Source organism: Hydrogenophaga sp., from assembly GCF_031426985.1.
Classification (GTDB): Bacteria; Pseudomonadota; Gammaproteobacteria; order Burkholderiales; family Burkholderiaceae_C; genus Hydrogenophaga.
Map to the genome: position 1 here is coordinate 57672 of NZ_JASJOY010000009.1, position 45402 is coordinate 103073.

Here is a 45402-nt window from a genome sequence, read left to right on the forward strand (position 1 = left end):
AGCTCTGAGGTACAGACGCCAGAAAATTGCGGCTGAGCGTACTTTCGAAGGTACGGGCGAAGCTTTCCAAATAGGATGTCACCTGCTTGGAATTTGGTCTTTGAAGACAGGTTTTCTGAAGCCTTGGACCAAGACAAAGCACGGCCAGCACCTTCTGGAATGTGCTCCAAGTTGATGCATGGAACGTCTGAATCCAAAGGAGTTGGCAAGTGCTTGTCCCGTACAAGTTCGACAAGGTCGCCAAGGCACCCAGTTGAGCGACCTTCTGCTGTTCGCAAGTCACTCATACCCGAACTCCCGCAGAAGCATCGTGACCAACTCAGCTTTTGCCTTGCGCCCAGCGTTGAGTTCGTCCAGCGTAACCGCGTACTTTGCCCATAAGGCTTCGACTCGGTGTACCAGAGCATCCCTGTAGGCTTGGAGTCGGTCCTCGAAAGCGGTTGCAAGGGTACGCATCCAGCGGTTCAGGATGAGTCGTTCTGCTTCTGCGTCCGAAATCTTGGCGCGCGCGGCGTCGACCAGCTCGTCACGCTTCTTCTCGATGCTCTTGACTGTCGCCTTGGATAGCTTGAGCTCATCCTCGGCCGCTGCGTGCTTGGTCATCAGGCCTTCGACCATTGCCAGTTCGGATTGCAGTTCAGTTTGACGTGCGGCGTCGCCACCTTTCTTAAGCCCCTTGAGCTCGGCGTTGATTTCCTTCTTCCGTGCCTTCAGGGCGTCGGCCACTGCCTTGGGTAGCACAGGCTGGTCATCCGAAAACTCGTAGGTCGCGAGGTCGATTTCTTCTTCCTCTTCGCCCTCTTCGGGCTTAGCGGCCTCAAACATGGCCTGCAGCTCCGCAATGCGCGCCTGTGCGTCACTCAGGTCTTTCAGAATCTCTGGGAACTGAGACTGCAGGATTTCGTCAGCGGGGATGAGGTCTGCGTTCCAGCCGGACGCTGCAACAGACTTGAAGTCTGCTGTGAGCTGACTGGTGAATTCAGCGAAAGCGCCGCGGACCTGGAACTTATCCAGGACACCCCTCGGCACCAAAAGCTCCTCGAGGCCGCTAGCGAACTTCTTTTTCAACTTGAAAAAGGTCCCCAGCTTGGGCAGCTTGCGCATCTCAGGCTCATTTGCTTGCCACCAGCCGGCCAGCGCCGCGTGGAAATCAGCGTGCTTGCCTTGCACAGAGGTGTGCGCTTCAACAATTCGCTTTGCTTCGCTCTTGTCCGCCTTCAGGGCGGGCAAGAAGTCCAGGTAAGTCGAGTCGCCTTCCCGCAGTTGGAACAGTTCGCGCTCGACCCCCTTGTAGTTGTCGAGCCAGTGACTCAACGCCTTCACCTCGACCGCAGGAACTCCTCCGTGCATATGAGCGCGGACATCCTGAGGTTCAGGCGGAGGAGAGTTGTCGACATAGCGGCGGATGTTGAGGTTGAAGTCTTCCGCTTCCAGTCGCTCAAGTGAGATGAACTCCGAGTAGCCCTTGACCTCCAGCTCTTCGTGGTAGACATGCGAAATCTTCTCGATGTCTTCTGGCCGCAAGGTGTTCTGGTTCTTGCCTTCCTTGAACTCCCGGTCAGCATTGATGAAGAGCACACACTTGCGCTTGTTGGCGTCTTTCTTGTTCAGAACCAGGACGCATGCCGGAATGCTGGTGCCATAGAACAGCCCAGGCGGGAGCCCGACAACTGCTTCCAGGTGCCCTGAAAGAAGAATTCTTCGGCGAGCTTCCCGCTCCCTCCCGCCACGGAATAGGACGCCGTGTGGCATGACAACAGCAGCCTTTCCTTCAGGCGTCAGAGTCGCCAGGATGTGCTGAACGAACATCATGTCCGCCTTCTTGCCGGTCTCTGGCATGAAGGTGTGGAAGCGCTCCTTGAACTGCATCTCTTTGGTGGAGTAGTTCAGGGAGAACGGAGGGTTGGCAATCTGACGGTCGAAGTGCATCAGCTCACCGTTGGGAGCCAGATGCTTCGGGCTCTTGAGCGTGTCGTCGTTGCGGATGTCTGCAGACTTGTACCCATGAAGAATCATGTTCATCTTGCAGATGGCCCAAGTGGTCGGATTGACCTCTTGGCCGTAGAGAGCCACACGACGCGGGTCTCCACCAGACTCTTCTACGTAGCTCCCAGCCTGGATGAGCATGCCGCCTGAACCGCAAGTCGGGTCCCCGATGGCCATCAACTCCAAAGGCTCCATCAGTTGAACCAGAAGTCGGACCACCGGAGATGGCGTGTAGAACTCGCCACCCTTTTTGCCGGCTGTGTCGGCGAAGTACTTGATGAGGTACTCATAGCCAGCGCCGAGCAGGTCGGGGAACTCGAACCATCCGTTGCCCAGGTGAACTGTGGAGAAGTGGTCCAGAAGCTCCAGGATGATGGGGTCGTCGACCTGGCGCTTCTTGTCGCCTTTGGTCGCCATGAAGTTGATGGGCTTGAGCACGCCGCCGAGTGCTTCGACGTTGTCTTCCTCGATGGCAGCCAGCGCCTTGTTGACCATGTCACCCACATGCTGCTTGACGTGCAGAAGGCCACGGAACTGTTGTCCGTTCTCCAGCGTGAGGGGCTGTTCCACTTCCCAGCGCGCACGCTCAGGCACCCAGAAGCTGAACGCCTTCTTATTCTTGAGCAACGCTGAGATGACCTTTGGCGGGTGCCCGGCTCGTTTGGCGTCCGCCTCAACAGTCTCCAGTTCTTCCTCAAACTGGTCGGACAGCCGCTTCAAGAACAGCATGCCGAAGAGGTATTCCTTGTACTCGGTCGCGTCCATGCCTGTCTTGCGAAGGATGTCCGCTGCTTTCAGCAGAAAAGACTCGAGCTGTGAGAGGGTGAGTTTCTTGCGCTTTGCCTTGTTCATAGGGACCTGAAAATCTGATGCGATTTCAGGTGTATGCGTGCTGTTTATCTGTGTCATGGGGGGGATGGGCGATTTGTGCGGCAGCGAGAGAGCTGTAGAACTTGTTTTTGGAGCTATATCAACTGGTCACTTAGAAGGTCCCAGGGGCGTTGCTCCTGAGCCATCGGTGTTTCAACGGGTCCCGTGGATGATGGGCAAGCAATCAACGAAATCCACGTGCAGGCGTCTGACGATATCCATCTTTTTGGGGTCGCCCGCCATGACGGTCACCAGTTGAGTGGTCAAGGCGAAAACAGCGCTTGAGTTCCTCAGGGAGTCGTAGACCAGCTTCGGGGTGTATCCGGTCACGGCGCGTGTCAGCGGGTGGATGCCACCATGGTTGAAGCTGTTGAGCGCCTTCCAGGCCACGTCGCGGTATTCCTTGAGTTGCCCAACGATGTACGAGGGGGCGTCTGGAGCAGCGTCGAGATGTTTGAGCATCTCCGCCAACATCGGCCCTTCATTGGCCTGCCTCTGCGCAGCGAGCGTCAGCGGCTGTGAAAGCTTGTCCACCCACGAGTCGCTTGCCGCATACGCAAGCCACATTCCGCGAACCAAGCTCTCGAACTGAGGCCTCATCAAAGCGAAGGCAGAGCTGGGCTTGCCGCTGTCGATGAGTTCGAGCACCGCGGTACCGTGCTCGAGCGCTAGAAACCCTGCATCAGATGCGATGTCCGCCCGTGAGCCAGCAGGAGGCCCCAGGTCTTCGACGTGGCTGTAGACCGCCTCGTGGAGCTCGAAGGACCGCTCAATCAAGCGTTCAAGTTGTTCAACCAATTTCGTCTTCGCCTACTTGAAGGTGGATGTGCACGAAGGGGAGCCGCGTGGCGCCATGGCGTTCGGGGGTAGCCCTGCGCTACCGCGAGTGGTTGGTTGTGGGCAGGAACGGAGCAACCTCTTCTCTGTTGAGGAGCGCAATCTGCTGAACCTCCGGGGGAGCCCCGTGGCCATCCAACAGGTCGAGGTGCCGGAGTGTGTAGAACAGAAGCGCCTGTCTACAGGGGAGCTCAACACTGCCGTTTTCCATCCCGTAGTCGAGTTCGATGACCTTCTGAACGGCCAAGGGGAGGGCAGGATTCGGTCCCAGTCGGAGCGTCACCATTCGATGCCAGGCCTCGTCTTTGGCAGCGTCGACTGAATCCAATGAGGTGGCTGTAACGCTCAGGATGCGAGCCACAACGAAGTCAAGAAACTGCTCGCGCCGGTGGCAATAGGCGCGGACATGCCAGCGAAATCCATCGTGCGCAACGGCGTGTGGCGAAAGCGTGCGTTCGGTTGGCTCCAGCGATGACACAGACTGATAGCTGACCACCACCTGCCTCATTGACCTGATGGCCTGCAGTATCGGAAGCAGCACCTCTGCGGGAACCCTTCGACCAGGCACTGGCGCGAGGTCCACGGATGGCATCCATCCCAGAAAGCTCAGCTCCGGCGGCAAGACATCGGTTGCGCGCGCCAGCAACTCGTTGAGGTAGCGCTGTGGACTGTTGGAGCCAAATAGAGGGCTGAACTCTGGCCCGGGCAGGTAGACCTTGGCGCTGCGGTCGTAGACGGCGTTTTTTGGCGCCATCTCCAGGTACTTGGCCAGGTCCAGGGACGCTTGAGGTATGGAGATGCCAAAGAACTCCGTCAGGTCCACCCGGTTGATTTGGCCGTCCCACCGCAAACGCCAGTCGATGAACTCCAGACGTCGCTCCTGCCCCCATTTGGAGGTGCTGCGCTGGCCGGTGGGAGGTTTCGTTGGCATGGGGGGCACCATCTCTTGCATGCGCGCAATTATTGCATGCATCTATATATTGTGCGAACAACTAATATGCGTATAATGGTTATTCGTACAAGGTGACGCAATGCAAGTCAATGCCCTTTTCCCCTCTATAGCTGGCTGGAGCCGCCCATGAAAGTGGCCCGGCTTGCTGCTGCCAATCTCGCCTTGCGTGAAGGACGGGTTTGGAGGCTCCTGGCTGTTGATAACGGCCCGCTCATCGCAGCACTGCTGCAGTCGCTGTTTGGGGACGACGAGAAGGTCCTGCCCGTATCGGTCGCTGTGGAGCGGATGACCCGTGACATTGACCTGTTGAGGGGGCAGGGCCATGCCTTGGCGCAGACCAGCCAGGCGTACCTGGCCGACTGGCTCACTCAAGGCTGGCTCTCTCGGCGGTTCCCTGCCGGGGCGCAAGAAGAGGTTTTTGAGCTCAGTGCCGAGGCCCTTACCGCGCTGCGTTGGGTCTCTGGGCTCCAGAGGCCACGTTCTGCCGCGACCGAGAGCCGGCTTGCAAGCGTCATGCAACAAGTCATCCGCCTGGCAGAAGAGACCGATGCCAATCCGGAAACACGCCTGGCGCGCATGCGCGCAGAGCGTGAACGGCTTGACCAGGAAATCCGAGAGGTGGAGCGCGGAGGCTTGAAAACACTTCCGGATGAGCGAGCGGTTGAGCGTGCTCGTGAAGTCATCGCTCAGGCCCAGGAGCTGGCCGGAGACTTCCGCAACGTGCGAGACGCATTCGACCGACTCAATCGGGAACTGCGTCAAAGCCTCATGGAGAACGACGGCAGCCGAGGCGAGGTGCTCGAGCACCTCTTCGCTGGGGTGGACCTCATCGCTGAAAGTGACCCCGGTCGGACCTTCAGTGCGTTTTGGAACCTGCTCACGGATGGCGAGCAATCATTTGCCCTTCTAGAGGCGCTCGATGCCATCACAGCCCGTGGCTTTGCCCGAAAACTTGAGCCTCGCGAGCGACGGTTTCTCCAGTCGCTGACTGCGACCCTGATGTCCGAGGGGGGCGAAGTGCACGAAGTTCTGCAGCAGTTCGCCAGGAGTCTCAAGAGCTTCGTTCAAAGCCGTGAGTTTCAGGAGCAGCGCCGGTTGCATGCGCTGCTGCGGGAAGCGCAACAGGCCGCTCTCGCTGCAAGAGAGCTTGTACGCCCAAACCAGTCCATCGACTTCACGCTCAGTTTGACGAGCAGCCGCATCCGGTCCGTAGCTCAGTGGACGCTGTACGACCCGACGATGCGCGTTCCCGACTCGACCATGGATGACGCAGAGCCTTCCGAATTGACCATCGAAGCTGTCGAAGAGTTGGTCCGGCAGTCGGAAATCGACCTTCGCACGCTCCGCGACCACATCCGAACGATGTTGCTGGAGCAGTCACAAGTGAGCATCGCAGATGTCCTGGACCGCTATCCGGCGGAACAGGGTTTCGGCTCAGTCGTTGGTTACGTTGCACTCGGCGCCCGCCACGGAGAGGTCTCCGAGACTGGGCAGGTTGTGAGCTGGACGGGCAAAGACGGCGTAGACCGCTCCGCCCGTGTCCCAGCCATTTATTTCACCAGGGAGAGGATGATTGAGTTCATTCAATGAATCGGGAGCCGCGCACGGCGGTGACTCGGAGTGTTTGCCTGAAGTAGACGAAGACCATCACCCGGCTGGTACGGAGTTGTTTTCGGGTGATTGCGGAACCTTGTCGCTTGAAACAAGGCGCGCCCTGGTCCAGCTGCTACAGGGGCCAGCCATTGACGGGCGACGTCACTCAAAGCTCTGGCAGGTGCTGCTGCGCGAAGAAAAGGTTCTTCGGCAGCACCTGCACAACCTGTTCCTCGAACTCGTAGTCGACTACGACCAGTCTGTGGCTTTCACCAGGCAGGTTGTCGCTGAGAGCGTTGACATACCTGTACTGCTTAGAAAAGCACCCCTGACCTTCATCGAGTCAGCCCTCGTTGTCTTCCTCCGGCAACGGCTTACTCAGGCCGATGCCGCCGGCGACCGCGCAGTCGTATCCAGCGCTGAAATCTACGAGTACCTCAGCGTCTTCGAGAAGGACCGTAATCAGGACCATGCCCGATTCGAGCGGCAAATGGAGAACGCGGTCGAGAAGGTCAAGAAGCTGAGTCTGCTTCACAAGATTCGAGGGGGCGAAGACCGCTTCGAGGTCTCTCCGACACTCAAGCTCTTGTTCCCTGCGGAGGAAATCGACGCACTCGCAAAAACGTACCGGGCGCTTGCCACAGAGCAAGTCGGTGGCGGCGAAGTTGCCACGGGTGCCGAAACCGACAGCGAATCCGCACCTCGCCCGGACGACGACGCCGACGAGCAGGAGGCCCAATGACCGCACCTGACAACTTGAGCCTCTTCGGCACACCGGAGCAAGGCAGCGATGACCAGATGAGGCTGAGGGAAATGCAGCTCTTCAACTGGGGCACCTTCTCTGGCTATCTGCGCATCAGCATCGCCAAAGAGGGATACCTGTTTGTTGGTCCATCCGGCTCGGGAAAGTCGACCATCCTGGACGCTCATGCCTCGCTGACCACTCCTCCGCGCTGGGTCGACTTCAACGTCGCTGCACGTGAAGCCGAGCGTCGCAGCAAAGACCGAAACCTGATGACCTATGTCCGCGGAGCATGGGCTCAGCAGACCTCGGAATCGGGCGAATACGCCGCTCAGTTCCTCAGGTCCGATACCACTTGGTCAGCCGCGGCCGAGACGTACCGCGACGAGTCGGGAAAGGTCGTGGTGCTCGCCCAGGTCATCTGGGTCCGTGGCAAGTCGACCAGCCCCGGAGAGGTCAAGAAGCTCTACTTGGTTCTTGAGAGGGAATTCGACCTTCGCGAGCTCAAGTTCTTTGCAGACCAGGACTTTGACACTCGCCGCTTCAAGTTCGACCTACCTGATGCTTTTGTTCGTGATGAGTTCAGCGCGTACCAGGAGCGATTCCGACGCCTGCTGGGCATCGATAGCGAACGGGCACTTCGCCTGCTGCACAAAACCCAGGGCGCGAAGAATCTCGGCGACCTCAACGAGTTCATGCGTGACTTCATGCTGGACCCGCCGAACACCTTCGAGCTGGCTGAAAAACTGGTTCAACAGTTCGATGAGCTCAACGACGCCCACCGAGCTGTCGTCAGTGCTAGGCGGCAAATCGAGACGCTCAAGCCCGCTCGCGACGAATCCATGTTGCTGGACAAGGCACACACGAAGAAGAGTGAGCTGGACGAGCTGAATCTCGGGGTTGATAAGTACAAGGAACGCCAAAGAAAGCGTCTTCTGGACGAGGCCATCGAAAGGACCAACACGGCTATCGAGGGGCAAGCTCAAGAGACTGAGCTGCTGGAGCAGCAGGAGAAGGCAGCGTTTGCGGAACTCCGCTCACTCCAGGACCAGCGTGCCCAAATGGGTGGGAGTCTGCTCGAAGACCTGCAGGCGCAGTTGACGACTGCGGAAAAGCTTCGAGAAAAGAGAGGCGGCAAGCGGGAGAGCATTGCCCACTCGTGCCGAGTCATGGGGTGGACTCTGCCGGAGAACGCCACAAACTATGCGGGTCGCAAGGATGCGGCCAAGGCCTTTGTGCATGGGTCAAACGAGGTCGGAGCGAAGTTCGAAGGGCAAAAAATCGCGCTGAGCATTCAGTTCACCGATGCTGGAAAAGAACTTGAGAAAACCAAGCAGGAAGTAGCAGCGCTCGAACGCCAGCGCTCGAACATTCCATCGCGCATGCTGAATGTGCGCGAGCGCATGGCCCGTGAGCTAGGGATTCCTGAGGAAAAGCTCCCCTTCGCAGGGGAACTCATGGAGGTTCGCAAAGAGGATGCCGAGTGGCGCGGCGCCATAGAACGCGTTCTCAACGGGTTCGCTCAATCGTTGCTGGTCGATGAGAAACACTACTCGCAGGTAGCTTCATACCTGAACACCACGCATATTGGGGAACGGGTCGTCTACTACAAGACGATGAATCAAACGGCCGCGCAGCGAAGTGTCGGACCCGACTCCCTCATCCGGAAGCTGCAGTTCGCCCAGGTGCCACAGGCGGAATGGGTTCGAGAAGAGCTCAAGTCTCACTTCGACTATGAGTGCGCAGCAACCCTGCAGGCGTTCCGCAGCGCGCACCGCGCCATCACACGCGAGGGGCAGGTCAAGCACAACGCCACCCGGCACGAAAAGAACGACCGATTCCGTGTGGACGACCAGAGCAAATGGGTTCTCGGAATGGACAACGCGTCCAAGCGCGCCTACTTCCAGAACTTGGCGTTTGAGCAAGCGACTGAATGGGAGCGACTGCGCGCGGCCTTAGCTGCGTTGGATGAAGAGCGTGGCAAGGCGCAGGAAAAAATGAAGGCGTGCATTCTGTTGGCGAACACGGAATGGGACGAACTTGATGTGAAGGCCTCGATTGCCCAAATCGAGGGACTCCAGTCCCGCATCAAACGCGAGCAAGAGAGCCGACCCGACTTGGGCAAACTTGATGAGGACATCAAGAAGCAGGAGAAGAACTACGACGAAGCCCGCGATGCTCACAGCAACGGAAAGGCTTCCTTGGCGTCTCTGACAACCTGGCTCAAAGACTACGAAGGGAGGCTCGGTCGGCTTCGAGAAGAGCTCTTGTCTGTAGCGTTGACACCCTTGCAGTCAAGTGGTCTGGACGAACGCTACAGCAACTACCCGCACGAGCTGTCGCTCGAAAATCTGGACGCGGCAACAACACATGTTGTGCGCGGCATTGGCGGCGACCTTGGCGAACTTCGGACAGAGATTCAAAACCTGGTGACGAGCATCGAGCGCCGTTTCGAGGAGTTTGTCCGCCTCTGGCCGGCGGAAGCGGGCGGCCTGGACGCGAAGATTGCCAGCGAGCAGGACTTCTTCGCGAAGCTAGAGCGGCTGGAGAAGGACGGGCTGCCGGATTACGAAGAACGGTTCTTGAAGCTACTCAGGGAGCAGAGCGAGCAAAACCTCACCCGGCTATCGACTCAGCTTGACCAGGAGCGCAAGGCCATTCGAGACCGCATGACAGTGGTCAACGAGAGCCTTGCAACGACTCAATTTGGTCAAGGCACGTATCTGGTCATCGACACGGCTGACAAGCTCATGGCCGATGTGACTGAATTCAAGCAGCAGTTGCGCTCCGCCATGAGCAACATGCTGAGCCAGGACGCAGCCAGTGCCGAGCAACGGTTTGTGGCCATCAGCGGTCTTGTCAAGCGGCTTGCCAGTCAGGAGACCCCCGACAAGAACTGGCGAAACATCGTCCTCGATGTACGCCAGCATGTGGAGTTCATTGCCAGGGAGCTCGACAAGGACGGTATCGAGCAAGAGGTCTATCGCAGCGGTGCAGGTAAGTCCGGCGGGCAAAGGCAGAAGCTCGCGGCGACCTGTTTGGCTGCTGCTCTGCGCTATCAGTTGGGTGGGCAGGACCGAGCCCTACCAAGGTTCTGTACGGTGTTTCTCGACGAGGCCTTTGACAAGGCGGACGCAGAGTTCACCACGATGGCGATGAACATCTTCAAGACGTTCGGCTTTCAGTTGGTCGTGGCGACCCCGATGAAGTCCGTGATGACCCTGGAGCCATTCATCGGTGGGGCGTGCTTTGTACACATCAAGGACCGCAAGTTTTCTCACGTCATCCCCATTGACTACGACAGTGACTCCAAGCGATTGAACCTAGGTGCGCAAAAGCATGACGAAGAAACTGCAGAGGCTTGAGCAAGTCAGGGACTGGCTGGTTCGCCGCTACAACAACCAACATCGGGTCTGGCTGGAGGGTGGCGGTGATTGGCCGCTACGGGTGGCCCTCGGAGCCCCGACTGAGGCGGATGTTTCGTCCGACCTGTCTACCGTGCGCGCGTGGGTCGACAGCTGGTTGCCCTGGTCTGGTGTTGGAGTTGTGGAGACCGAAGAGCGAAGGTGGGCACGGTTAGGCTCCCAAACGCTGCCCGTGGCACTGAGCCTTCAATCGGCTCGAGAGGTTGCCTTATGGTGTGGGCAGGAGCGACGATGGCTTCGTGCCGGTGCGCGCCTTGAGCAAGTTCTTCAACGCTGGCCAGCATTGCGGGGCGCGGGGAGCCTGGGCAAGTACTTCGATGTGCTGGCCGACTACAGCGACGCTGACTTCGAGCGATTGCTTGCGGTCATTTCCTGGCTGCTTGAAAACCCTACCTCGGGGCTGTACGTACGTCAGCTGCCCATTCTGGGTGTTGACACCAAGTGGCTCGAAAAGAGGACTGGCCTCGTGACTGAGTTCTTGGGGCTCTTACGAGGTGGACCGGTCAAGAACGAGTTTTTTGAGGCCACCGGGCTCAAGCGACTACCTCAGCGAATCCGCATGCGAATCCTTTGCCCTGAGCTGCGGATGCGGGTGGGCGGGCTTTCAGACGTGGAGGCAACTGTGGAGGACTTGGTCGCGCTCGAATTGCGGCCCAGTTCTGTGCTGATGGTGGAGAACTTGGCTTCAGGTGCCTCTCTTCCGGACATTGCTGGTGTTGTCGCGTTCATTGGGCTTGGCAACGCAGTCTCATTGTTGGCTCAACTGAAGTGGGTTCAGGGGTTGCCCGCGGTGTACTGGGGCGACCTGGATACACATGGGATAGCCATCCTCGCGCGTGCTCGCCGAGTGTTTCCTGGCGTGCGTTCCATCCTGATGGATGAAGCAACCCTTGAGCAGTTCAAAGAACTGACCGTCCAAGAGCCCACCCAATGTCTTGAAGCCGACCTCGAATCCTTGACAGAGGCTGAAGGAACAGTCTTTCTGGGTCTCAAGAGCGGAGCTTGGGGTGCACGTCTCCGGCTTGAGCAGGAGCGAATCCCTTGGCCAATTGCCGAGGCCGAGATTCGGAGTGCCCTCGCCCGTCGCCATGCGGATACGTAGGACTTCATCTTCTGTGTGGATGCAGCAGGGCTGGACACATGACGTGCTGCGACAGAATGAGTTCGGCACAAGGGAGGGAATAGATGATTCAGTCCAGATATCCAACAGACAGTCGCAGCCCCGTGGGCAGTCCCGGGTTTCGTAGGCTCGTGAACACCGCGGTCGTGGCGGCAACTCTGGCGGTAGGTCTGGGTGGAAGCAGCCTCAGCTTTGCAGGTCCCTCCCAGGAACCGGCAGGTCGTTTGACCTGCACTGACCCGCGAGCATTCCACGACGGCGACACATTCACCTGTGGCCACGAAGCTGGGTTTGTCAGGGTCCGTGTTGCGGGTATCGACGCGCCAGAAACGGGGCAGGGCTTTTGGCGAGTTTCACGCGACCTGCTGCGCAAGCGTGCGATTCCGGGAACGGTTGTTGATTGCTATAAGGTGGACGCATATGAGCGCCAGGTGTGCCGAGTTGCCAGTCCTACTGGCGCAGACATTCCGCTTGAGCTTGTGCAGACAGGCTTGGCATGGCACTCCCGGAAATACGCGTTCGAGCAACAACCCGAAGAGCGAGAGCGCTATGAGGCGGCCGAGGCCTTGGCCCGCGAACGCGAGTTAGGGCTATGGAGCCAATCCGACCCGCAAGAGCCGACGGAATGCCGCGCGTTGAGAAAGCAAAGGCAGAAGTGCCGCTGACAGACCCCTAGCATGGCCCCATGCTCATCAGGTCGAAGCAACAGTTTTGTATTGCGATTCTGGAAGAAGCGCTCGGTGAGCGGTACCTATCATTCCGCTAGACTCAAAAGGCGTGGATAGGCGCGGGCTCAAGGAGGAGAAGTGGAAATCAAACACCAAGTCCCACGGTGGGAGCGAGACTTTGAGCGCTTCTTGCCGCTCAAGAGTCAGTTTGTCTTGTCTGGGAACGTTCGTGACCTCCAGGTTGTGGAAGTTCAGCCTGGCATAGTGACTGCACAGGCCTTACACCAGTGTGTCGCCGCCGCCCTCAAACGTGCTGGATACGCGCAGGCGCTGCTATTTCAGCCGTTGTCGGGGTTCAGCGTCATTTCCTCGCCGGGTGCTGCTATTGATGGCCAGTCGGCGCTCTTGAGCGAGCTAGGACTTGCAAGCGATGGGGCTCAGGGAAGGGCAGGTGCAGAGTTACTTGCGAGCAGTCTCAGTACGGTGGTTCGCCGCCAGGGCGAGCCAATTGCCCTCATCGTCGATTTCGCTGCCCGCCTGCTCACTCGGCCTACAGACCCCACAGCAGCCGAACATCATCTGTTCACTCAAGCTCTGCTTCTCTCGCAGCAGGTGACTCCTAGACCCTCGGGACCCGAACGCAAACCTTTCTACAACACGGTCGTGTGGATTGTCGAAAAGGAAGGCGACTTACCCGACTGGTTCATTGTGGGCAATCCGCGTCTTCGCCATGTCCCGGTGCCGCGACCGGATAGCCGCCTGCGGCGCTCCCTGGCCCCCGCACTTCTCAAGCCGCTCGCAGGAGCTGCCCAGGCCACGCCTGAGAGTCTCAAAAAGGCGCAAGACGACTTCGTTGACGGCACAGAGGGCATGCTGCTTGCCGACGTCAATGCCATCTCTGTCCTTGCCCGCGTGGAAGGCGTGGGAGTCGAAAAAATTGCAGACGCAGTGCGTCGCTACAAAGTCGGGGTCACTGAAGACCCTTGGCTGCAAATCGACCGAGAGAAAATCAAGAACGCTGAGGGGTTCGTTCGCCAGCGTGTGAAAGGTCAGTCGGAAGCAGTGGTGCACATGCTTGACATCGTCAAGCGAGCTGTAACCGGCGTAGGTGCGGGTCGGCGCGGTGGCCGTCCGCGTGGCGTTGCGTTCCTCGCTGGGCCGACTGGAGTAGGCAAGACCGAGCTGGCGAAGACCATCACCAGTCTGCTTTTTGGCGATGAGAGCGCCTACATTCGCTTCGACATGTCTGAGTTCAGCGCAGAGCACGCCGACCAGCGACTGCTCGGCGCTCCTCCAGGCTACATCGGATACGACGCCGGCGGTGAGCTAACGAACGCCATTCGGGAGAAGCCCTTCAGCGTCGTCTTGTTCGATGAAATTGAGAAGGCACACCCGAGGGTTCTGGACAAATTTTTGCAGATTCTGGACGATGGCGTCCTCACCTCTGGCAGAGGCGACCGCGTCTACTTCTCTGAGGCGCTCATCGTTTTCACATCCAACCTCGGCATCTACAAACTCACCGACTCGGGCGAGAGAGCACTCAACGTATCGCCGAGCGAGCCGTATCAAGCAGTCAAGCAGAAGGTCGAGGAGGAAATCGACCGGCACTTTAAATTTACGCTGAATCGTCCCGAAATCCTGAACCGCATGGGCGAGAACATCATCGTCTTTGACTTCATTCGTGAAGACATCGCCGAGCAAATCTTCGAGCAGATGGTCAGAAGCACCCTGGAAGACCTGAAAGCTCAAGATATAACTATCACCATGACAGAGGAAGCCCGTGCGAGCCTGAAGGCCCTGTGTCTGGCCGACCTGTCCAACGGCGGCCGAGGTATCCGCAACCAGGTCGAAGCAAACCTTCTGAACCCACTTGCTCGGTCGCTGTTTGATGCTGATGCCGGTCCAGGTTGCAGCTTCACTATCAAGTCGCTGCAGGCAGGTCTACTGACTCTGGAAACAGGCAGGTGATGGACATTTCACTGTCTCGAGCCCACTTCCCTGTCACTGCACTCGGCCCAGGTCGGCGCGTCGGCATTTGGCTCCAGGGCTGCTCCATACGGTGTACTGGCTGCATCTCCTCTGACACATGGGCCAAGCGTGCGCCGGATACCACCGTAGATGAGTTACTTGTCCGCCTCAAGCCTTGGCTTCAGGAGTGTGAAGGCGTGACCATCTCCGGGGGGGAGCCCTTTGAGCAGCCCGCTCCGCTTGAGCGGCTGCTTCGCGGCATTCGGCAGCTAACTGCGACTGACATCCTTGTTTACAGCGGTAGGAGGCTCGAGCAGCTGCAGGGCGACCCTTGTGTCACGTCTGGACTGATTGACTGCCTTATTTCGGAACCCTTCGAGAGCGCTACACCCCAGACCACGTACCTCATGGGCAGTGACAACCAAAAAATGACGTGTCTAACACCGCTAGGCAGCCGGATTTTCGGGGCCCTGAGCCGACAAGCTAGGGATGCTGACCGGCGCCTGGATGTCATGTTCGGAGACGATGGTGTGGTTTGGCTCGCCGGCATCCCCAGCCGTGGGGATATGGCTCGCCTGCAACACCTGCTTGAGGAGCAGGGTACTTACTTGCGAACGACAGAGGCAAAGGCATGACGGGACTTGTTCGCTACTGCCCAAGTTGCAAAACAGAGCGTCCAGTTTCAGAGGTCTTTTGCGAAGGTCTCGTTGATGACCACCTGTGCAACTGGCAGCTGCTTGAAGAGCCGATGACTTCGCCTGGATGGAGGCCGGCGGCTATCGTTGTTGCGAACCCGGACCAGCCTCCTGGAATATCGCCACCCCCTTTTTGCACCAACGGTCATCAGCTGGAGTTAGGCGATTTCATATGCGGTCTTTGTGGGGCAGAGCCTGCTCCTGAGGTCCCCTCGCTGTTGGATAACTCGAGTGCCTCGGAAACCATAATTGCCGGCTGGCGGGTCCTGCGCGAAGTCAGTTCCACGGCTGGTCGCTTAGACAAGTACCTCGTACAGGAAGAAGCCGGAGAACGCCAGGCAACCCTGACTCTATACCACCATGGATGGGAGCCGGACCCCTCTGTCTATGACGCGTTGCGACGAGTTTCGCTGGAGTACATCCCGCAGATTTTGGCTACAGGGCGATGGCAGGACCGGGCATTTGAGGTCATCGAGGAGCTAACGGGTGGAACGCTTGCGGAGTTGGGCATTGTTGCAACTGATGAAGAATCGGCACGACGCATCGCTTACGAGCTTGGAAAGGCACTAGAGGCCTTGGCCGAGGTGGGACTGCGGCACCGCGACATTCGCCCCGGTACGCTGCTGGTGCGCAATCGCAATCCGCTGGACCTGGTTATCGGCGCCTTCGAATCTGCGCGGCTTTCGGAATACGACTTGGACATCGTCTCTCCGCTCGAGGTAACCCGGTACACGTCGCCCGAGGCGGTTGCTGGAGGCGTTGCGGCCGCCTCGGACTGGTGGAGCTTGGGTATCGTGCTGCTTGAGCAGGTGACTGGGGGCAAGTGCTTCGAAGCCATCGACCAGCAAGCGTTTCTCATCCACGTGCTTGCGAATGGCGTGCCTATCCCCCCAGAAGTGCCTTCTAACGTTGCCCTGCTGTTGCGCGGGCTACTGACGCGTGACAGGCACAAACGCTGGAAGTGGAAAGAGGTACAGGCCTGGCTGAATGGGCAATCGCCGGAAACGACTGAACCAGAGCAAGTAGGTGGAGAAGGGGGCGGTCCGGCAATTCCGCTTGGGGGCAAGAAATACAGCACCCTCACTTCCTATGCGCTTGCCGCAGCCTCGGCCGAACATTGGGAAGAAGCTCGAGACCAACTGCTGCGAGGAGTTGTCACAGATTGGGTGCAGCAAAAAACCGCACCGAATAGTAAGGTCGCTGCCCTGCGGCGTATCGTCAAAGACGAGTCTGTCACTGACGACTGGCGTCTGGTTGTAGCGCTGAAGGTCTTGAACCCGGATATGCCTCCTGTGATGAAGGGGGCAATCGTCAGTCCGAAGTGGCTTCTGGAGAACCCTTACGAGGGGTATGAGCTCATTTGCGGACCTGTCCCAGACCTGCTTCACGAGCTGGACCAAGACGGCTGGCTCCTGCGCCTCAAAGTGCGAGTGGCAGCAGTCCGCGAGCGAGCAGAGCACCTGAATATCGACCTCGACGAGGACACGCTGCGCGTGTATTTGTTGAGCACATCCAAAGCCCGATTGAGCGCGGAATGGAACACCCGCCGCAGCATCTTCCCGGACTCGGAACACCTTGGGCTGCTGAATCTTCTGGAGCGGCGCAGCCTGGCAGAGGAAGACCTCATAGTGGTGCTGAGTGCTGCGCCCACTCTGTTCCACTCACGTGACGCGCTGGTCGAAGAAGCGCGACGGCTCGCACTCGCCGGAGGGGTACCGACTTTTGATGTCGCTGCCGCTGGGGATATGGTCACCTGGCCAAGAGGTGAAATATTGGAGTTGGTGACCGAGCGAATCGAAGGCTTTGCTGAATGTGCTTATCCGGTTGTGAACGATTGGGCGGACAAGTTCCGGCTGGACCGCCGCCTGCCGCTTTCCCACGCGCTCGTTCTCCTTTCCGTACCGGCGGAACAGTGGCAGGAGCCGCGTAAGCAGCAATACGTATCTCAATTGCTCTCCTTCTTCGAAAAGAAGGTCGTAGCAGCCGTCATGCGAGGCCCCCTCGTGCGCATGACTATAGGCAAGAGCACTCCAAGGGTGGACATCAGGGAGTTGCACACCAAGCGGATGGATGCAGCCGGGCTTCTTGACCATTTGCTCAAGCGCAATGTGACCCCTCTGACTCTGGACCCGACAGCACTAGACCCCTCAACTACGACAGCATTGCGGCTTCAGGCACTCGACCGGAGCAGCGCGCTGTACAAGCGGGACACGGGCATCGACGGTTTGTATCTCGGCTTTCCATTCCTGCTCACAAGAGAAAACAAACCTGGTGCAAGGGCGCGCATCGCGCCAGTTCTCCTTTGGCCAGTTCGCGTGCGGCACGAAGTTGGCGCACGCACCAACGTCCAGATTTCCTTTGACAGCGAACGAGAGGAGATTCGTCTCAATCCAGCCTTGGAGACAATTGTTGGCCAAGAGACCGTCAAAAAATGGGCGAAGCTGGCTGACGAACTTCTCGGACGCTCGGCCCTCCGGGCTGCAGACGTAGTCGACGCGTTTGGGACATTGGCTACCCCCCGCTCGAGAGAGCTTGCGCCACTACCGAACCCTAAGACAGAGATATCCGTCAACAGCATGCACCTTGAATGCGCGGGGGTGCTGTTCCACATGACTTTCATGGGGCAGGCTATCGGGGAGGACATTCGAAACCTGAGGTCACTGCCGCCATCCGGAACTGGTCTGGAGACAGCACTGCGATTGCGCTCAGCAGAGGCCCCTGCGACGCCCGCTGCCCCGAGGCCCAAGGAGTTAGAGCGATTCTTTACGGTCTTCAGTGACCCGTCGCAGGAGTCTGCTGTGCTGCAAGCGAGGGATGCACCAGGTTTGCTGGTCGAAGGACCTCCCGGTACGGGAAAGAGCCAGACCATTGTGAACATGGTGGGCGATGCCATTGGACGCGGCAAGAGCGTCCTCATCGTTTGCCAGAAGCACGCGGCACTCGAGGTCGTGCACAAGCGTCTGGTCGCCGAAGGCCTGAATGAACGCGTCGTCATGGTCAACGACGTCAACAAAGACCGACAGCCCATAGTTCGTGCGGTTCGAGAGCAGCTGGACACAGTTTTGAGGCGGCCGACAGATGCGGCTGCTCAGATTCAGCGCAAGAGGGCGGTTGTGGCGGCTCGAATTGAGTCGAATGAAGCCACTTTGGACAAGCACCACACAGCATTGCACCAAGTAGACGCGGCGGTTGGTCTGAGTTACCGCGTGCTGCTTGGAGAACTCATCGAAATCGAGCAGGCTGGCACCACCCCAGAAGTGCCGGCACTTCGAGCGATGCTCCAGCGCCTGAATATCGGTGACCTCGCCACCTTGGAGGAGGAGGTCGCGTCAGCGGTTTGCCCTTGGCTACCGGCGAAGCACGAAGGAAGCGCCCTTGCGGCTCTCCAGCCATTTGCAGCGGACCTCGCGACGTTGAACGACTTCCGCGATGCGTTCGACCGGTTCGCCACGGCCGAGGGCTCGCGTCACGAGGTGCTGAACGCTCGGACATCTAGCTTCGAGGTTGACGACCCGAAGCCGCACCGTACCTGGCTGTCTTCGTATGGCAACGAATTTATCTCCTTGTCCGACGAACAGCGCGCCTTCCTGGCGAAGTGGCTCTCGCTGTTTCGTGGTTCTTCATCCGCAGAACCGGTGGGCCTGCGAACAATCGATGAGTTACGCAAGTTGCGCGACCGGCTCTCAGCTTGCCGCAGCCAAGACCACGACGAAAGGCTGTCGAGCGTTCTCACGCGTTTACCAACAGACGGCCTCAATAAGCTGCACAGCTTGACAGCGGAAGCTGTTGAGCCGCCGAGTTTCTTCGGACGGCTAAACATCATGCGCAAGCTGCGCAAGGGGAAGGTCTCCACGTTCCTGAAATCTGCTGGCGATGTGGCGACAGAAGAGCGAATGGTGAAGCTCCTCGCAGCGGTGCAGCTGGAGCAGACCTGGCGCCCGCTACGCATAGTTGCCGGTCAGCTGCACTCCCAGCTATCGCTTCCTGCCCTAGATGCCGATGCGGGGCCGACCATGCTGGCAACGATGACAAAGACGCTTTCCTTGCTTCAGGCGGTGGCGACTCAAGCAGCGCACCTGCATTCCGCTCCACAGGCGAATCTCATGGATGGTGCCGCCCAGACAGGAAGCCGAGACTCTTTTCTCAAGCTGTTTGCGGAGTTCGACTGCGCATTTGCAAGGCACGAGGTGCGCGTAGGTAGCCTCGTTGCGCTTAAAGATTTGCAGCCCTGGATGCAGTCCACCTGGCTGCAGGAATGCCAGCAAGCCATCATCTCCAACGAGGGGAACGGGCAGCGCGTTACTTCAATTGGCGCAGCGATGCACTCGCTCGCCGCTTACCAGCTGTTCCGGGGGCGTGCAGCGAAGCTCTCTCAGCAAGCCACCCAGGTCTTCGTCATCCTCCGTACAAAGGAAGGAGTGCTGGCGGCGGTGCCGAAGGCAGAGCTGGAAACCACGACCCGCCGCATTCTGAATCGAGAGGCACGACTGGCCTGGAAGCAAGCCATGGAGCAGAGCACGCCTGAACTGTCGATGGAACGGCAGGCATTGACCCAAAAAGTTTCGGTGCTTGAGGCAAATGACAAGGAAATGCGGCTTCTGAACCGCCAACTGCTACAGGTGAACTTTGACCTGGCCGCCATTCGTCCGGTCCGGGAATGGGAGGACATAACCAAGCTGACCGGTGTTCGTGCTCGGCGCTTGAGAGAGTTCGTCGAACTCGGTGCCGGTCTTGGGCTGATGAAGCTGCGCCCTGTTTGGTTGATGAACCCGGATGTTGCAAGCCGAGTGTTGCCGCTCAAGCCCGGTCTGTTCGATACCGTCATCTACGACGAAGCGTCTCAGATGCCGGTGGAGTTCGCCCTACCAACCCTCTTCCGCGGTAAGGTGACCGTAGTGAGCGGCGACGAGAAACAGATGCCACCCACGGCATTCTTCGCGGGCAAGGTTGAGAGCGACGAGGGCGATGCTTTTGACGGCGAGACGCCAGACATGGATGCCCCTGCGGAGGAGAAGGACGCTTTCGAGGAAACCTGGAACCGCCGGGAAATTAAAGACTGCCCGGATTTACTGCAACTTGCCCGCACGAATCTGCCCAACGCGCGTCTACAGATTCACTACCGTTCCATGTTCCGCGAGTTGATTGGGTACTCCAACGCAGCGTTCTACGCAAACGACTTGAGCGTTCCAGTGCGGCATCCCGAGGCAATCGTCAAAGCTGAGCGACCCATCGAGTTGGTGAGGGTCGATGGCACCTACACGGACCAGACAAACCCCGCTGAAGCCCAGCGCGTGGTCGAAATCATCGCCCAGCTTTGGAACGTGCCACAGGGTCAACGCCCTTCGGTGGGTATCGTTACCTTCAACCGCAAGCAGGCTGATGTCATCGAAGACGCCTTGGAAGTCCGTGCGGAGGAGGACGCCGTCTTCAGGGTTGCTTACGGTCAGGAAAGTCAACGCTACGAGGACGGCGAAGACATGAGCGTCTTCGTCAAGAACGTCGAAAACGTACAGGGTGACGAGCGCGACATCATCGTGTTCTCGTCAACTTTCGGGCGAAACGCTCAAGGCTCGTTTCTGCGCTTTTTCGGTGTCCTAGGGCAAAAGGGGGGCGAGCGACGTCTGAATGTGGCCGTTACCCGCTCGCGTAAAAAGGTTTACATGGTGACCTCTATGCCGATTGCAGAAATCAGCGACCTCCTGAATACGCGGCGTCCGCCGGCGACGCCTCGGGACTTCCTTCAAGGCTACATGGAGTACGCGCGGCTTGTCTCAATCGGAGAGTTTGCTACTGCCAAAGCACTGTTGGCACGAATTACTTCGCGGCAGGAAATCGTTCGGTCCGGGTCACCTCGCGATGGCGCCGATGATGCGTTCTACCGTTCGGTGGGCGACTTTCTGCGCTCGCTGGGCTACGAGGCAAACGCATCTGATGACGCAGATGCCTTCGGCCTGGACTACGCCATCGAGCACCCCGAGACAGGTCTTTTTGCTATCGGAATCGAATGCGACTCGCCGCGACATCCTCTGCTTGCGCATGCCCGTGCCCGCGAAGTATGGCGTCCACAAGTACTTCAACGCTCACTGCCGGTATTGCACAGGGTGTCCTGCCACGGCTGGTTCCATGAAGGGGAGCAGGAGCGCGTCAGGTTGCTTGATGCCGTGAAACTGGCGCTAGCTGTGAGGCATGAACCATGAGCGGGCCAAAAGTTGTGCGAGTCGTCACCCGTGAAGAGCTCGTAGCTGCAGGCACCTTGGCTCTCGCACGCCTTGATGCAGCGGTTTCGCAGTGGAAGCTTGGATGCGGTGATGTCAAATTGGCTGACCTTGAGGCAACGAAGGAGCGCCGTGACGAGTTGGCGGCTATGCTCGCTGCGGACAGGTTTGCGGAGTTCGGACAAGCGGCGGCCAAGGAAATCGATTTCTTGGAAGCTGACGCAGCGCGGCGCCGAGAGCGCGCCGCACAAGTTCGTGCGCAAGAACGGCTTCGCCAGTCAAGCGGACAAGAGCTGGCCCGAACCCTACTGCGAGCGGGAGCCGACTTAAACCAACAAGTGCGTGCAGAGCTGGAGCAGGCCGCAACCGGCCTCCTTTCCGTGGGTGAGATGGACGCGGCACTATCACGTGCAAGACAAGCGCTATTCCAGGTCCCGGCTCAGGGCGCCAGCGCTGAACAGAAAATCCTGGCGCAGCGCTTGGGAGGAAGCGAAACCGATACGTCCTTTGAAGCTTGGAGAGCTAAGGCATCGAAGCCAGACGTTCGTCTTCAGTCCGTGTTCACCCACCTTGCAGAACTTGAGGCACTTGGCTTCGCGGATGCGGGCGAGTTGGAGGCGCAGCTGCGCGCCGTGCAGGCAATAGAAAACGAGTCCACCCGCGACATGCGCTTGGACACGCTCGTTCTCGCGCTACGCAAGACGAAGGACGGCGCATTGGCCAAGATGAAACTACTCAGACAAGTCGAGGGCCTCAACGCGGAGCTATCTGCTATCGCTAGCGAGTCCGAGACGCTCGCGAAACTGCGTAGCGCAACGCTGAGGATGGACTTGGAGCATCTGCAGGTACTGGTCGCCCTCGGTCGTGAGGAACTCGCCAAGACCCAAGCTGCTTTCGCTGCTGCTGCCCGACGCAACGCAGTCCTTGGAGGGCTGCAGAAGCTTGGTTACCAAGTGCAAGAAGGCTTGGCGACCGTGACCCCCGACTCTGGGCGCCTTGTTGTTCGAAGCCCTTCTCGTAGCGACTATGGGGTCGAGGTTGTTACGGGCGCGAACCACAAACTGCAGGTCAGGTCTGTGGCATTCGACGCTACTCGCGACGCATCGCAGGACATCGCCGAGGAGCGACGATGGTGTGGTGACTTCGGAAAGCTGCAGGCAACCTTACAAGCAAGTGGCTGCGAGGTCGTTCTGGAGAAGGCTCTCGGAGTAGGTGCGGTCCCGTTGCGAGTCGTTGAAGTCGTTGCGGAACACCGGAGACGCCAAGCTTCCTCCGGCGAGACCGGCCGGAGCCGCTAACCATATGCTAATGGTGCAAGGGATTCAGATTTTTTGTATTGAATCTCAGCCGCGAGCTGACTGTTTTGCCCTGCATTCCTCTGACTGAGCATTGGCCAATCAAATTAAGACACTACTAATGCCCCTGCCGCGCGACCTCGCCTCCCTCACTGAAGCCCATTTCGATGCGCTCATTGCTGAGCAAGCAACTGAAGGGAGCTATTTGGACTTCAAGAGAAACCTTCCCGGTCGGGATGCCGCTGCTAAAAATGAGGTGACTGCTGATGTCTCAGCATTTGCTAACAGCTCTGGGGGAGACCTCATCTACGGCATTGATGAGGACGGAGAGGGCCGCGCTGCGAGCGTCGTTCCGCAAGTCGGGAACAGGGATGAAACGGCGCGGTGGTTTCAAGATGTCTTGATGAGTAGCATTGAGCCGAGAGTCCCAGGCATCCAGGTTCAAGCAGTTGATGTAGCCGGGGGATTCGTGCTTGTGGTGCGCGTCCCTCAAAGCTGGGCCGGACCACATCGGGTGACCTCCAACCAGCACTTCTATGTTCGTGAGAACGGACGGAAGCGCCAACTGAACGTTCCTGAGATTCGAGGCTTGTTCTTGCGGTCTGAACAGCAAGCTCAACGAGTACGGGACTTCCGTACAGAGCGGTTGGGAAAGCTGCTTTCAGGAGAGGGGCCTCATCCCCTGGTACCTGGTTCGTTGCTTGTCTGCCACTTCGTGCCTACACAAGCAGCACTAGGCCTCGTCAACGTCGACCCCGTGCGATACACGGTTGACAACGCCCGTCGGCTTCCTGTTTTGGGGATGGTTGGGCTCGACGCGCGCATTAACTTGGACGGTGCGCTTGCAGTGCGCAACCCGAACCCTCGCGGCACGTTCGGCTACTCGCAGCTATTTCGTAGCGGCTTTTTCGAGACAGTAAAAGTGCTGGAAAGTCGGGAGGGCGGGCACGCAGCTCTGGGCAGTCAGACCTACGAAGAACAGGTCATTCGGGTGCTCGACTTGCTGCGTGAAGAGTATTTGCAGCTCGGGGTAGGGCTGGAAATGACCTGCATGGTTTCTATTCTCGGAGCAAAACGGGTCGAGCTCGGGTTGGATAAATGGCGGTACCACTTGGAGGACCATCAGGGGTACTTCGACCGAGACGCTGTTGTCCTGCCAGACGTACTACTTGCTCCTGAAGTACCTTCAGCGAAGGCAATGCGGCCGGTGTTTGACTTGGTATGGCAAGCCGCGGGCCTGCCCGGGTCGGACAACTACGATGACACAGGGGAGTGGCGACCCCGCCGCTAAAAACTGCGCCCCCACACGACCGGTCTGACTTGTCCGCGCGGTGCAGCGGGGCGGAACTTCCTGCACCTTAGACGTCCAGTACGAGCGCGCACTGAAACCCAGGATTCTCAAACATGAGGTCCTTGACTCGACTGCACGAACTCGCGTTGCGCGGGTATCCGCGCGGATTGGCGACCACTCTGCAGCAGCCCACGCTGTAGTCAAACGAGTCGTGCACGTGACCATGCAGCCAAAGTGATGGACCTTGTTGAATCAAGTCGGTGAGGTCACTCACAAACGCGGCGTTGGTCGGGTCGCCGGAATATCTCGGGTGCACTGAAAGCGGATGCGGGGCGTGATGCGTGACCACGACCGTCTTGCCGTCAAACGGCCGTGCGAGTTCCGAAGTGAGCCAAGCGCGAGATTTTTCGTGCTCCCGCAGCGCATCGGCAGCAGTGAAATAGCCTCCCGCGTCGCTTCGGATTTGACGGTGGTCCGAGATTCGCAGCTCCGCGTTCTCCATCAACTGCCTTTGCGTTCGATTTGAACGCAGTCTGTAGTCTGTCCACAAAGTGCAGCCTAGGAACCGAACACCGCAGCAATCGACCACGTCTCGCTCTAGGAAACGTACAGAAGTGCCCTCGGCAGCGTCGCGAAGTTCGGACACCGTGGTGCTCCAAGACGCTCCGTAGGCTTCATGATTCCCTGCAACGTAAAGCACAGGCACAGGCCAGTCTCGAAACAGGTCGAGCGCGCTCGTTCCCCGACCTATGTCGCCAGCAAGAACGAGAGCGTCAGCATCATGCGCGGGCGAAATCGTCTGCTCACCTGGAAAGTGCTTTTCTAGGTGTTCGAGATGTAGGTCCGAGGCAAGTTGAATGCGCACAGTCACTCCTGCACCTCGGCGAATCGACCGGACCTGTATCGCTCTTTGATTTCAGAATGCGTTTTCTGAGGACTCGGGGCGAGCGAATGCAAGTCGAATCCCCGAGGCGCTCGCCGCCGGTGAGCAACAAGCTTGCGCCAAAGCCTTTTCCACCAGAGCGCTGGCTCAGATGCATTCTTTTTCACAGCGGTGCTTCCTGTGAGTCGCCAGCGCCGGGAATGCGCCGCGCCACGAACTCGCTGAGTTCAATCAGCAGTTCTCCACCGCAATCAGGTGCGGCGAGCATTCGTGCAGTGAGCTCCTCGTCGCTGACTTGGTCTCGCTGCTCAAGGAATGCACGTTCCTCAGCCTCATCAACAGGCTCATTGTTCCCGGGATGTTCAGTTGTCAACATCGCCTTCCTCCAAGCTCTCGGGAAGCGCTCCTTTTGCATTGCCCACAAGCGCTGACTCGCGGGTGGACTCAAGCACACACCAATCTTCGTCCGAGAGGAAAGCAGGCGCAGACCGCATCCGTGAAATCGCTGCCGACGCATCGGAGGTCGTCGAGAGTTCAACGGTCTTTGCGCTTTTGGGGTCCTGCCGTGACATGTTGAGCTTCTCCACGTACGGACTATGCATGGAGACAACGGGCTAGGTGGGCTTTACCCCGGTTTAAGGTCGGTTTACAGCGGTACAGTGAACGCGCTCAGCGGTCACTTACTGTTCGCGTGCACGCCGCAATTTGACTCCGAGACAGCTGCACTTGAGCTCTTCACACGGCTTGCGTGGGCCTTGGTCGTGGGGGGGCGCGAAGGCGGGACTATTTGTCAATCGAGATTCTCGTGAAAGAAGTTTTGTCACCTTCTCTCTGCCTTCTGGGCAAATGTCGCCAGGAAGTCGCGTCACTGCCAGTTTGTTCGCTCGGGCGCTGAGCGGCCTCAGAGCTGGGTTTTGATTCCGCGTCTGGCAGATGCCCTTGCTCCACTGGCATTCAATACCTTTTGTCAGCGGTTGAGTCGCGGCTTGGGCGAGCCACTAAAAGACTATTTGTCCGTATCCGAGGAGTAAAAGACTCTTTGTCACTGCAAAGAGCTTTATTGTCATTCTCCACAGCGGCGACTGGGCGCTGTTCCGCACCACCGGCGTGGCGCACCTGATGAGCATCTCGGGCCTGCACGTCACCCTGTTCGCCTGGCTGGCCACGCGGCTGATCGGCGCGCTCTGGCGCCGCCTGGCCCGGCCCTGGCCGCGGCTGCTGCTGGCCGTGCCCCTGCCGCTGGCGGCCGGCCTGGGTGGGGTGCTGCTGGCCACGCTGTACGCCCTGTTTTCGGGCTGGGGCGTGCCCTCGCAGCGCACCGTGCTGATGCTGGGCCTGGTGGTGGGGCTGCGCCTGCTGGGGCGGCAGTGGCCCTGGCCGCCGCTGTGGGGCCTGGCCATGGCGGCGGTGCTGGCGCTGGACCCGTGGGCGCTGCTGCAGCCGGGCTTCTGGCTCAGCTTCGTGGCGGTCGGCATCCTGTTCGCCACCGACCCCGCGGGGCGCGACGCCCGGCCGGCGGCCAGCGAGGGGCTGTCGCGCAGCCGGCGCCTGGCGCGCGCCGCCTGGGGCCAGTGGCGCGAGCAGGCGGTGGTCACGGTGGCGCTGGCGCCGCTGTCGCTGCTGCTGTTCGGTCAGCTCTCGGTGGTGGGGCTGGTGGCCAACCTGCTGGCCATTCCCTGGGTGACGCTGCTGGTCACGCCACTGGCCTTGCTGGGCGTGGCGCTGCCCTGGCTGTGGGACGCCGCGGCGCTGGCGGTGCAGGCCCTGCACGGGTGGCTGGCCTGGCTGGCGCAGTTCGGGTGGGCGGCGGTGTTCCGCCCCATCCCGCCGCTGCCGCTGGCCGTGCTCGCCGCACTGGGCGGCGTGCTGCTGGTGCTGCGCCTGCCGTGGACGATGCGTTCGGCCGGGCTGTTGCTGGTCTGGCCCGTGTTCGCCTGGCAGCCGGCGCGCCCCGCGGCGGGCGAGTTCGAGGTGGTGGCGGTCGACGTGGGGCAGGGCAGCGCCGTGTTGCTGCGCACCGCGCAGCACAGCCTGCTGTACGACGCCGGGCCGCGCTACGGCGCGGACAGCGACGCCGGCCAGCGCGTGGTGGTGCCGCTGCTGCGCGCACTGGGCGAGGCGCCGGACACCGTGGTCATCAGCCACCGCGACAGCGACCACGCCGGTGGCGCTGGCGCGGTGCGCGCCGCCTGGCCGCGGGCGCGCTGGCTGTCGTCGTTCGACGTCGATCCGGCGCAACGCTGCGCGGCCGGGCAGTCGTGGACCTGGGACGGGGTGCGCTTCGAGGTGCTGCACCCCACGCCCGAGCTGATCCGCCCCGACGGCACGGGCCTGCTGCCGAGCAACGCCATGTCCTGCGTGCTGCGGGTGGACAACGGCCGGCGCAGTGTGTGGCTCAGCGGCGACCTGGACGCCGAGCGCGAAACCCGCCTGGCGCTGGACCGGCCGGACTTGCGTGCCGACCTGCTGCTGGCCCCGCACCACGGCAGCGCCAGTTCCAGCAGCCCGGTGCTGCTCAACACGCTGCGGCCCTCGGTGGTGCTGATCCAGTCGGGCTACCGCAACCGCTTCCACCACCCGGCGCCGCTGGTGCTGGAGCGTTACCGCGAACGCGGCCTTCGCTGGGTGAACACGCCCCAGTGTGGTGCGGCCACCTGGCGCAGCGCGGCACCGGAGCGCGTGCACTGCGAACGCGCGTCGGACCGCCGCTACTGGCACCACGCCGGTGCCGACGGGGGCGTGCCCGGGGCACCGGTGGCCGATGTGGGGCCGGCCAGCGAGCCGGTCGTGTCCGAAGGGCCCCCGGAATGAGCCCGCGCGGGCGGGGTCGGGGCGACTTTCTTTGCACCGGTTTGGGGCTATATCAAACGCCCTGGCCCACTCCTTGCTATCCTGTCGGCAGGAGTGAACCGCACATGAGCCGACCCATGTTTGATGAAATGAACGCCTCGCCCAGCGAGGTGCGGGCCCACTACCAGGCCTATGCCCACTGGCTGGCGCAGCAGCCACCCGAGGTGATGGCGGCCCGCCGCGAAGAGGCGGAGATGATCTTCCGCCGCGTCGGCATCACCTTCGCGGTGTACGGCGCCAAGGACGAAGACGGCGCCGGCACCGAACGCCTGATCCCCTTCGACCTGATCCCGCGCGTCATCCCCTCGCACGAGTGGAAGAGCATGGAAGCTGGCCTGGTGCAGCGCGTGACCGCGCTCAACCGCTTCATCCACGACATCTACCACGGGCAGGAGATCATCCAGGCGGGCCACGTCCCGGCCGACCAGATCTTCCAGAACGCGCAGTTCCGCCCCGAGATGATGGGCGTGGAAGTGCCCGGCGGCGTGTACTCGCACATCTCGGGCGTGGACATCGTGCGCGCCCCGAACGCCAAGGGCGAGGGCGAGTACTTCGTGCTCGAAGACAACCTGCGCGTGCCCAGCGGCGTGAGCTACATGCTCGAAGACCGCAAGATGATGATGCGGCTCTTCCCCGACCTGTTCGGCCAGAACCGCGTGGCCCCGGTGGCGCATTACCCCGACCTGCTGCTCGAAACCCTGCGCGCCGTCAGCCCCGCCACCACGGCCGAACCCACGGTGGTGGTGCTCACGCCCGGCATGTACAACAGCGCCTACTTCGAACACGCCTTCCTGGCCCAGCAGATGGGCGTGGAGCTGGTCGAAGGCCAGGACCTGTTCGTCAAGGACAACTTCGTCTACATGCGCACCACCAAGGGCCCCAAGCGCGTGGACGTGATCTACCGCCGCGTGGACGACGACTTCCTCGATCCGCTGGTGTTTCGCCCCACGTCCACCCTGGGCTGCGCCGGCCTGCTGGGCGTGTACCGCAGCGGCAACGTGACCATCTGCAACGCGGTGGGCACCGGCATCGCCGACGACAAGTCCATCTACCCCTACGTGCCCAAGATGATCGAGTTCTACCTGGGTGAGAAGCCGATCCTCAACAACGTGCCCACCTTCATGGGCCGCAACCCGGACGACCTCAAGTACATGCTCGACAACATGCACGAGCTGGTGGTCAAGGAAGTGCACGGCGCCGGCGGCTACGGCATGCTGGTCGGCCCGGCGTCCACCAAGGCCGAGGTCGACGAGTTCCGCGCCGTGGTCAAGGCCAAGCCCGACGGCTACATCGCCCAGCCCACGCTCAGCCTCTCGACCTGCCCGACCTATGTGGACAGCGGCATCGCGCCGCGCCACATCGACCTGCGGCCCTTCGTGCTCAGCGGCAAAGAGGTGCAGATGGTGCCCGGCGGCCTGACGCGCGTGGCGCTCAAGGAAGGCTCGCTGGTCGTCAACTCGTCACAGGGCGGCGGCACCAAAGACACCTGGATTCTGGAGAACTGAAGCATGCTGTCACGTACCGCCGACCACCTTTTCTGGATGTCCCGCTACACCGAGCGGGCCGAGAACACCGCGCGCATGCTCGATGTGAACTACCAGACCTCGCTGCTGCCGCAGTCTGCCGCCGTGGCGCAGGTCGGCTGGCAGGGCCTGCTGTCCATCAGCGAGCTGCTGCCCAGCTACACCGCCAAGTACGGTCAGGACATCACCGCGCGCAACGTCATGGACTTCATGGTGCGCGACGAGTCCAACCCGTCGAGCATCGTGTCCTGCCTGCGCGCCGCGCGTGAAAACGCCCGTGCCGTGCGCGGCGCGCTCACCACCGAGTTGTGGGAAACGCAGAACGCCACCTGGCTCAAGCTGGCGGGCTACCTCAAGTCCAAGGACTTCGAGCGCGACCCCGGGGCTTTCTTCGAATGGGTCAAGCACCGCTCGCACCTCTCGCGCGGCGTGGCGGTCGGCACCATGCTGCAGGACGAGGCCTTCCACTTCTACCGAATGGGTTCGTTCCTGGAGCGGTCCGACAACACGGCCCGCCTGCTGGACGTGAAGTTCCACGCGGTGCAGAGCGACTTCTTCGGCGCCGCCAGCGCCGAGGATCAGGAATACGACTTCTACCACTGGAGCGCGATCCTGCGCTCGGTCTCCGGCTTCGAGGTCTACCGCAAGGTCTACCGCGACGTCATCACGCCCGAGCGCGTGGCCGAGCTGCTGATCCTGCGCCCCGACATGCCGCGCAGCCTGGCCGCCAGCATGAACGAGGTGGTGGCCAACCTGGCCGTGGTGGCCAACGACATTTCGGGCGAGACCCAGCGCCGCGCCGGCAAGCTCAAGGCCGACCTGCAGTACGCCCGCATCGACGAAATCCTCGCCACCGGCCTGCACGCCTTCCTCACGCAGTTCCTGGACCGCGTGAACGAACTCGGCGGCCGCATCAGCCAGGACTTCCTCGTCCCCACGGTGCATTGAGTGTTGTGGCCTGCCCGCCGCCCCAGCGGCGGGCAGGTACCATGCGGTTCGCTGGGCCGGCCGGGGGCATTTCCCCGGCCCCAACCCGAGGCTTCCGCATGAAACTCGTCATCCACCACACCACCCGTTTTCGCTACAGCCAGCCGCTGCTTTACACGGTGCAGACGCTGCACCTGTGGCCCGTCAGCAGCGCCTGCCAGAGCGTGGAGTTCTGGGACATCCGCACCCCCGGCACGCTGCACGCCCAGCCCGACACCGAAGGCAACCGCGTGCACAGCTTCAGCCTGGTGGCCCGGCCCGAGCAGAACCTGCGCGAGAACAGCGTCTCGGCCATGGGCACGGTGGTCACGCATGGCGTGTCCACCTTCACCGACCCGGCCACGTTGCCGCACCCTTCGTTCTACCTGCGTTCCACCCCGCTGGCCGAGCCGCACCCGCGCATGGCCCTGTGGGCCATGCAGGCCGTGCCCGCGCTGATGGCGGCGCGCGCGCGCGGCGAACTGCCCGGCGTGGCCGACCTCGTGGCCCTGGCCAGCGCCGTGGCCGACAAGGTGCAGTACCGCAAGGGCAGCACCGGGGTGGAGACCACCGCGCTCGAAGCGTTCGACTGGGAACTGGGCGTGTGCCAGGACCAGGCCCATGTGATGGTGGCCGTGTGCCGCAGCATCGGCCTGCCTGCCCGTTACGTGAGCGGCTATTTCTACGCCGAGAACGAACCCGACCTCGCCAGCCATGCCTGGGCCGATGTCTGCCTGGACCCAGCCGCGCGCCGCTGGATCAGCCTGGACGTGACCCACCGCTGCCCCACGGATGAGCGCCACATCCGCCTCGCCGCCGCCACCGACTACAGCGCGTGCCTGCCCGTCAAAGGGTTGCGCCGGGGTGGGGGTGAGGAGAGCATGGAGGTGGATATCCGGATTGGGCCTTGGGCTTAGGGTTTGCGATTTGCGTTCGAGGCCCCGCTGCGACGACTTCACTTTCGGCGGCGCTTGGACTTTGCATACAGTTTTGCTGCAGCCGATAGTGCGGCCGCTCCAACGGCGAAGACTATGAGAATCGGCGCCAGTTTCACGATGAGCGGGACTGAGACTACGCCGAGCGCTGCTCCGATTGCCAACAGCCCTGCGGGTGCTATGAAGAACGCGGCTGCGCTGGATAGTGCCGCTGCCACCCTGCTTGCTGCCGCAATGTCTTCGGCGGCATCTGCGAGTTCATCGTGGAGTGGCGTGTTCGCCTTGCCTCTGCGGAGCAGGAAGCGAGATATGCGCTTGACGACAAAATAGATGAAGTACAGGACTGCGGCAATCGCAAGCCAGCCTATGAGGGTGCCCATGATGAACTCCGTCTACTTGTGCTTAGATAAGGCGGCTTCGTGAGGTCCAAAGTGAAGCGGGGGGCTATGGATGAGCTGAACACAAAGGCAGCAAACCCGTTGGCCGTGCTGCTCGCCCGGAAACACGTTCCATCTCCTACTTCCCCTCCACCAACCCCTGCACCGCCAACCCCAGCTCGATCACGGCGAGCGCGTAGTAGCTGCTCCAGTTGTAGCGGGTCACCACGTAGAAGTTGTCGGTGCCGGCCAGGTAGCTGGCGGGGGCTTCGCCGTTCTGCAGTTCGATCAGCGCGAGCTTGCCGGTGTGCTGCAGGGCCGGGCCTTCGAGCACCGCGCCTTTGGCGCCGAAGCTCTCGACGCTGAAGCTGGGCAGGATGTCGGGGGCGAGCAGGGCGTCCTTGTCCAGCTTGACCGCATCAAACGCCACCGGGTAATGCGTGGGCTGGCCGGGCTGCCAGCCGTAGGCCTTGAAGTAGTTGGCCACCGAGCCGATCACGTCCACCGGGCTGTTGAACAGGTCGATGCGGCCGTTGCCGTCGAAGTCGACCGCGAACTGCGCCCAGCTGCTGGGCATGAACTGCGGCCAGCCCATGGCGCCGGCGTAGCTGCCGCGCAGGGCCTGCGGGTCCAGGCCTTGTTGCTGGGTCAGGCGCAGGTAGTGGCCCAGTTCGTCGCGGAAGAACTGCTGGCGCGCCGCGGCGCGCGGGTGTTCGGCCGGAAAGTCGACCGCCAGCGTGGTGAGCGCGTCGATGACGCGGAAGTTGCCGGTGTGCTGGCCGTAGAGCGTCTCCACGCCGATCACGCCGACGATGAGGCTGGCGGGCACGCCGTATTCGGCTTCGGCGCGGGCCAGGGCGTCGCGGTGGGCGGCCCAGAAGCGCTGGCCGGCGGCCAGGCGCACGGGTTCGATGAAGCGGGCCCGGTAGGCGGCCCAGTTCTTGGGCGTGCCCTGGGGGGCGGGCAGCATCAGGCGGGCCACGCTGGGCAGGCGCTGGGCGGCGCCGATGTGGCGGCGCACCCAGGCGGCGTCCAGCCCCTGCTGCTGCGCGATCTGGTCGGCCAGGGCCAGGGCGGCGGGCGCATCGCCATAGCGGACAGGTGCGGGTTTCGCTTGCGGGGCGGGCTTGGCGGCTCGGGACGAGGCCCAGGCGTTGGCGGCGATCAGCAGGCCGAGGGCGCACAGCACGGTGCGGCAGAACAGGCGGGGGCTCGGCAGGGGTGGGTTCACGTGGGGGCGTCCTTGGGCCAGGGCAGCTGGCGGAATTCGCGTTGCAGTGTAGCCAGCGAATCCGGGCTGCTGGGGGCGTAGCGCAGGGCTTCCAGGCGGATCAGCCAATCCGTCACGGCGCGGCTGGCGTCGGTGTGGCCCCAGCGCTGCAGCACCCGCTGGGCCAGGGCGCGCGGGGGCAGCTGTTCGCCACCTTCCAGCCCCAGCCGTTGCAGGCGCTGCTGGCAGCGCCGCAGCAGGCGCAGCCAGGGGTCGTGCTGCTGGCGTTCCCACAGCTGCCAGGCCGCGCCGGCCAGGCTGACCAGCACCACGATGACGCTCAGCACCAGGGCGAGGTCGGACCAGCTCGGGCTGCTGAAACCCAGGCCCTTGAGCAGGTTCAGCTGCTGGCCCTGGGTGTAGTTGAGCACCCACTGGTTCCAGCCGTTGTTGAGGGCTTCCCAGGTGGCGCGCAGCTGCGCGGCCAGCGTGGGGTTGAGGGTGCCGATGGCGCCGGTGAACACGCCGCCGGGCGCGTTCAGGCGTTCGAGCGAGCCGGTGCGCGCCGGGGCCACGGCCGAGGTCGGGTCCACCCGCACCCAGCCCTGGCCGGTCAGCCAGACCTCGGCCCAGGCGTGGGCGTCGCGCTGGCGCACGGTCCAGTAGCCGTCGACACCGTTGAGTTCACCGCCCTGGTAGCCGGTGACGATGCGCGCGGGGATGTCCATGGCCCGCATCAGCAGCACGAAGCTGCTGGCGATGTGTTCGCAAAAGCCGGCGCGTTTGTCGAACCAGAATTCGTCGGCCGTGTGCTGGCCGTAGACGCCGGGTTCCAGCGTGTACTGGTAGCCACCGGTGCGCAGGCGGTCGAGCACGGCGTTGACCAGCGCCGGCGCAGCCTGTGGGCCGGCGCCGTGCTGGGCGCGCAGTTGCACCGCCAGCGCCAGCGTGCGGGGGTTGAAGCCCGGGGGCAGGGCGACCTGGTCCTGCAGCGCGACGCTGCTTTGCAGCGGGCCGTGGCGGAAGGCCGGGTGGCTCTGGGCGCGGTAGCGCAGCAGCGCGTTCACCGGGCGCTGCGACACCCATTGCAGCTCGGGCGTCATGAAGCTGTCCAGGCCCGGGGCCTCGGGCGCGCGGGCCGCGGCGTCCAGCAGCAGCAGCCAGCGGCGCTGGTGCGGCTCCAGCGTCACCTCGTAGCGCACCGGCGGGCCGCTCACGGCCAGGTCGGCCGCCAGGGCCATCTGCGGTGGAAAGTCCGAACGCAGCGGCCGCCATTCGATGCCGTTGAAATCGCTGAGCACCGGGCCGCGGAAGTACAGCTCACGCTGCGGCGGCGGGGCGCCTTCGAAGCGCACGCGCAGCGCGATGCTGTCGTCCAGCACCAGCTGGGCGATCTGCCCGACCTGCATGTTGTTGGACAGGCCGGAGCGGCCGGTGTTCGCGTCGCTGGGCAGGCCCCACAGCGGCGCCATGCGCGGGAACAGCAGGAACAGCACCAGCATGATGGGCGCGCCCAGCGCGGCCATGCCGGCCGCGGTGCGGGCCGACTGCATCAGCGGCGGCCGGCCCACCGGCAGGTGCGCGTTGACCAGGGCGGTGAGCAGGCCCAGCAGGGCCACCAGGATGCCGGCCGCCGTGAGCAGCGACTGCGAATAGAAGAAGTGCGTGAGCAGGGTGAAGAAGCCCAGGAAGAACACCACGAAGGCGTCGCGCCGCGCGCGCAGTTCCAGCGTCTTGAGCGCCAGCAGCACCACGATGAGCGTCACGCCCGCGTCGCGCCCGAGCAGGGTGCGGTGCGTCAGCCAGGTGGCCCCCAGCGTGAGAGCCAGCAGCCCCAGGCGCCAGGGCCAGCCGGGCAGGGGCTGGCCGCGCAGCGTGAGTGCGGTGCGCCAACCCAGCACGCCGGCCACCATGGCGCTGCACCACCAGGGCACGTGCGGGATCTGCATCGCCGCGATCCAGCCGATGACCGCGAGCAGGAACAGGGTGTCGCGGGCGTCCCTGGGCAATGCAGCAATGGAGAACCTGGCCATGTCAGAAACGATGCCGGAGCAAGGGGTGTTGAGTCGGGGCAGCCGTGGAACGGGCTTGGCCCGGCCACAGGCTGCGTCCCCCTCCCGCAGGAGAGGGGGAAGACGCGAAGCGGCGCAGGGGGTGTTTCATTGCAATGCCAGTGCCTCCAGGCAGCGGGCCTTGTGGGCGGCGCCCTGGTCGGGCGCGATCTCGCGGCCCGGCAGGCGCAGGCCGTAGTCCAGCCCCAGGCGCTCGGCCATCAGCACCCAGGCCGTGAGGCGGGACAGGCGCGCCTCGACCTCGTGCGTGCCGGTCTGCGCGAAGTCCAGCCAGAGTTGCTGGCGCTGGCTGCTCAGCGCGTCGCGGCTGACCAGATCGTCGCGCCCGGCGGCAAAGGCCTGGGCGGCTTTTTTCCAGACGATGTTTTTCTGCGGATCGCCGCGCCGGTAGGCGCGCACGCCGTCGAACTCGCCCGTGGCCTGCACGCGGGCGCTGTGGGTGGCGTGGCCGGGCTGGGGCTGGCCCGGGGGCAGGGGCGGCGGGTGCGCCTCGGGCGCGGGGTAGACCAGCAGCTGGGCGGCGGGGCGCCACACCGTCCAGACGCGGAAGGTGCCCAGCGGGTAGAGCGTGAGCGCGGTCAGCGCGGGCAGCGGGTGCACGCCGCGCCGAGGCGGGGCCCAGGCCACCTGCACCGGGGTGCTGCCTTGCGCGGGCACGTCGGCCCAGCCCAGGTGGGTGTCGGCCAGGCCGCTGTCGGCCAGCACACCCAGGCCGATGCCGTGGCGCGCGCGCTCGCGTTCGCTGGCCAGTCGCAGGTCCAGCAACGCGGCCTGCCCCGCGTGCACCGGCGCGGGCGGGGTCAGGTGCAGCGTGAGGCCGCGCAGGTTGCCGTGGCAGATGTGCATGCCCACCACCGCACTGCCGGCCAGCAGAAAGGTCAGCAGGTAGCCGAGGTTGAGCTGGTAGTTGATGCTGCCCACCAGCAGCAGCAGCAGGGTGATGGCCAGCATCCAGCCCGCGCGCGTGGGCAAGATGTAGACGTTGCGCTGCTGCAGCGTGAGCGTGTCGCTGCGCGGCAGGCGGTCGAGGAACCAGCGCCTGACGCGTTGCCGGAGGGCGCGCAGGGGGCTCACGGGAGCGGCGTCGCTTCCAGCATGGCCCGCACCTGCTCCACCGAGCCGCGCCCGGCGTCGCTCACCGGCACCAGGCGGTGCGCCGCCGTCTGCGGCAGGATGGCGGCGATGTCGTCGGGCGCCACGTAGTCGCGCCCCTGCAGGTAGGCCTGGGCCTTGGCGGCGCGCACCACCGCCAGCGCGGCGCGCGGCGACAGGCCTTGTGCGAACCAGCGGCCCGAACGGGTGGCGTTCACCAGGTCCTGCAGGTAGTCCAGCACCGGCTCGGCCGTGTGCACCGCGGCCACGGCCTGCTGCAGCCGCGCCAGCTCGGCCGGGCCGAGCACCGGCTGCAGCGCATCGACCATGTCGCGCCGGTCGGCGCCGCGCAGCAGCTCGCGTTCGGCCGCGCGGTCCGGGTAGCCCAGCGACAGGCGCATGTGGAAACGGTCCAGCTGCGATTCGGGCAGGGCGTAGGTGCCCAGCTGGTCGTGCGGGTTCTGGGTGGCGATGACGAAGAAGGGGTTGGGCAGGGCGCGGGTGGAGCCTTCGACGGTGACCTGCTTTTCTTCCATCGCTTCGAGCAGGGCGCTCTGCGTCTTGGGGCTGGCGCGGTTGATCTCGTCGGCCAGCAGCACCTGGGCGAACACCGGCCCGGGGTGGAACACGAAACCCTCGCGCCCGCGTTCGTAGATGGACACGCCCACCAGGTCGCTGGGCATCAGGTCGGCGGTGAACTGCACACGCGAGAACTGCAGCCCGAAGCTGCGCGAGAGCGCATGGGCCAGGGTGGTCTTGCCCACCCCGGGCACGTCTTCGATCAGCAGGTGCCCACCCGCCAGCAGGCAGGCCACGCAGTCGGCCACCTGGGCCTGTTTGCCCACAATGACCGTGTTAAGCTGATTCAGCAGTTGTTGGATCTTCGGATCGGTGCTCATGCCGGTCACCTTACCGTAAAAAAACGATGAGCCAGGCCACCGGATATTTCACCCACCCCGATTGCTGGAGACACGAAATGGGCGGCGGGCACCCCGAGTGCCCGGCACGGCTGGACGCCATCCGGGACCGCCTGCTCGCGTCCGGTCTGGACGCGCTGCTGCAGCACCGCGAAGCCAGCCCCGCCCCGCTGGCCGACCTGGAACTGGCCCACGGCCGCATGCACCTGGCGGCGCTGCGCGGGCTGAGCGACCAGCTGCGCGACGACATCAACGCCGGTGGCCCCACGCACGCGCAGATCGACCCCGACACCTCCATCAACGTGCACAGCTGGGACGCCATCCTGCGCGCGGCGGGCGCCGCCATCGACGCCACCGACGCGGTGATGGCCGGCGAGCTGGCCAACGCGTTCTGCGCCGTGCGCCCGCCGGGCCACCACGCCACGCGCGACAAGGCCATGGGCTTCTGCTTCGTCAACAACGTAGCGGTGGCGGCCAAGTACGCGCTGGAGCGCCACGGCCTCAAGCGCGTGGCCATCATCGACTTCGATGTGCACCACGGCAATGGCACCGAGGACATCGTGGCCGGCGACGAGCGCATCCTCATGTGCAGCTTCTACCAGCACCCGTTCTACCCGCCGTGGGACCACTCCACCGCGTCGAACCTGGTCAACCTGCCCGTGCCGGCCTACACCAAGGGCATGGACGTGCGCGAGCTGATCGACATGATGTGGTTGCCGCGGCTGGACGCGCACAAGCCGCAGATGATCTTCATCAGCGCCGGCTTCGACGCGCACCGCGACGACGACATGGGCCAGATGGCCCTGGTGGAACAGGACTACATCTGGATCACCGAGCGCGTCAAGGAAGTGGCCCGACGCCACGCCAAGGGCCGCATCGTCAGCTGCCTGGAAGGCGGTTACGACCTGGGTGCCCTGGCGCGCAGCGTGGAGGCCCACATCCGCGCGCTGGCCGACCTGTGATTTGCGAGGAGACAAACCCATGAGCGACGACATCCTGCTGCACAGCCGCGACGCACGCGGCGTGCACACCATCACCCTGAACCACCCCAAGGCTTTCAACGCCTTGTCCGAGGCCATGATGGCCGCCCTCGGGCAGGCGCTGGACGCGGTGGCCGCCGACCCGGCCGCACGCGTGCTGGTGCTGGCGGCCAACGGCAAGGCCTTCTGCGCCGGGCACGACCTCAAGGAAATGAAGTCCAAGCCCGATCAGGCCTACTACCAGGCCCTGTTCGCCACCTGCGCCAAGCTGATGCTCAGCATCCGCAAGCTCGACGTGCCGGTGATCGCGCGCGTGCATGCGCTGGCCACGGCGGCCGGCTGCCAGCTGGTGGCCCAGTGCGACCTGGCGGTGGCGGCCCAGGGCGCGCGCTTCGGCGTCAACGGCATCGACGTCGGCCTGTTCTGCGCCACGCCCAGCGTGCCGCTGTCGCGCAACATGGGGCCCAAGCAGGCGATGGAAATGCTGCTGACCGGCGACTTCATCAGCGCCGAGGAAGCGCAGCGCCGCGGTCTGGTCAACCGCGTGGTGGCCGAAGATGCGCTCGACGCCGAGGTGGCCGCGCTGGTGGACCGCATCCTGGGCAAACCGCGCGAGGCGATTGCCATGGGCAAGGGCATGTTCTACCGCCAGCTCGAAACGGGCATCGAATCGGCCTACCAGCTGGCCGGACAGACCATGGCCTGCAACATGGCGCACGCCGTGGCGCAGGAAGGCGTGCAGGCCTTCATCGACAAACGCGCGCCGAGCTGGCGCCCCTGAGGAACTTGCGGACCGCTGCGCCGCTCATTCATCTCTCTGCACAACCGGCCGGTCTCGGCCGGTTCGTTTTTTTGGGTGTTGCATCATTCCCCCATGACTTCGACCGTTTCACTTTCCACGACCCCGCCCCCCATTGACGACCTGCAGGCCTGGCTGGCCGGCTTCACCCAGCCGACCGTGTGGCTGGAATTCGGGGCGCTGGCCACCTGCGTGCTGCTGGCCTGGGCGCTGGCGGCGCTGCTGCGCCGGGCCCTGGGCATGCAGGACGCCCCGACGTCCGTGCTGTTCGGGCGCCGGGTGTTCGACGGCGCACTGTTCCCCTTGCTGCTGCTGGTGCTGGGCTATGTCGCGCGGGCGGCGCTGCTGAACGTGGTGCCGCTGGCGGTGTTCAAGGTCGCCATCCCGGTGCTGGTGTCGCTGGTGGTGATCCGCCTGGGGGTCAAGGTGCTGCAGGCCGCCTTCACCGCGGCGCCCTGGGTGCGCGCGCTGGAGCGCACCATCTCCTGGCTGGCCTGGGGGGCGATGGTGCTGTGGGTCAGTGGCCTGCTGCCGCTGGTGCTGCAGGAACTCGACGACATCCACTGGAAGGTGGGCGCTTCCACGCTGAGCCTGCGCACCCTGATCGAAGGGGCGCTGACGGCGGGCGCGGTGCTCATCGTCACGCTCTGGATTTCGGCCGCCATCGAATCCCGCCTGCTCCGGTCCGCCGTGGGCGGCGAGCTCTCGCTGCGCAAGGCCATCAGCAACGCCACGCGTGCGGTGCTCATGTTCTTCGGTCTGATCTTTGCGCTCTCGGCCGTGGGCATCGACCTCACGGCGCTGTCGGTGCTGGGCGGTGCGGTGGGCGTGGGCATCGGCCTGGGTCTGCAGAAGCTGGCGGCCAACTACGTCAGCGGTTTCGTGATCCTGGCCGAACGCAGCATGCGCATCGGCGACAACGTGAAGGTGGACAACTTCGAGGGCCGCATCAGCGACATCAAGGCGCGCTATACCGTGATCCGCTCGGCCACCGGGCGCGAGTCCATCGTGCCCAACGAAATCCTGATCACCAACCGGGTGGAAAACCTGTCGCTGGCCGACGCCAAGGTCTGGCAGTCCACCGTGGTGAGCGTCGCCTACGACAGCGACGTGGAACTGGTGCGCCGCCTGCTGGCCGACGCTGCGCAGGTGCAGGAGCGGGTGCTCAAGGACCCGGCACCCAACGCCGCGCTGTCGGCCTTTGGCGCCGACGGCCTGGAGTTCACGCTGGGCTACTGGATCGCCGACCCGGAAAACGGGCAGCTGAACCTGCGCTCGGACATCAACATGGCCATCCTGCGCGCACTGCGCGAGAACGGCATCGAGATCCCGTTCCCGCAGCGCATCGTGCACATGAAACCCGGGGCCTGAGCCCCGGGCTCAACCCATGAATCCCGGCAACCAGAGCGAGATGACCGGGAATGCGATCAGGATGCACAGCCGCACGATGTCGGCGGCGACGAAAGGCCACACGCCGCGGTACATCACGCCCAGGTTCACATTGGGCAGCAGCGAATTGATGACGAACAGGTTCAGCCCCACCGGGGGCGAAATCATGCCGATCTCGACGATGGTCACGATCAGGATGCCGAACCACACCGGGTCGAAGCCCAGTCCGGTGATGACCGGGAAGAACACCGGAATGGTCAGCAGCACGATGGACAGCTCTTCCATCACCATGCCCAGCACCAGGTAGATGACCATCATCATGATCACCACCATGATGGGGTTGGGGCTGAACTGCAGCACGAAATCGCGCAGATCGCCCGGCATGCTGGTGAAGTTGATGAAGTTGGTGAAGATCATCGCGCCGATCAGGATCATGAACAGCATGGCCGTGGTGCGCGTGCTTTCCACCAGGATGTCCAGCAGCACGCTCGGGCGCAGCGTGCCCCGCAGCAGGGCGAACAGGAAGGCGCCCGCCGCGCCCACCCCCGCGCCTTCGGTGGCGGTGAACACGCCGCCGTAGATGCCGCCGATGACCAGCCCGAACAGCAGGGCGACGCCCCAGATGCCGCGGATCGCGGTCAGGCGCTGGCGCCAGGTGAATCGCTCGGCCGGCGGGCCGGCGGACGGGTCTTTCCAGGTCACGAAGACCACCGCCAGGCACAGGCAGGTGATGGCCACGATGCCGGGCAGGATGCCGGCAATGAACAGCTTGCCGATGTCGGTCTCGGTGATGATCCCGTAGATCACCAGGATGGTGGACGGCGGGATCAGGATGCCCAGCGTGCCGCCCGAGGCGATGGCGCCCGTGGCCAGCGTGTCCTTGTAGCCGTGCGCCTTCATTTCCGGGTAGGCCACGCGCGTCATGGTGGCGGCGGTGGCAATGGACGAGCCGCAGATCGAGCCGAAACCGCCCGAAGCAATGATGCTGGCCATGGCCAGACCGCCGCGTTTGTGGCCGACGAAGGCGTTGGCGGCGTTGAACAGTTCCTTGGCCATGCCGGCGCGGGCGACGAAGTTGCCCATCAGCACAAACAGGGGGATGACCGACAGCACGTAGTGAAAGCCGGTCTCGAAGATCACCTGGCTGGTGCTGGCGTAGGCGGGTTGCCAGCCGCGCATCAGCCCCAGACCCGCCAGACCGGCCACCGACATGGCCACGGCCAGCGGCACGCGCAAGAACGCCAAGCCGAAGACGGCCAGGAAACCCAGCAGCGCGGCGATCATGCGGAGCCCTCCGGCGCGTGGTGGGTGTGCCCTGTGGCGGGTGCGCCGATGAAGAACAGCAGCAGGTGGGCAATGCCGGTGAGCACCAGCAGCACCGCCATCAGCCAGGCCACCGGCGCGATGGACAGCGCCAGGTGCACGGTGGTGTCACCGTATTCCGCGAAGCGCTCGGCGCGCATCACCATGAGCCGCCCGAGAAACGCGAAGACCCCGGCGCACACGAGGTGGATCAGGCGCGCCTGCAGGCCCCGAAGCCAATCGGGAATGAACGCGTCCAGGGTGTCGAACACCACGTGCTCGCTGCGCCACGACACCAGCGGCAACGCGGCAAAGATGACGACCACCATGAGGATCTCGGTCAGTTCCAGCCCACCAGGCACCGAGTGGTCAAAGAACTTGCGACCCACCACGTCCACCACGGTGAGCCACATGATGGCAAACAGGGCCATGGCAGCCATGATGCCGGCGGACCAGTACAGCAACCGGTCGATCGATTTGTGCATAGGGGCTTTCTGCATGTGAAGGGGCCGGTGAGCCGCCTCCCGGCAGTCCCATCGGCCCCTGAGCCTGCGCGCGGCGCTTTGCGCCCGGCTGACGGCGGCTTATTTCACGTTCTTGATCTCGGCGCGGAACTCGGCCAGCACCTTCTTCGGATCTTTCAGGCCCTTGACCATGGTCGAGGCGGCCCACTTGGTTTCCAGGTAGTCCTGCTTGTCGGCCACTGCCTTGATGAAGGCCTTGTCGGCCTGGATGCGGGCCACGCCCTGTGCCTTCTGGGCGCCGTCGCGGCTGGCGGCATCCACCTTGTCCCAGCCAGCGCCAAACAGGCGCGCCACGTATTCGCCCGACAGCTTGTCCACCACCGCCTTGTCCTGTGCCGACAGGGCTTTGTATTTGTCGGGGTTCATCATGAACACGAAGCTGGTGTTGTACAGGCCGCCCGGGAAGGTGGTGGCGTGCTTGATCATGTTGAGCTTGAACGAGGCCACCGATTCGTCGGGAAAGAAGGTGCCGTCCATCACGCCGGTGGACAGCAGTTCAAACGATTCGGTCGCGGCTTTGAGCGTGGTGTTCCAGCCCATGGCCTTGGAGAGTTCGTTGATGTTGCCGCCACCGATGCGGAACTTCAGCGAGGAAGCGTCGGCCGCCGAGGTCACCGGCTTCTTGCTGTTGAAGATGATGCCGGGGCCGTGGGTGAACACGCCCAGCACCTTCACGCCGCGGTGCTCGCCCAGCGGCGCGAAGTACTTGCTGTAGATCCGCTGGTAGGCCACCGAGGTCTGCACCGCGCTGTCGCCCAGAAAGGGGAATTCGGCCACCTGGGTGTTGATGAAGCGGCCCGGTGTGTAGCCGTCCACGGTGTAGGAGATGTCGGCCAGACCATCGCGCACCGCGTCGAAGGTGCCGGGCGCGGCCACCACGCCCTTGGGCAGGATGTTGCATTTCAGGCGGCCGGCGCTGTCTTTTTCCACGGCATCGCACCAGCTCTTTTGCGCCTGGCTGAGGGTGTGCGTCGGGGGCAGCCAGCTGGACACGGTGAACACCGTCTGGGCCTGGACGGCAGCGCCCATCAAGAGGGTCGATGCGAAGGCAGCGGTGGCTGCAAAGCGAAAGGTCATGCCGGGTCTCCTGGGGAATGGAAATGGTTACTCAATATAAGCAACCGGCTCCAGTTCACTATAGGCGAATACCCGTGCCGAGCCCCTCCAGACTTACCCGAATTAGCCGACCGATTGGTTGGTTTTAGGGATTTCCCTTGCTTTGTCGTCGCGACGGCAGACGGATGCAGGGGCATTGTTGATCATGCGGACTCTTCCTCTATAATCAGAAAAAAGCACGACCGTTCGATTTTTTGCGCTTCCTTCCTCGCGAACAGTACAAAATGTCGTGGTGCTCGCCAGAGACCTACAATCCCGAGTTGACGTGCACGTCAACTCGGGCACCCGTTTCAACCCGCCTTTTTCATTCATCAGGAGCAACCGAACATGAAGGTCATCGTCCCCGTCAAACGCGTGGTGGACTACAACGTCAAGGTGCGCGTCAAGAGCGACGGCACTGGCGTGGACATCGCCAACGTCAAGATGAGCATGAATCCGTTTGACGAGATCGCGGTGGAAGAAGCCGTGCGCCTCAAGGAAAAGGGCGTGGTCACCGAAGTCATCGCCGTCTCCTGCGGCGTGGCGCAGTGCCAGGAAACCCTGCGCACCGCCATGGCCATCGGCGCAGACCGCGCCATCCTGGTCGAGACCGATGCCGAACTGCAGCCCCTGGCCGTGGCCAAGCTGCTCAAGGCCCTGGTGGACAAGGAACAGCCCGGCCTGATCATCCTGGGCAAGCAGGCCATCGACGACGATGCCAACCAGACCGGCCAGATGCTCGCCGCGCTGGCCGACCTGCCGCAGGCCACGTTTGCCAGCAAGGTCGAGATCGCCGACGGCAAGGCCAAGGTCACGCGTGAAATCGACGGCGGCCTGGAAACCCTGGAGATCACGCTGCCCGCTGTCGTCACCACCGACCTGCGCCTGAACGAGCCGCGTTACGTGACGCTGCCCAACATCATGAAGGCCAAGAAGAAGCCGCTGGAAACCGTCAAGCCCGAGGACCTGGGTGTGGACGTGGCCCCGCGTCTGAAGACCCTGAAGGTGGCCGAGCCCGCCAAGCGCGGTGCCGGCATCAAGGTGGCCGATGTGGCCGCCCTGGTCGACAAGCTGAAGAACGAAGCCAAGGTGATTTGACCCTCCCGCGCCGCCTGCGGCGTCACCCCCAGGGGGGCGAACCCTGCGGCCTGGCCAAGCCAGTTCCGCGGGTTCCTGGAACCAGGACACCTCATTCGATCCGTATTTGATTTCAAGGAATTCACGTCATGACCGCACTCGTCATTGCCGAACACGACAACGCCTCCATGAAGGGCGCGACCCTCAACACCGTCACCGCCGCCGCTGCTTGCGGGGGTGATGTGCATGTGCTGGTGGCCGGCCACAACGCCGGCGCCGCCGCCGCTGCCGCCGCGCAGATCGCCGGCGTCAGCAAGGTGATCCACGCCGACGCCGAGGGCTTCGCCCACGGCCTGGCCGAAAACGTTGCCGCCCAGGTGCTGGCCATCGCCGGCAACTACAGCCACATCCTGTTCCCCGCCACCGCCGCCGGCAAGAACGTCGCCCCGCGCGTGGCCGCCAAGCTGGATGTCGCGCAGATCAGCGAAATCAGCAAGGTCATCAGCGCCGACACCTTCGAGCGCCCGATCTACGCCGGCAACGCCATTGCCACTGTGCAGAGCAGCGACGCCACCAAGGTGATCACCGTGCGCGCCACCGGCTTCGACGCCGCGGGCCAGGGCGGATCGGCCGCCGTGGAAACCGTGACCGCCGTCGCCGCCAGCGGCAAGAGCGCCTACCTGGGCAGCGAGATCGCCAAGAACGACCGCCCCGAACTGACGGCGGCCAAGATCATCGTCAGCGGTGGCCGTGCGCTGGGCAGCAGCGAGAAGTTCAACGAAGTCATGACCCCGCTGGCCGACAAGCTGGGTGCCGCCATCGGCGCCAGCCGCGCCGCGGTGGACGCGGGCTACGCGCCCAACGACCTGCAGGTCGGCCAGACCGGCAAGATCGTGGCACCGCAGTTGTATGTCGCCTGCGGCATCAGCGGCGCCATCCAGCACCTGGCCGGCATGAAGGATTCCAAGGTGATCGTGGCGATCAACAAGGACCCCGAAGCCCCGATCTTCAGCGTGGCCGACTACGGCCTGGAAGCCGACCTGTTCACGGCCGTGCCGGAGCTGGTCAAAGCGCTGTAAGCCGTTTCTGAGCCCCAGGGCATCGTTCGCGATGCCCTTTTTGTATCTGTACTCGAACACCGGAGACCTTCCATGAGCTACGTGGCCCCCCTCAAAGACATGCTGTTCAACATTCAGCACCTGGCGCGCATCGACCAGGTGGCTGCCTTGCCCGGTTTTGAGGACGCCGGTCTGGAGACCGCGCAGGCCGTGCTGGAGGAGTGCGCCAAGCTCAACGAAGGTGTGATCGCGCCGCTGAACTTCGAGGGTGACAAGAACCCGTCGTGGTTCAAGGATGGCCAGGTCACCACCACGCCCGGTTTCAAAGAGGCCTTCAAGCAGTACGCCGAGGGCGGCTGGCAGGGTCTGCAGCACCCGGTGGACTTCGGCGGCCAGGGCCTGCCCAAGACCATCGGCGCGGCCTGCGGCGAAATCCTCAACAGCGCCAACATGAGCTTCGCGCTGTGCCCGCTGCTGACAGATGGCGCGATCGAAGCGCTGATCACGGCCGGTTCGGACGACCTGAAAAACATCTACCTGGAAAAGCTGGTCAGCGGCCAGTGGACCGGCACCATGAACCTGACCGAGCCGCAGGCCGGCTCCGATCTGGCGGCGGTGCGCAGCCGCGCCGAGCCGCAGCCCGACGGCAGCTACAAGGTGTTCGGCACCAAGATCTTCATCACCTACGGTGAGCAC

At 62.9% G+C, this 45402-nt stretch carries 34 protein-coding genes (1 of these 34 cut by a window edge); 20 read left to right on the forward strand and 14 right to left on the reverse strand.

The features are described 5' to 3' along the window. The 4 genes from RMP09_RS01380 to RMP09_RS01395 form a co-directional block, all read right to left on the reverse strand. Window positions 1–287, reverse strand: the 5' portion of a protein-coding gene (locus RMP09_RS01380) for a restriction endonuclease subunit S (RefSeq protein WP_310564218.1). The gene continues 919 nt to the left of window position 1, outside the view; only the first 287 of its 1206 coding nucleotides appear in the window; its start codon is at window positions 285–287; its stop codon lies off the left edge, out of view. Then, entirely contained in the window at window positions 280–2895 is a 2616-nt protein-coding gene (locus tag RMP09_RS01385; RefSeq protein ID WP_310564219.1) for a type I restriction-modification system subunit M, read from the reverse strand. Before RMP09_RS01385 ends, RMP09_RS01380 begins: the two co-directional genes overlap by 8 nt. Window positions 2896–3009: 114 nt before the next feature. Beyond that, a complete protein-coding gene (locus RMP09_RS01390; protein WP_310564220.1) occupies window positions 3010–3654 on the reverse strand; it encodes a DUF6988 family protein in 645 nt (214 codons plus the stop codon). 79 nt (window positions 3655–3733) lie between these two features. Further along, window positions 3734–4645, reverse strand: coding sequence for a WYL domain-containing protein (locus RMP09_RS01395; RefSeq protein ID WP_310564221.1), 912 nt, complete (start codon window positions 4643–4645; stop codon window positions 3734–3736). 126 nt (window positions 4646–4771) lie between these two features. Here RMP09_RS01395 and RMP09_RS01400 point away from each other — a divergent pair, with 126 nt between their 5' ends. From RMP09_RS01400 to RMP09_RS01445, 10 genes are all read left to right on the forward strand, one after another. After that, complete coding sequence (locus RMP09_RS01400) at window positions 4772–6235, forward strand: DUF3375 domain-containing protein (RefSeq protein ID WP_310564222.1); 1464 nt, start codon at window positions 4772–4774, stop codon at window positions 6233–6235. After that, window positions 6219–6980 (forward strand): DUF4194 domain-containing protein, encoded by a 762-nt coding sequence (locus tag RMP09_RS01405; protein WP_310564223.1) that lies wholly within the window; start codon window positions 6219–6221, stop codon window positions 6978–6980. The genes RMP09_RS01400 and RMP09_RS01405 overlap by 17 nt, the downstream gene beginning before the upstream one ends. Beyond that, entirely contained in the window at window positions 6977–10345 is a 3369-nt protein-coding gene (locus tag RMP09_RS01410; protein ID WP_310564224.1) for an ATP-binding protein, read from the forward strand. The genes RMP09_RS01405 and RMP09_RS01410 overlap by 4 nt, the downstream gene beginning before the upstream one ends. Beyond that, the gene (locus RMP09_RS01415) at window positions 10320–11507 is read left to right on the forward strand and encodes a DUF3322 domain-containing protein (RefSeq protein ID WP_310564225.1); all 1188 of its coding nucleotides are present in this window, start codon (window positions 10320–10322) and stop codon (window positions 11505–11507) included. Before RMP09_RS01410 ends, RMP09_RS01415 begins: the two co-directional genes overlap by 26 nt. Before the next feature lie 149 nt (window positions 11508–11656). Next, window positions 11657–12190 carry a thermonuclease family protein gene (locus tag RMP09_RS01420; protein ID WP_310564226.1) on the forward strand — a complete coding sequence of 178 codons (534 nt, stop codon included), beginning with the start codon at window positions 11657–11659 and terminating at the stop codon, window positions 12188–12190. Between the two features lie 141 nt (window positions 12191–12331). Then, window positions 12332–14161 (forward strand): AAA family ATPase, encoded by a 1830-nt coding sequence (locus RMP09_RS01425; protein ID WP_310564227.1) that lies wholly within the window; start codon window positions 12332–12334, stop codon window positions 14159–14161. Beyond that, window positions 14161–14796, forward strand: a complete 636-nt coding sequence (locus tag RMP09_RS01430; protein ID WP_310564228.1) for a 4Fe-4S cluster-binding domain-containing protein — start codon at window positions 14161–14163, stop codon at window positions 14794–14796. Before RMP09_RS01425 ends, RMP09_RS01430 begins: the two co-directional genes overlap by 1 nt. 278 nt (window positions 14797–15074) lie before the next feature. After that, a complete protein-coding gene (locus RMP09_RS01435) occupies window positions 15075–21053 on the forward strand; it encodes an AAA domain-containing protein (protein ID WP_310564229.1) in 5979 nt (1992 codons plus the stop codon). Then, window positions 21050–22369, forward strand: coding sequence for a hypothetical protein (locus RMP09_RS01440; protein ID WP_310564230.1), 1320 nt, complete (start codon window positions 21050–21052; stop codon window positions 22367–22369). The genes RMP09_RS01435 and RMP09_RS01440 overlap by 4 nt, the downstream gene beginning before the upstream one ends. A 118-nt stretch (window positions 22370–22487) precedes the next feature. Further along, complete coding sequence (locus tag RMP09_RS01445; protein ID WP_310564231.1) at window positions 22488–23657, forward strand: ATP-binding protein; 1170 nt, start codon at window positions 22488–22490, stop codon at window positions 23655–23657. A 67-nt stretch (window positions 23658–23724) separates the two neighbouring features. Here RMP09_RS01445 and RMP09_RS01450 read toward each other — a convergent pair whose 3' ends face one another. Next, window positions 23725–24522 (reverse strand): metallophosphoesterase, encoded by a 798-nt coding sequence (locus RMP09_RS01450; protein ID WP_310564232.1) that lies wholly within the window; start codon window positions 24520–24522, stop codon window positions 23725–23727. Window positions 24523–24703: 181 nt separating this feature from the next. Continuing rightward, a complete protein-coding gene (locus RMP09_RS01455) occupies window positions 24704–24916 on the reverse strand; it encodes a hypothetical protein (protein ID WP_310564233.1) in 213 nt (70 codons plus the stop codon). Between the two features lie 713 nt (window positions 24917–25629). Here RMP09_RS01455 and RMP09_RS01460 point away from each other — a divergent pair. The 4 genes from RMP09_RS01460 to RMP09_RS01475 all read left to right on the forward strand — a co-directional run bounded on the left by RMP09_RS01460 (window position 25630) and on the right by RMP09_RS01475 (window position 30796). Further along, window positions 25630–27351, forward strand: coding sequence for a DNA internalization-related competence protein ComEC/Rec2 (locus tag RMP09_RS01460; RefSeq protein ID WP_310564252.1), 1722 nt, complete (start codon window positions 25630–25632; stop codon window positions 27349–27351). Window positions 27352–27455: 104 nt separating this feature from the next. After that, window positions 27456–28895 (forward strand): circularly permuted type 2 ATP-grasp protein, encoded by a 1440-nt coding sequence (locus RMP09_RS01465; RefSeq protein WP_310564234.1) that lies wholly within the window; start codon window positions 27456–27458, stop codon window positions 28893–28895. A gap of 3 nt (window positions 28896–28898) precedes the next feature. Then, window positions 28899–29861 (forward strand): alpha-E domain-containing protein, encoded by a 963-nt coding sequence (locus tag RMP09_RS01470; RefSeq protein WP_310564235.1) that lies wholly within the window; start codon window positions 28899–28901, stop codon window positions 29859–29861. Window positions 29862–29959: 98 nt separating this feature from the next. Beyond that, window positions 29960–30796: a transglutaminase family protein gene (locus RMP09_RS01475; RefSeq protein ID WP_310564236.1), complete on the forward strand. Its 837-nt coding sequence runs from the start codon at window positions 29960–29962 to the stop codon at window positions 30794–30796. A 38-nt stretch (window positions 30797–30834) separates the two neighbouring features. Here RMP09_RS01475 and RMP09_RS01480 read toward each other — a convergent pair whose 3' ends face one another. The 5 genes from RMP09_RS01480 to RMP09_RS01500 all read right to left on the reverse strand — a co-directional run bounded on the left by RMP09_RS01480 (window position 30835) and on the right by RMP09_RS01500 (window position 36464). Beyond that, window positions 30835–31194, reverse strand: coding sequence for a hypothetical protein (locus RMP09_RS01480; protein ID WP_310564237.1), 360 nt, complete (start codon window positions 31192–31194; stop codon window positions 30835–30837). Window positions 31195–31330: 136 nt separating this feature from the next. Then, window positions 31331–32422, reverse strand: a complete 1092-nt coding sequence (mltB, locus tag RMP09_RS01485) for a lytic murein transglycosylase B (protein ID WP_310564238.1) — start codon at window positions 32420–32422, stop codon at window positions 31331–31333. Next, on the reverse strand, window positions 32419–34434 hold the full coding sequence (locus tag RMP09_RS01490) for a DUF3488 and transglutaminase-like domain-containing protein (RefSeq protein ID WP_310564239.1): 2016 nt from the start codon (window positions 34432–34434) through the stop codon (window positions 32419–32421). Before RMP09_RS01490 ends, mltB begins: the two co-directional genes overlap by 4 nt. A 126-nt stretch (window positions 34435–34560) precedes the next feature. Then, window positions 34561–35547, reverse strand: coding sequence for a DUF58 domain-containing protein (locus RMP09_RS01495; RefSeq protein ID WP_310564240.1), 987 nt, complete (start codon window positions 35545–35547; stop codon window positions 34561–34563). Next, window positions 35544–36464, reverse strand: coding sequence for a MoxR family ATPase (locus tag RMP09_RS01500; protein WP_310564241.1), 921 nt, complete (start codon window positions 36462–36464; stop codon window positions 35544–35546). The genes RMP09_RS01495 and RMP09_RS01500 overlap by 4 nt, the downstream gene beginning before the upstream one ends. A gap of 26 nt (window positions 36465–36490) precedes the next feature. Here RMP09_RS01500 and RMP09_RS01505 point away from each other — a divergent pair, with 26 nt between their 5' ends. From RMP09_RS01505 to RMP09_RS01515, 3 genes are all read left to right on the forward strand, one after another. Beyond that, a complete protein-coding gene (locus RMP09_RS01505; RefSeq protein WP_310564242.1) occupies window positions 36491–37444 on the forward strand; it encodes a histone deacetylase family protein in 954 nt (317 codons plus the stop codon). Between the two features lie 19 nt (window positions 37445–37463). After that, entirely contained in the window at window positions 37464–38243 is a 780-nt protein-coding gene (locus tag RMP09_RS01510) for an enoyl-CoA hydratase (RefSeq protein ID WP_310564243.1), read from the forward strand. Window positions 38244–38336: 93 nt separating this feature from the next. Further along, the gene (locus tag RMP09_RS01515; RefSeq protein WP_310564244.1) at window positions 38337–39632 is read left to right on the forward strand and encodes a mechanosensitive ion channel family protein; all 1296 of its coding nucleotides are present in this window, start codon (window positions 38337–38339) and stop codon (window positions 39630–39632) included. Between the two features lie 9 nt (window positions 39633–39641). Here RMP09_RS01515 and RMP09_RS01520 read toward each other — a convergent pair whose 3' ends face one another. From RMP09_RS01520 to RMP09_RS01530, 3 genes are all read right to left on the reverse strand, one after another. Then, entirely contained in the window at window positions 39642–40934 is a 1293-nt protein-coding gene (locus tag RMP09_RS01520; RefSeq protein ID WP_310564245.1) for a TRAP transporter large permease, read from the reverse strand. Beyond that, window positions 40931–41437, reverse strand: a complete 507-nt coding sequence (locus RMP09_RS01525; protein WP_310564246.1) for a TRAP transporter small permease — start codon at window positions 41435–41437, stop codon at window positions 40931–40933. The genes RMP09_RS01520 and RMP09_RS01525 overlap by 4 nt, the downstream gene beginning before the upstream one ends. A 99-nt stretch (window positions 41438–41536) precedes the next feature. After that, window positions 41537–42553, reverse strand: coding sequence for a TRAP transporter substrate-binding protein (locus tag RMP09_RS01530; RefSeq protein WP_310564247.1), 1017 nt, complete (start codon window positions 42551–42553; stop codon window positions 41537–41539). A 366-nt stretch (window positions 42554–42919) separates the two neighbouring features. Between RMP09_RS01530 and RMP09_RS01535 the strand changes: the two genes are divergently transcribed. The 3 genes from RMP09_RS01535 to RMP09_RS01545 form a co-directional block, all read left to right on the forward strand. Next, the gene (locus RMP09_RS01535) at window positions 42920–43669 is read left to right on the forward strand and encodes an electron transfer flavoprotein subunit beta/FixA family protein (RefSeq protein ID WP_310564248.1); all 750 of its coding nucleotides are present in this window, start codon (window positions 42920–42922) and stop codon (window positions 43667–43669) included. Window positions 43670–43797: 128 nt separating this feature from the next. Continuing rightward, entirely contained in the window at window positions 43798–44727 is a 930-nt protein-coding gene (locus RMP09_RS01540) for an FAD-binding protein (protein WP_310564249.1), read from the forward strand. Window positions 44728–44799: 72 nt separating this feature from the next. Then, window positions 44800–45402, forward strand: a 603-nt coding sequence (locus RMP09_RS01545; protein ID WP_310564250.1) for an acyl-CoA dehydrogenase N-terminal domain-containing protein, incomplete at its 3' end; no start/stop codon positions are given.

Coding starts and splice junctions, on each gene's coding strand:
- RMP09_RS01505 (WP_310564242.1), top strand. CDS start 36,491: ATGAGCCAGGCCACCGGATATTTCACCCACCCCGATTGCTGGAGACAC.
- RMP09_RS01480 (WP_310564237.1), bottom strand. CDS start 31,194: ATGGGCACCCTCATAGGCTGGCTTGCGATTGCCGCAGTCCTGTACTTC.
- RMP09_RS01500 (WP_310564241.1), bottom strand. CDS start 36,464: ATGAGCACCGATCCGAAGATCCAACAACTGCTGAATCAGCTTAACACG.
- RMP09_RS01475 (WP_310564236.1), top strand. CDS start 29,960: ATGAAACTCGTCATCCACCACACCACCCGTTTTCGCTACAGCCAGCCG.
- RMP09_RS01455 (WP_310564233.1), bottom strand. CDS start 24,916: ATGTTGACAACTGAACATCCCGGGAACAATGAGCCTGTTGATGAGGCT.
- RMP09_RS01440 (WP_310564230.1), top strand. CDS start 21,050: ATGAGCGGGCCAAAAGTTGTGCGAGTCGTCACCCGTGAAGAGCTCGTA.
- RMP09_RS01535 (WP_310564248.1), top strand. CDS start 42,920: ATGAAGGTCATCGTCCCCGTCAAACGCGTGGTGGACTACAACGTCAAG.
- RMP09_RS01465 (WP_310564234.1), top strand. CDS start 27,456: ATGAGCCGACCCATGTTTGATGAAATGAACGCCTCGCCCAGCGAGGTG.
- RMP09_RS01490 (WP_310564239.1), bottom strand. CDS start 34,434: ATGGCCAGGTTCTCCATTGCTGCATTGCCCAGGGACGCCCGCGACACC.
- RMP09_RS01515 (WP_310564244.1), top strand. CDS start 38,337: ATGACTTCGACCGTTTCACTTTCCACGACCCCGCCCCCCATTGACGAC.
- RMP09_RS01520 (WP_310564245.1), bottom strand. CDS start 40,934: ATGATCGCCGCGCTGCTGGGTTTCCTGGCCGTCTTCGGCTTGGCGTTC.
- RMP09_RS01400 (WP_310564222.1), top strand. CDS start 4,772: ATGAAAGTGGCCCGGCTTGCTGCTGCCAATCTCGCCTTGCGTGAAGGA.
- RMP09_RS01470 (WP_310564235.1), top strand. CDS start 28,899: ATGCTGTCACGTACCGCCGACCACCTTTTCTGGATGTCCCGCTACACC.
- RMP09_RS01430 (WP_310564228.1), top strand. CDS start 14,161: ATGGACATTTCACTGTCTCGAGCCCACTTCCCTGTCACTGCACTCGGC.
- RMP09_RS01445 (WP_310564231.1), top strand. CDS start 22,488: ATGCCCCTGCCGCGCGACCTCGCCTCCCTCACTGAAGCCCATTTCGAT.
- RMP09_RS01530 (WP_310564247.1), bottom strand. CDS start 42,553: ATGACCTTTCGCTTTGCAGCCACCGCTGCCTTCGCATCGACCCTCTTG.
- RMP09_RS01525 (WP_310564246.1), bottom strand. CDS start 41,437: ATGCACAAATCGATCGACCGGTTGCTGTACTGGTCCGCCGGCATCATG.
- RMP09_RS01510 (WP_310564243.1), top strand. CDS start 37,464: ATGAGCGACGACATCCTGCTGCACAGCCGCGACGCACGCGGCGTGCAC.
- RMP09_RS01385 (WP_310564219.1), bottom strand. CDS start 2,895: ATGACACAGATAAACAGCACGCATACACCTGAAATCGCATCAGATTTT.
- RMP09_RS01410 (WP_310564224.1), top strand. CDS start 6,977: ATGACCGCACCTGACAACTTGAGCCTCTTCGGCACACCGGAGCAAGGC.
- RMP09_RS01540 (WP_310564249.1), top strand. CDS start 43,798: ATGACCGCACTCGTCATTGCCGAACACGACAACGCCTCCATGAAGGGC.
- RMP09_RS01395 (WP_310564221.1), bottom strand. CDS start 4,645: ATGCAAGAGATGGTGCCCCCCATGCCAACGAAACCTCCCACCGGCCAG.
- RMP09_RS01415 (WP_310564225.1), top strand. CDS start 10,320: ATGACGAAGAAACTGCAGAGGCTTGAGCAAGTCAGGGACTGGCTGGTT.